Origin of the sequence: Pseudomonas chlororaphis subsp. chlororaphis, from assembly GCF_003945765.1 — a bacterium.
Classification (GTDB): Bacteria; Pseudomonadota; Gammaproteobacteria; order Pseudomonadales; family Pseudomonadaceae; genus Aquipseudomonas; species Aquipseudomonas chlororaphis.
Window position 1 is genome coordinate 3,062,290 of sequence record NZ_CP027712.1, and the last position, 55,955, is coordinate 3,118,244.

50 protein-coding genes and 1 pseudogene (1 of these 51 running past the window's edge) are annotated in these 55,955 nt (G+C 65.1%); 27 read left to right on the forward strand and 24 right to left on the reverse strand.

Annotated features, from left to right (window positions below; translation table 11 throughout):
* The 5 genes in view from C4K27_RS14210 to pepN are tightly spaced (at most 15 nt apart) and all read left to right on the forward strand, a layout consistent with a single transcriptional unit that may run on beyond the window.
* Positions 1–471 carry the 3' end of a metallophosphoesterase gene (locus C4K27_RS14210; RefSeq protein ID WP_173613343.1) on the forward strand. Its footprint begins 507 nt before the window's first position, so the window shows 471 of its 978 coding nt (coding positions 508–978); the start codon falls outside the window, past its left edge; its stop codon occupies positions 469–471.
* The gene (locus tag C4K27_RS14215; protein ID WP_053260927.1) at positions 468–1,340 is read left to right on the forward strand and encodes a rhomboid family intramembrane serine protease; all 873 of its coding nucleotides are present in this window, start codon (positions 468–470) and stop codon (positions 1,338–1,340) included. The genes C4K27_RS14210 and C4K27_RS14215 overlap by 4 nt, the downstream gene beginning before the upstream one ends.
* A 15-nt stretch (positions 1,341–1,355) precedes the next feature.
* Positions 1,356–1,616: a YeaC family protein gene (locus C4K27_RS14220; protein ID WP_007920905.1), complete on the forward strand. Its 261-nt coding sequence runs from the start codon at positions 1,356–1,358 to the stop codon at positions 1,614–1,616.
* The gene (locus tag C4K27_RS14225; RefSeq protein WP_053260928.1) at positions 1,613–2,443 is read left to right on the forward strand and encodes a DUF2797 domain-containing protein; all 831 of its coding nucleotides are present in this window, start codon (positions 1,613–1,615) and stop codon (positions 2,441–2,443) included. The genes C4K27_RS14220 and C4K27_RS14225 overlap by 4 nt, the downstream gene beginning before the upstream one ends.
* A 13-nt stretch (positions 2,444–2,456) precedes the next feature.
* On the forward strand, positions 2,457–5,114 hold the full coding sequence (gene pepN / locus C4K27_RS14230) for an aminopeptidase N (RefSeq protein ID WP_053260929.1): 2,658 nt from the start codon (positions 2,457–2,459) through the stop codon (positions 5,112–5,114).
* A gap of 144 nt (positions 5,115–5,258) precedes the next feature.
* On the opposite strand, the gene C4K27_RS14235 is transcribed toward pepN, so the two are convergent.
* Positions 5,259–6,893 carry a SulP family inorganic anion transporter gene (locus C4K27_RS14235; protein ID WP_053260930.1) on the reverse strand — a complete coding sequence of 545 codons (1,635 nt, stop codon included), beginning with the start codon at positions 6,891–6,893 and terminating at the stop codon, positions 5,259–5,261.
* Positions 6,894–7,288: 395 nt separating this feature from the next.
* On the opposite strand from C4K27_RS14235, the gene C4K27_RS14240 reads away from it, so the two are divergent.
* From C4K27_RS14240 to C4K27_RS14270, 8 genes are all read left to right on the forward strand, one after another.
* Positions 7,289–8,338 (forward strand): WD40/YVTN/BNR-like repeat-containing protein, encoded by a 1,050-nt coding sequence (locus C4K27_RS14240; RefSeq protein ID WP_053260931.1) that lies wholly within the window; start codon positions 7,289–7,291, stop codon positions 8,336–8,338.
* A gap of 47 nt (positions 8,339–8,385) precedes the next feature.
* On the forward strand, positions 8,386–10,761 hold the full coding sequence (locus C4K27_RS14245; protein ID WP_009043611.1) for an efflux RND transporter permease subunit: 2,376 nt from the start codon (positions 8,386–8,388) through the stop codon (positions 10,759–10,761).
* 264 nt (positions 10,762–11,025) lie between these two features.
* Positions 11,026–11,319, forward strand: a complete 294-nt coding sequence (locus tag C4K27_RS14250; RefSeq protein ID WP_053260932.1) for a DUF5629 family protein — start codon at positions 11,026–11,028, stop codon at positions 11,317–11,319.
* Positions 11,306–12,478: a lactonase family protein gene (locus C4K27_RS14255; protein WP_053260933.1), complete on the forward strand. Its 1,173-nt coding sequence runs from the start codon at positions 11,306–11,308 to the stop codon at positions 12,476–12,478. Before C4K27_RS14250 ends, C4K27_RS14255 begins: the two co-directional genes overlap by 14 nt.
* A 167-nt stretch (positions 12,479–12,645) precedes the next feature.
* The gene (locus C4K27_RS14260) at positions 12,646–12,825 is read left to right on the forward strand and encodes a hypothetical protein (RefSeq protein ID WP_007923220.1); all 180 of its coding nucleotides are present in this window, start codon (positions 12,646–12,648) and stop codon (positions 12,823–12,825) included.
* Positions 12,826–13,037: 212 nt separating this feature from the next.
* Complete coding sequence (locus C4K27_RS31595) at positions 13,038–13,163, forward strand: hypothetical protein (protein ID WP_007923222.1); 126 nt, start codon at positions 13,038–13,040, stop codon at positions 13,161–13,163.
* Between the two features lie 115 nt (positions 13,164–13,278).
* On the forward strand, positions 13,279–13,485 hold the full coding sequence (locus C4K27_RS14265; RefSeq protein WP_007923224.1) for a hypothetical protein: 207 nt from the start codon (positions 13,279–13,281) through the stop codon (positions 13,483–13,485).
* Entirely contained in the window at positions 13,482–13,739 is a 258-nt protein-coding gene (locus C4K27_RS14270) for a hypothetical protein (protein WP_007923226.1), read from the forward strand. Before C4K27_RS14265 ends, C4K27_RS14270 begins: the two co-directional genes overlap by 4 nt.
* A 147-nt stretch (positions 13,740–13,886) precedes the next feature.
* Here the strand turns inward: C4K27_RS14270 and C4K27_RS14275 are convergent, their stop codons facing one another.
* From C4K27_RS14275 to C4K27_RS14285, 3 genes are read right to left on the reverse strand one after another with little or no spacing between them, the layout of a single operon-like run.
* Positions 13,887–14,486: a glutathione S-transferase gene (locus C4K27_RS14275; protein WP_053260934.1), complete on the reverse strand. Its 600-nt coding sequence runs from the start codon at positions 14,484–14,486 to the stop codon at positions 13,887–13,889.
* On the reverse strand, positions 14,483–18,124 hold the full coding sequence (locus C4K27_RS14280) for an AAA family ATPase (protein ID WP_053260935.1): 3,642 nt from the start codon (positions 18,122–18,124) through the stop codon (positions 14,483–14,485). Before C4K27_RS14280 ends, C4K27_RS14275 begins: the two co-directional genes overlap by 4 nt.
* Positions 18,121–19,365: an exonuclease SbcCD subunit D C-terminal domain-containing protein gene (locus tag C4K27_RS14285; protein ID WP_053260936.1), complete on the reverse strand. Its 1,245-nt coding sequence runs from the start codon at positions 19,363–19,365 to the stop codon at positions 18,121–18,123. Before C4K27_RS14285 ends, C4K27_RS14280 begins: the two co-directional genes overlap by 4 nt.
* 247 nt (positions 19,366–19,612) lie before the next feature.
* Here C4K27_RS14285 and C4K27_RS14290 point away from each other — a divergent pair, with 247 nt between their 5' ends.
* On the forward strand, positions 19,613–20,062 hold the full coding sequence (locus C4K27_RS14290; protein WP_053260983.1) for a MerR family transcriptional regulator: 450 nt from the start codon (positions 19,613–19,615) through the stop codon (positions 20,060–20,062).
* 48 nt (positions 20,063–20,110) lie between these two features.
* On the opposite strand, the pseudogene C4K27_RS31225 reads toward C4K27_RS14290, so the two are convergent.
* Both C4K27_RS31225 and C4K27_RS14295 read right to left on the reverse strand, forming a co-directional pair.
* Positions 20,111–20,376 (reverse strand): annotated as a pseudogene (locus C4K27_RS31225) (acetoacetate decarboxylase (ADC)); the annotation flags it as partial.
* Positions 20,377–20,428: 52 nt separating this feature from the next.
* Positions 20,429–21,232: a type 1 glutamine amidotransferase domain-containing protein gene (locus C4K27_RS14295; protein WP_053260984.1), complete on the reverse strand. Its 804-nt coding sequence runs from the start codon at positions 21,230–21,232 to the stop codon at positions 20,429–20,431.
* 195 nt (positions 21,233–21,427) lie between these two features.
* Between C4K27_RS14295 and C4K27_RS14300 the strand changes: the two genes are divergently transcribed.
* Both C4K27_RS14300 and C4K27_RS14305 read left to right on the forward strand, forming a co-directional pair.
* Positions 21,428–22,507: a saccharopine dehydrogenase family protein gene (locus C4K27_RS14300; protein WP_053260938.1), complete on the forward strand. Its 1,080-nt coding sequence runs from the start codon at positions 21,428–21,430 to the stop codon at positions 22,505–22,507.
* A gap of 100 nt (positions 22,508–22,607) precedes the next feature.
* Positions 22,608–23,840, forward strand: coding sequence for an NADH:flavin oxidoreductase/NADH oxidase family protein (locus C4K27_RS14305; protein WP_053260939.1), 1,233 nt, complete (start codon positions 22,608–22,610; stop codon positions 23,838–23,840).
* Between the two features lie 100 nt (positions 23,841–23,940).
* Here C4K27_RS14305 and C4K27_RS14310 read toward each other — a convergent pair whose 3' ends face one another.
* The 11 genes from C4K27_RS14310 to C4K27_RS14360 form a co-directional block, all read right to left on the reverse strand.
* On the reverse strand, positions 23,941–24,318 hold the full coding sequence (locus C4K27_RS14310; RefSeq protein WP_053260940.1) for a hypothetical protein: 378 nt from the start codon (positions 24,316–24,318) through the stop codon (positions 23,941–23,943).
* A gap of 123 nt (positions 24,319–24,441) precedes the next feature.
* Positions 24,442–26,091: a BatD family protein gene (locus C4K27_RS14315; RefSeq protein ID WP_053260941.1), complete on the reverse strand. Its 1,650-nt coding sequence runs from the start codon at positions 26,089–26,091 to the stop codon at positions 24,442–24,444.
* On the reverse strand, positions 26,088–27,848 hold the full coding sequence (locus C4K27_RS14320; protein ID WP_053260942.1) for a vWA domain-containing protein: 1,761 nt from the start codon (positions 27,846–27,848) through the stop codon (positions 26,088–26,090). Before C4K27_RS14320 ends, C4K27_RS14315 begins: the two co-directional genes overlap by 4 nt.
* On the reverse strand, positions 27,845–28,921 hold the full coding sequence (locus C4K27_RS14325) for a vWA domain-containing protein (protein WP_053260943.1): 1,077 nt from the start codon (positions 28,919–28,921) through the stop codon (positions 27,845–27,847). The genes C4K27_RS14320 and C4K27_RS14325 overlap by 4 nt, the downstream gene beginning before the upstream one ends.
* Complete coding sequence (locus tag C4K27_RS14330) at positions 28,914–29,408, reverse strand: DUF4381 domain-containing protein (protein ID WP_053260944.1); 495 nt, start codon at positions 29,406–29,408, stop codon at positions 28,914–28,916. The genes C4K27_RS14325 and C4K27_RS14330 overlap by 8 nt, the downstream gene beginning before the upstream one ends.
* Positions 29,405–30,349 (reverse strand): DUF58 domain-containing protein, encoded by a 945-nt coding sequence (locus C4K27_RS14335; protein WP_053260945.1) that lies wholly within the window; start codon positions 30,347–30,349, stop codon positions 29,405–29,407. Before C4K27_RS14335 ends, C4K27_RS14330 begins: the two co-directional genes overlap by 4 nt.
* A gap of 5 nt (positions 30,350–30,354) precedes the next feature.
* The gene (locus C4K27_RS14340; RefSeq protein ID WP_007925774.1) at positions 30,355–31,314 is read right to left on the reverse strand and encodes an AAA family ATPase; all 960 of its coding nucleotides are present in this window, start codon (positions 31,312–31,314) and stop codon (positions 30,355–30,357) included.
* Positions 31,315–31,537: 223 nt separating this feature from the next.
* The gene (locus C4K27_RS14345) at positions 31,538–32,878 is read right to left on the reverse strand and encodes an MFS transporter (protein WP_053260946.1); all 1,341 of its coding nucleotides are present in this window, start codon (positions 32,876–32,878) and stop codon (positions 31,538–31,540) included.
* Positions 32,879–32,941: 63 nt separating this feature from the next.
* On the reverse strand, positions 32,942–34,135 hold the full coding sequence (lhgO, locus tag C4K27_RS14350) for an L-2-hydroxyglutarate dehydrogenase (protein ID WP_053260947.1): 1,194 nt from the start codon (positions 34,133–34,135) through the stop codon (positions 32,942–32,944).
* Between the two features lie 113 nt (positions 34,136–34,248).
* Positions 34,249–34,959, reverse strand: a complete 711-nt coding sequence (locus C4K27_RS14355) for a FadR/GntR family transcriptional regulator (RefSeq protein ID WP_007925785.1) — start codon at positions 34,957–34,959, stop codon at positions 34,249–34,251.
* Between the two features lie 152 nt (positions 34,960–35,111).
* Complete coding sequence (locus C4K27_RS14360; RefSeq protein WP_053260948.1) at positions 35,112–35,465, reverse strand: hypothetical protein; 354 nt, start codon at positions 35,463–35,465, stop codon at positions 35,112–35,114.
* Between the two features lie 497 nt (positions 35,466–35,962).
* Between C4K27_RS14360 and C4K27_RS14365 the strand changes: the two genes are divergently transcribed.
* On the forward strand, positions 35,963–40,831 hold the full coding sequence (locus C4K27_RS14365; RefSeq protein ID WP_053260949.1) for an NAD-glutamate dehydrogenase: 4,869 nt from the start codon (positions 35,963–35,965) through the stop codon (positions 40,829–40,831).
* Between the two features lie 160 nt (positions 40,832–40,991).
* On the opposite strand, the gene C4K27_RS14370 is transcribed toward C4K27_RS14365, so the two are convergent.
* The 3 genes from C4K27_RS14370 to pdxR form a co-directional block, all read right to left on the reverse strand.
* Positions 40,992–41,411 carry a cupin domain-containing protein gene (locus C4K27_RS14370; protein WP_053260950.1) on the reverse strand — a complete coding sequence of 140 codons (420 nt, stop codon included), beginning with the start codon at positions 41,409–41,411 and terminating at the stop codon, positions 40,992–40,994.
* A gap of 97 nt (positions 41,412–41,508) precedes the next feature.
* A complete protein-coding gene (locus C4K27_RS14375; protein ID WP_053260951.1) occupies positions 41,509–41,790 on the reverse strand; it encodes an antibiotic biosynthesis monooxygenase family protein in 282 nt (93 codons plus the stop codon).
* Between the two features lie 181 nt (positions 41,791–41,971).
* Positions 41,972–43,405, reverse strand: a complete 1,434-nt coding sequence (pdxR, locus tag C4K27_RS14380; protein WP_053260952.1) for a MocR-like pyridoxine biosynthesis transcription factor PdxR — start codon at positions 43,403–43,405, stop codon at positions 41,972–41,974.
* Positions 43,406–43,747: 342 nt separating this feature from the next.
* On the opposite strand from pdxR, the gene C4K27_RS14385 reads away from it, so the two are divergent.
* Positions 43,748–44,188: a carboxymuconolactone decarboxylase family protein gene (locus C4K27_RS14385; RefSeq protein WP_007925797.1), complete on the forward strand. Its 441-nt coding sequence runs from the start codon at positions 43,748–43,750 to the stop codon at positions 44,186–44,188.
* 75 nt (positions 44,189–44,263) lie between these two features.
* Here C4K27_RS14385 and C4K27_RS14390 read toward each other — a convergent pair whose 3' ends face one another.
* Positions 44,264–44,611 carry a hypothetical protein gene (locus C4K27_RS14390; RefSeq protein WP_053260953.1) on the reverse strand — a complete coding sequence of 116 codons (348 nt, stop codon included), beginning with the start codon at positions 44,609–44,611 and terminating at the stop codon, positions 44,264–44,266.
* A gap of 280 nt (positions 44,612–44,891) precedes the next feature.
* Here C4K27_RS14390 and C4K27_RS14395 point away from each other — a divergent pair, with 280 nt between their 5' ends.
* The 3 genes from C4K27_RS14395 to C4K27_RS14405 are packed head-to-tail and all read left to right on the forward strand — an operon-like array spanning position 44,892 to position 47,038.
* Positions 44,892–45,506, forward strand: coding sequence for an STN domain-containing protein (locus C4K27_RS14395; RefSeq protein WP_081002273.1), 615 nt, complete (start codon positions 44,892–44,894; stop codon positions 45,504–45,506).
* A complete protein-coding gene (locus C4K27_RS14400; RefSeq protein WP_009043644.1) occupies positions 45,503–46,048 on the forward strand; it encodes an RNA polymerase sigma factor in 546 nt (181 codons plus the stop codon). The genes C4K27_RS14395 and C4K27_RS14400 overlap by 4 nt, the downstream gene beginning before the upstream one ends.
* 39 nt (positions 46,049–46,087) lie before the next feature.
* Positions 46,088–47,038 carry a FecR family protein gene (locus C4K27_RS14405; protein ID WP_053260954.1) on the forward strand — a complete coding sequence of 317 codons (951 nt, stop codon included), beginning with the start codon at positions 46,088–46,090 and terminating at the stop codon, positions 47,036–47,038.
* 286 nt (positions 47,039–47,324) lie between these two features.
* Here C4K27_RS14405 and C4K27_RS14410 read toward each other — a convergent pair whose 3' ends face one another.
* On the reverse strand, positions 47,325–47,948 hold the full coding sequence (locus C4K27_RS14410) for a type II secretion system protein GspJ (protein ID WP_053260955.1): 624 nt from the start codon (positions 47,946–47,948) through the stop codon (positions 47,325–47,327).
* On the reverse strand, positions 47,945–48,406 hold the full coding sequence (gspH, locus tag C4K27_RS14415) for a type II secretion system minor pseudopilin GspH (RefSeq protein WP_053260956.1): 462 nt from the start codon (positions 48,404–48,406) through the stop codon (positions 47,945–47,947). Before gspH ends, C4K27_RS14410 begins: the two co-directional genes overlap by 4 nt.
* A 107-nt stretch (positions 48,407–48,513) precedes the next feature.
* On the opposite strand from gspH, the gene C4K27_RS14420 reads away from it, so the two are divergent.
* Positions 48,514–48,945: a type II secretion system protein N gene (locus C4K27_RS14420; RefSeq protein ID WP_053260957.1), complete on the forward strand. Its 432-nt coding sequence runs from the start codon at positions 48,514–48,516 to the stop codon at positions 48,943–48,945.
* Between the two features lie 111 nt (positions 48,946–49,056).
* Here C4K27_RS14420 and gspI read toward each other — a convergent pair whose 3' ends face one another.
* The gene (gene gspI / locus C4K27_RS14425) at positions 49,057–49,485 is read right to left on the reverse strand and encodes a type II secretion system minor pseudopilin GspI (RefSeq protein ID WP_053260958.1); all 429 of its coding nucleotides are present in this window, start codon (positions 49,483–49,485) and stop codon (positions 49,057–49,059) included.
* Positions 49,486–49,633: 148 nt separating this feature from the next.
* Here gspI and gspG point away from each other — a divergent pair, with 148 nt between their 5' ends.
* From gspG to gspD, 5 genes are read left to right on the forward strand one after another with little or no spacing between them, the layout of a single operon-like run.
* Entirely contained in the window at positions 49,634–50,113 is a 480-nt protein-coding gene (gspG, locus tag C4K27_RS14430; protein WP_016704695.1) for a type II secretion system major pseudopilin GspG, read from the forward strand.
* Between the two features lie 8 nt (positions 50,114–50,121).
* Entirely contained in the window at positions 50,122–51,105 is a 984-nt protein-coding gene (gspK, locus tag C4K27_RS14435) for a type II secretion system minor pseudopilin GspK (RefSeq protein WP_053260959.1), read from the forward strand.
* Complete coding sequence (gspL, locus tag C4K27_RS14440; RefSeq protein WP_053260960.1) at positions 51,102–52,295, forward strand: type II secretion system protein GspL; 1,194 nt, start codon at positions 51,102–51,104, stop codon at positions 52,293–52,295. The genes gspK and gspL overlap by 4 nt, the downstream gene beginning before the upstream one ends.
* Positions 52,288–52,854: a type II secretion system protein M gene (gene gspM / locus C4K27_RS14445; protein ID WP_053260961.1), complete on the forward strand. Its 567-nt coding sequence runs from the start codon at positions 52,288–52,290 to the stop codon at positions 52,852–52,854. The genes gspL and gspM overlap by 8 nt, the downstream gene beginning before the upstream one ends.
* Positions 52,851–55,244 (forward strand): type II secretion system secretin GspD, encoded by a 2,394-nt coding sequence (gene gspD / locus C4K27_RS14450; RefSeq protein ID WP_053260962.1) that lies wholly within the window; start codon positions 52,851–52,853, stop codon positions 55,242–55,244. Before gspM ends, gspD begins: the two co-directional genes overlap by 4 nt.
* Positions 55,245–55,955 lie beyond the last annotated feature (711 nt).

Consider the following 55,955-nt stretch of genomic DNA (forward strand, 5'->3'; position numbering starts at 1 on the left):
GACGAGCACTTCCTCCAGGCCTCGGCGATCCCCGGCAGCTTCGCCAATAACGTGTTCGACCGCCTGCTGCGCGGCACCGACATGCGCCTGCCCCATGGCTTGACCATGACCAGCGGCGATGGCCTGACCCGTTCGTTCTTCCGCACCAAGTTCTGGGAAGACGACCCGCAGACCTACGGTGACATCGTGTTCCAGCCCGATGCGCTGCCCGAGCCGGTGGCCCGCACGCCGCTGTCCTCGGCGGAGAAAAACAACCTGCTGCGCTACGGCGTCGATGAGCCGCTGCTGTTCGTCGGCCATTACTGGCGCAGCGGCAAGCCGGCGCCGATTCGCTCGAACCTGGCCTGCCTGGATTACAGCGCGGTGCTCTACGGCAAACTGGTGGCTTATCGCCTGGACCAGGAAACCCGCCTGGACCCGGATAAATTCGTCTGGGTCTATGTCGAGCGGCCGGAGGAGTCCTTGCCATGAGTGCTGTTGCAGTATTGCGTCTGCCGTTGAATGTGGACCTGAGTGGCTTCGTCAAACTGCTGCAGCGCATGCAGGTGCCGCACCGGGTCAGCGAGGAAGCGGGGGAGCAGGTGCTCTGGGTGCCGGACGCCATCAGCGAGGATGTGCGTTCGTTGTACGAGCGTTTTCCGGCGGGCGACCCCGAGCAGCAACTGGACATCCCCGAGGCCGGCGCCGCCATGCGCCGCCCGGGGTTCGTCGAGCAATTGCGCCGTAACCCGGCCACCGCGCTGATCCTGCTGCTGAGCCTGATCGTCGGGGCCCTGACCCTGCTCGGCGAAAACCTCGGCCCCCTGCGCTGGCTGACCTTCCTGGAATTTCGCGTGGTCGGCGACTACATCCAGTTCACGCCCCTGGCCGACAGCCTGGCGGCGGGGCAGTGGTGGCGCCTGGTCACGCCGATGCTGATCCACTTCGGCTTCCTGCACATCGCCATGAATGGCATGTGGTACTGGGAGCTGGGGCGGCGCATCGAACAGCGCCAGGGCAGCATCAACCTGCTGGGCCTGACGCTGCTGTTCAGCCTGGTGTCGAACTACGCGCAATACCTGTTCAGCGGGCCGAGCCTGTTCGGCGGCTTGTCCGGCGTGCTGTACGGCCTGCTCGGGCATTGCTGGATCTATCAGTTGCTGTCGCCCAACCCGGCCTATCGCCTGCCTCGCGGAGTCCTGGCGATGATGCTGGTGTGGTTGCTGATCTGTATGTCGGGGCTGATCTCGGTGATCGGCTTCGGTGAAATCGCCAACGCCGCCCATGTCGGCGGGTTGCTCGTCGGATGCCTCACAGGTTTGTTGGGCGGCTTGTACAGTCGCCGTAAACTGGCCCTCTAATGCTGGAGACCGCTTATGTCGTCGTTTGTTGAAATGATTGAAAACATCACCCCGGACATCTACCAGAGCCTGAAACTGGCGGTAGAGATCGGCAAATGGTCCGATGGCCGCAAGCTCACCGCCGAGCAGCGCGAGCTGTCCCTGCAGGCGATGATCGCCTGGGAAATGCAGAACCTGCCCGAAGAGCAGCGCACCGGCTACATGGGCCCGCAAGAATGTGCGTCGAAGTCGATCGAAGTGCCGAACATCCTGTTCAAATCGGATGCCATCCATTGATCGAGATCGGCCGTGGCTCCATCAGTAAAATGTCGGCGCGCCTGGACGGGGCGGATGTGCAGTATGCCTTTCGTCTTGGCGACACCGAGGTGCCGGTCAATCCATTGATCGGCAGCACCGTGCGCCTGGAATACCTGGGGGCGATCCACTGCACCCATTGCGGGCGCAAGACCAAGACCAGCTTCAGCCAGGGTTACTGCTACCCGTGCATGACCAAGCTGGCCCAGTGCGATATCTGCATCATGAGCCCGGAACGCTGCCACTACGACGCTGGCACCTGCCGCGAGCCGTCCTGGGGCGAGCGGTTCTGCATGACCGACCACGTGGTGTACCTGGCCAACTCGTCGGGGATCAAGGTCGGCATCACCCGCGCCACCCAGCTGCCGACCCGCTGGCTCGACCAGGGCGCCAGCCAGGCGCTGCCGATCATGCGCGTGGCGACCCGCCAGCAGTCCGGTTTCGTCGAGGACCTGTTCCGCAGCCAGGTGGCCGACAAGACCAACTGGCGCGCCTTGCTCAAGGGCGATGCCGAGGCGGTGGACCTGGCGCAAGTGCGCGACCAGCTGTTCGCTTCCTGCGCCGAGGGCCTGCGCGCCTTGCAGGAACGCTTCGGCCTGCAGGCGATCCAACCGGTCAGCGATGTCGAGCCGATCGAGATCCGCTACCCGGTCAAGCAGTACCCGGCCAAGATCGTCAGCTTCAACCTGGACAAGAACCCGATTGCCGAAGGCACGCTGCTGGGGATCAAGGGCCAATACCTGATCTTCGATACCGGCGTGATCAACATTCGTAAATACACGGCCTACCAGCTCGCCGTGCATCAGTAGAAGGATTCGCCGCATGCGCACCGAACAACCGAAGATGATTTACCTGAAGGACTATCAGGCGCCCGAGTACCTGATCGACGAAACGCACCTGACCTTCGAGTTGTTCGAGGACCACAGCCTGGTCCATGCGCAACTGGTGATGCGCCGTAACCCGGCGCATGGCGCCGGCCTGCCGCCGCTGGTGCTCGACGGCCAGCAGCTGGAGCTGCTGTCGGTGTCCCTGGGCGATCGCGAGCTGACGGCCGCGGATTACCAGCTGAGCGCCAACCACCTGACCCTGCAGCCGACCAGTGAATCCTTCACCGTCGACACCAGCGTCAAGATCCACCCGGAAAGCAACACCGCCCTGGAAGGCCTGTACAAGTCCGGCGGCATGTTCTGCACCCAGTGCGAGGCCGAAGGCTTTCGCAAGATCACCTACTACCTCGACCGCCCGGATGTGATGAGCAAGTTCACGACCACCGTGGTGGCCGAGCAGCACAGCTACCCGGTGCTGTTGTCCAACGGCAACCCGACCGCCAGCGGGCCGGGCGAAGACGGCCGGCACTGGGCGACCTGGGAAGACCCGTTCATGAAGCCGGCCTACCTGTTCGCCCTGGTGGCGGGCGATTTGTGGTGCGTCGAGGACAGCTTCACCACCATGAACCAGCGCGAAGTCGCGCTGCGCATCTACGTCGAGCCGGAAAACATCGACAAGTGCCAGCACGCCATGACCAGCCTGAAGAAGTCCATGCGCTGGGACGAACAGACCTACGGCCGTGAGTACGACCTGGACATCTTCATGATCGTCGCGGTCAACGACTTCAACATGGGCGCCATGGAGAACAAGGGCCTCAACATCTTCAACTCCAGCGCCGTGCTGGCCCGCGCCGAAACCGCCACCGACGCCGCGCACCAGCGGGTCGAGGCGATCGTCGCCCACGAATACTTCCACAACTGGTCGGGCAACCGCGTGACCTGCCGCGACTGGTTCCAGCTGTCGCTCAAGGAAGGCTTCACGGTATTTCGCGATGCCGGCTTCTCCTCGGACATGAACTCGCGCACGGTCAAGCGCATCCAGGACGTGGCCTACCTGCGCACCCACCAGTTCGCCGAAGACGCCGGGCCCATGGCCCACGCCGTGCGCCCGGAAAGCTTTATCGAGATCTCCAACTTCTACACCCTGACCGTGTACGAGAAGGGTTCGGAAGTGGTCGGCATGATCCGCACCCTGGTGGGCGCCGAAGGCTTCCGCAAGGGCAGCGACCTGTACTTCGAGCGCCACGACGGCCAGGCCGTGACCTGCGACGATTTCGTCAAGGCCATGGAAGACGCCAACGGCATCGACCTGGGCCAGTTCAAGCGCTGGTACAGCCAGGCCGGCACCCCACGCCTGGCGGTCAGCGAGGCCTATGACGCGAAGGCGAAGACCTACAGCCTGACCTTCCGCCAGAGCTGCCCGCAAACCCCGGACAAGGTGGAAAAACTGCCGTTCGTGATTCCGGTCGAGCTGGGCCTGCTGGACGCCAAGGGCGCGGCGATTGCCCTGCGCCTGGCTGGCGAAGCCGCCGCGCAAGGCACTTCGCGGGTGATCTCGGTGACCGAAGCCGAGCAGACCTTCACCTTCGTCGACATCGCCGAACAGCCACTGCCGTCCTTGCTCCGCGGCTTCTCGGCGCCGGTGAAGCTGAGCTTCCCGTACAACCGCGACCAGCTGATGTTCCTCATGCAGCACGACAGCGACGGTTTCAACCGTTGGGACGCCGGCCAGCAACTGGCGGTGCAGGTGCTGCAAGACCTGATTGCCCAGCATCAGCAGGGCCAGGCGCTGGTGCTGGACCCGCGTCTGGTCACCGCGCTGGGCACGCTGCTGGCCGATGACAGCCTGGACCAGGCCATGGTCGCGGAAATGCTTTCGCTGCCGGGCGAGGCCTACCTGACCGAGATCAGCGAAGTGGCGGATGTCGAGGCCATTCACGTGGCGCGCGAGTTCGCCCGCCAGCAACTGGCCGACCGCCTGTTCGATGCGTTGTGGAAGCGTTACCAGGCCAATCGCGAGGTCTCCAAGGCCACCGCCTATGTGGCCGAGTCCGAGCACTTCGCCCGCCGCGCCCTGCAAAACATCGCGCTGTCGTACCTGATGCTCACCGAGAAGCCGCAAGTGCTGGCGGCGGCCATCGAACAGTTCGACGCCGCCGACAACATGACCGAGCGCCTGACCGCGCTGGCGGTGCTGGTCAACTCGCCGTTCGAGGCCGAGAAGGCCAAGGCCCTGGCGGTGTTCGCCGAGCACTTCAAGGACAACGCCCTGGTCATGGACCAGTGGTTCAGCGTCCAGGCCGGCAGCACGCTGCCGGGCGGGCTGGAGCGGGTCAAGGCCTTGATGCAGCACCCGGCGTTCAACATCAAGAACCCGAACAAGGTACGCGCGCTGATCGGCGCCTTCGCCGGCCAGAACCTGATCAACTTCCACGCCGCGGACGGCTCCGGCTATCGCTTCCTGGCCGACCTGGTGATCCAGCTCAACGGCTTCAACCCGCAGATCGCCTCGCGGCAACTGGCGCCGCTGACCCGCTGGCGCAAATACGACAGCGCCCGCCAGGCGCTGATGAAAGGCGAGCTGGAGCGCATTCGTGCTTCCGGCGAGCTGTCCAGCGATGTCTTTGAGGTCGTGAGCAAAAGCCTCGCCTGACCCCGGGCTTGGGCCTATGTAGGCTCGACAGCTGTAGCCGCTGCCGAGCCTGCGAGGCTGCGAAAAGCCCCGCAGGGGCTTGCCCGACGATCTCCCGTCCAGCCTCTTGCGTCCCTGCGGGCCGTTCGCAGCCTGCGGCAGCGGCTACAGGGTGGTGGTCAGGGCGCTGCTCAGGTCAGGGTGATAGTTCTGCGTGCCGATGGCGTGCAGGATGCCGACCCGCTCAAGCTTGGTGTGGACCTTGAGGTTGGCTTCGCACAGCTTCACCACAATCGCGCGCTTGTGCAGTTGGCCAATCACTTCCTCCAGCATCTGCAAGCCCGTGATGTCCATGAAAGGCACGTGTCTCAGGCGAATGATCAGCACCTGCGGGTCGCTGTGGGTCTGGGCCAGCGCTCGTTCGAAAGTCTCCGCGGCACCAAAGAACAGCGGCCCCTCGATGGTGTAGATCAGCACGCCCGGTGGCAGATGCAACTGGCCGTTGCCGTGCAGCTCGTGCTGCAGGTCCTGTTCCACCACCTGTTGCACCTCCACCGAGGAGGCCATGCGCCGCAGGAAATGCAGCATCGCCAGAATCACCCCGATATTCACCGCGATCACCAGGTCGCTGAACACCGTGAGGGTAAAGGTGGCCAGCAGAATCGCCACGTCCGCCCGGGGTGCCCGTTGCACCATGCGCTTGAAGTGGTGCAGCTCGCTCATGTTGTAGGCCACCACGAACAGGATCGCGGCCAGGGCGCACAGCGGGATATTGGCCGCCAGCGGCGCGAGAAACAGGATGATCAGCACCAGGACCAGCGCGTGGACGATGCCCGCCAGCGGGCTGCTGCCGCCGTTGCGGATATTGGTCGCGGTGCGGGCAATCGCGCCGGTGGCGGCGAATCCGCCGAACAGCGGCGTGGCCAGGTTGGCGATGCCCTGGCCGATCAGTTCCTGGTTGGAGTCGTGGCGGGTGCCGGCCATGCCGTCGGCCACCACCGCCGACAAGAGCGACTCGATGGCGCCGAGCATGGCGATGGCGAAGGCCGGGCCGATCAGGTCCAGCACCCGGGGCAGGCTGATCTCGGGCAGCTGCAGCGCCGGCAAACCCTGGGGAATGCCGCCGAAGGCACTGCCGATGGTGGCCACGCCGTCGAACTGGAACAGTGACTGCAGGGCCGTGGCCAGGGTCATGGCGACCAGGGGCGCGGGCAGGCGTTTGAGTTGCGCGACCCTGGGCACGCCCCACAACAGCGCCAGGCTGAGCAGGGCCAGCAGGGTGGTGGCCAGGTGCAGGTCGGGCAGGGCCTGCAGCAGGTGCCAGAGCTTCTGGTGAAAGTGCTCGCCGCCGACGGCGGGCAGGCCGAAGAAGTCCTTCCACTGGCTGACCCAGATGATCACCCCGATCCCGGCGGTAAAGCCGAGTATCACCGGGTCCGGGATGAACTTGATCAGGGCCCCCAGGCGGCTGATGCCCAGCAGGAACAGGATGATCCCGGCCATCATGGTCGCCAGTTGCAGGCCGTTGACCCCGTACTTGGCGGTGACCCCGGCCAGAATCACGATAAAGGCCCCGGTGGGCCCGGCGATCTGCAAGCGGCTGCCGCCGAACAGCGACACCAGCAGGCCGCCGACGATGGCGGTGTAAATCCCCTGTTCAGGCTTGACCCCGGAGGCGATGGCGAAGGCCATGGCCAACGGCAGCGCCACCACGCCGACAATCACCCCGGACACCAGGTTGCGGGCCCAGTGCGCGCGTCCCAGCAATCCGGCTTTCCACGCCTCGCGTATGGCAATCATGGCTCACTCCTGAAGTCCGGCTTGCAGAACACGCAGCTCAATCATAGCCAAAGCCGGGAGGCGCAGCCCATGGCCTGAATCAGTCTTTGCGCGGCTATCAGCTGCAGATGCTTGGGGATCGAGGGGCGTAGTCCGCGGCGTTGGTGTTCCAGCCTCAGCTACGCTTCGTACGTTGCCTCAGTATCGACTGAGCAGTCAGGTTCCAGGCAGGGTGCGGTGGTTAACAAAAGATAACGTGGCGTCGATTGTCAGACGTTTCTAAAGCCCGATAGGATAGGTCAGCTTCCGAAGGGGCTCTAGATTGCAGGTTTCAGGACGGTGTCCTGGATCCCATGCCCCGAACGGCGCCCTGTAAAGGTTGAACGACCTAACAATAATAAATGGGGGAAAGGTCTATGAGTGAGCCTGTCATGGGTGTGAGTTCCTGCCGCCCGCCGGCCTTGCGCAGATTTGCGTTGCTGGCTACAGCGCTCTCGCTGTTGGGGGTCGCCCTGTTGCCGGCCCCGGTCCAGGCCGCTGCGTCCGCGGCGGACACTGTCTATTCCACCGAATCGGCCAAGGCCAGCAAGGGCCTGATGCTCGATGTCGTGCATGCCGGTTCGCGCCTGGTCGCCGTTGGCGATCGCGGGCACATTCTCTATTCCGACGACCAGGGCCAGACCTGGACCCAGGCCAAGGTACCGACCCGGCAACTGCTGACTGCGGTGTATTTCGTCGATGCCCAGCACGGCTGGGCCGTCGGCCACGATGCCCAGGTGCTCGCCAGCGAAGACGGCGGCCTGACCTGGACCAAGCAGTTCGAAGACCTCAAGCGCGAAGCGCCGCTGCTGGACCTGTGGTTCCAGGACACCAGCAACGGTTTTGCCGTGGGTGCCTACGGCGCGCTGCTGGCCACCACCGACGGCGGCAAGCACTGGGAAGACGCCAGCGACCGCCTGGACAACGAAGACCAGTACCACCTCAACGCCATCGCCGCGGTGAAGGATTCCGGCCTGTTTATCGTCGGCGAGCAGGGCAGCATGTTCCGCTCCGCCGACTGGGGGCAGACCTGGGAACGCCTCGAAGGCCCTTATGAAGGTTCGTTCTTCGGCGTGATCGGCACCGCCCAGCCCGCCACGCTGCTGGCTTACGGCCTGCGCGGCAACCTCTATCGTTCCACCGACTTCGGCAGCACCTGGGAACAGGTCGAGCTCAAGGCCGCCCGCGGCAGCCTGGAGTTCGGCCTGTCCGGCGCCACGCTGCTGGACGACGGCTCGCTGGTGATCGTCGGCAACGGCGGCAGCGTGGTGCGCAGCACCGACAACGGCGTGACCTTCAGCGTCTACAACCGTCCGGACCGGATCTCCCTGGCAGCGGTGACGGCAGCCGGCAATGGCAACCTGATTCTGGCGGGGCAGGGCGGTGTGCGCTCGACCTCGTCGAATGGCGCCGATCTCGGAAAATAATCAGGGCAAGCAAGCCGGGCCAATAATAAGAAGGCGGGAACACTTCCATGAGCAGTCATCAAACCGACAAGGCGACGTTTCTCGAGCGTCTGATTTTCAACAACCGCCCGGCAGTGATCGTCATCTGCCTGCTGGTCAGCGTTTTCCTGTTCTGGCAGGCCACGCTGATCAAGCCGTCCACCAGCTTCGAAAAAATGATCCCGCTCGAGCATCCCTTCATCGAGAAGATGATGGAGCATCGCAACGACCTGGCGAACCTGGGCAACACCGTGCGCATTTCGGTGGAGGCCAAGGACGGTGACATCTTCACCAAGGAGTACATGGAGACGCTGCGGCAGATCCATGACGAGGTGTTCTACATCTCCGGCGTCGACCGCTCGGGCCTGAAATCGCTGTGGAGCCCCAGCGTGCGCTGGACCGAAGTGACGGAGGAAGGCTTCGCCGGCGGCGAAGTGATCCCGCAGAGCTACAACGGCTCGGCCGACAGCCTCGACCTGCTGCGCAACAACGTGCTCAAGTCGGGCCAGGTCGGGCGCCTGGTGGCCAACGACTTCAAGTCGAGCATCGTCGACATCCCGCTGCTGGAGTCCTACCCGGACCCGGAGGACCAGGGCAAGTTGCTGGCCCTGGACTACCAGAAGTTCTCCCACGAGCTTGAGGAAAAGATCCGCGACAAGTTCGAGGCGCAGAACCCCAATGTGAAGATTCATATCGTCGGTTTCGCCAAGAAGGTCGGCGACCTGATCGACGGGCTGATCATGGTGGTGATGTTCTTTGGCGTCGCCTTCCTGATCACCCTGGTGCTGCTGTACTGGTTCACCTGGTGCATCCGCAGCACCATCGCCGTGCTCATCACCACCCTGGTGGCGGTGGTCTGGCAGCTGGGCCTGATGCACGCCGTGGGCTTTGGCCTCGACCCTTATTCGATGCTGGTGCCGTTCCTGATCTTCGCCATCGGCATTTCCCACGGCGTGCAGAAAATCAACGGTATCGCCCTGCAATCCAGCGGTGCCGACAACGCCCTGACCGCGGCCCGGCGCACCTTCCGCCAGCTGTTCCTGCCGGGGATGATCGCGATCCTCGCCGACGCCGTGGGCTTCATCACCCTGTTGATCATCGACATCGGGGTGATTCGCGAACTGGCCATCGGCGCGTCCATCGGCGTGGCGGTGATCGTGTTCACCAACCTGATCCTGCTGCCGGTGGCGATTTCCTATGTCGGCATCAGCAAGCGCGCGATCGAGCGCAGCAAGAAGGACGCCACCCGCGAGCATCCGTTCTGGCGCCTGCTGTCGAATTTCGCCAGCCCGAAAGTCGCCCCGGTGTCGATCTTCCTGGCCCTGCTGGCCTTCGGTGGCGGCCTCTGGTACAGCCAGAACCTGAAGATCGGCGACCTCGACCAGGGCGCGCCGGAACTGCGTCCGGACTCGCGCTACAACAAGGACAACAACTTCATCATCAACAACTACTCCACCAGTTCCGACGTGCTGGTGGTGATGGTCAAGACCGCCTCCGAAGGCTGCTCGCGCTACGAAGCCATGGCGCCGATCGACGAGCTGATGTGGAAGATGCAGAACACCGAGGGCGTGCAGTCGGCGATTTCCCTGGTGACCGTGTCCAAGCAGATGATCAAGGGCATGAACGAGGGCAACCTGAAATGGGAAACCCTGTCGCGCAACCCGGATGTGCTGAACAACTCCATCGCGCGGGCCGACGGCCTGTACAACAACAACTGCTCGCTGGCGCCGGTGCTGATCTTCCTCAACGACCACAAGGCCGAGACCCTCGACCGCGCGGTGCATGCGGTGCAGGAGTTCGCCAAGGAGCACAACAAGGAGGGCCTGGAGTTCCTGCTGGCGGCGGGTAACGCCGGGATCGAGGCGGCCACCAACGAAGTGATCAAGCGCTCGGAACTGACCATCCTGGTGCTGGTGTACATCTGCGTGGCGGTCATGTGCATGATCACCTTCCGCTCCTGGGCGGCAACCCTGTGCATCGTGTTGCCGCTGGTGCTGACTTCGGTGCTGGGTAACGCGCTGATGGCGTTCATGGGCATTGGCGTAAAGGTCGCGACCTTGCCGGTGGTGGCGCTCGGGGTGGGGATCGGCGTGGACTACGGGATCTACATCTACAGCCGCCTGGAAAGCTTCCTGCGTGCCGGCCTGCCGTTGCAGGAGGCCTACTACCAGACCCTGAAATCCACCGGCAAGGCGGTGCTGTTCACCGGCCTGTGCCTGGCCATCGGCGTGGCTACCTGGATCTTCTCGGCCATCAAGTTCCAGGCCGACATGGGCCTGATGCTGACCTTCATGCTCCTGTGGAACATGTTCGGCGCGTTGTGGCTGCTGCCGGCGCTGGCGCGGTTCCTGATCAAACCGGAGAAACTGGCGGGGCAGAAGGGCAACTCGCTGTTCGCCCACTAAGTTTCGAGGCATCAACCAAAACCGCGACCCAGGTCGCGGTTTTTTATTGCCCGTCTCCATGGCCTGTAGCCGCTGCCGAGCCCGCGAGGCTGCGATCGACTGGCACGGTCGCGGCGGTCTTCCGGGCCCAGGAGGGCCTTCGGCCCTGGCGCAGCCTGCGGCAGCGGCTACAGGGGGCAGTAGATGGCGAACTTTGCAATGCCACTACAGCCGCGCCGCGCCGGACCCGCTATCATGGCCGCTTTCCATTGCTGACTGACGACCATGACTGCCGCTACAGACACTTTGCTGACTGCCCTCCAAGCCTGCGACATGCTGGAAATCGACGGGCTGCATGCCTTCGACTTCACCCTTGACGACCAACAGCTGCTGATCGAATGCATGGACGGCCGCGCGGCCAAGCGCTGGAGTTTCAGCCTGGCCCAGGTCACCGCCGCGACCTTCGACGATACCCTGCAGAGCTGGACCATCGTCGGCGATTCCGGTGAGCACCGCCTGGTGTGCATGAGTGCTTTCAGTGCCCGTAACGATGAGGAGGATGAACATGAGGATGCGTAACTTCTGGCCACTGCTGATGGCTGGCAGTGTCGGCGCCATGGCCGTGCAGGCCGCGCCGGTCGAGACCCAGGAACTGCTGGTCGGTTCCTACACCCAGGGCCAGAGCGAAGGCATCTACCGCCTCAAGTTCGACGGCCGCACCGGCAAGATCGACGCCAAGCCGCTGCAGGTGGTCAAGAGCGCCAACCCGTCCTGGCTGACCCTGTCCAAGGACCAGAAACAGCTGTTCGTGGTCAACGAGAACGGGCCAGGACAAGCCGACCCGATCGGCCGGGTCAGCAGCTTTGGCATCGAAGCCAAGAGCCGCAAGCTGAACCCGATCAACCAGGTGCAGAGCCTGGGCAACGAGCCGACGCATTCCAGCCTGAGCGGCGATGGCCGCTACCTGTTCGTCAGCAACTATTCGGTGGTCGAAGATCCGGGCGGCAGCCTTGCGGTAGTGCCGGTCAGCGCCGATGGCAAGCTGTCGCCGGTGGTCCAGCTCAGCAGCCACCCAGGCAGCCGGGTCAACCCCGAGCGCCAGGTGGCGGCCCACGTGCATTCGGTGGTGTCGTCGCCGGACGGCCAGTTCGTGTTCGCCAGCGACCTGGGCGCGGACAAGATCTTCGTCTACCGCTACGACCCCAAGGCCAACGCCGAGCGCCCCCTGACCGCGGCCGAGCCGGCGTTCGTCGAGCTGCCGCCGGGCAGCGGCCCACGGCACCTGCTGTTCAGCGCCGATGGCAAGCACGCCTACCTGACCCTGGAAATGAGCGCCCAGGTGGTGATGTTCGATTACCAGGACGGCAAGCTGAGCCAGAAACAGATCCTCGACTTGACCAGCGGCGGCAAGGACAAGAAGGCAGCGGGCGCGCTGCATGCCTCGAAAGACGGCAAGTACCTGTACGTGAGCAACCGCGGCACGGCCAATCAGTTGCTGGTGTTCGCCATCGACGAAGCCACCGGCCAGCTCAAGGAGATCCAGCGCCGTTCGGTGGAGGGCGATCACCCTCGTGAGTTCAGCCTCGATCCGAGCAACAAGTACGTGCTGATCGGCAACCAGAAGAGCAACGAAATCGTGGTGATCGAGCGCGACGCCAAGACCGGTTTCCTCGGCAAGACCGTGCAGAAACTGCCGTTCGATTCACCCAGCGATATCAAGTTCCTGGTGCGTCAATAAGCCACAGGCCCCGGTTGACGGGGCCTGAGCCTTTCTATTAATGACGCTGATATCTGCTACTGCTGGAAAAGATTTCAACCCGCCAACCCTCGGGCGTAGTTTTGCTTCACGGCCCGGCGCATCAAGGCTTCCGGGCAAACAAGCCGACTGCATACGAGGGTTACCCAATGAACTTCAATCTCTTCTCCGTGATCGCCGCTTCCGCCATCTCCGCTACCGTGGCCCTGCCAGCCAGCGCCAACGTGGAAATCAGCGAGAAAAAATCCGCGACCAACACCTACACCCAGAAATACCTGCAACAGAGCGCCAACTTCTACGCCGCCCTGGATCACAAGATCCAACACTGAAATTCCCCGCAATGCCCAGGTATGCAGGAGCGAAGTCACTGGCTTCCCTGGATGGACTCGTTCATCCAGCGGACCGGCAGTGATGTCGCTCCTGCATCACCTGTATGCGACGTTTTCCCTCATGCCAGGCAAATTAGCTTGGTAATGTCATATCGCCATATGTTTAAATTTGACGCTAATTAATTGACTCCTCCTTTCCAAGGATCGACAGCATGGCGATGCGTCTGGCAGTGGTTCTTCTGTTCCTCTATTCCACCCCGATTCTCTCGGCTGCCCAGCCCGTCGAAGGCGAGCCGGAAACCTCCCGCGAGCGCATGCTGACCCTGCTTGAGGATTGATTGGCCGTGGATTCACGATCAATCCAACTGATGGTGACTATGCACCGAGGTTGTTTCTGCGACGGGCGCTTTTAACGGATTCTGTGGGCACGCAAACATGCCCACGGAGACCACCATGGCCCACTCGATCCTCACCTCTGCCAAGCGCGGCGCCTATGTCGCCATTGGCCTGTACCTGGCCATGGTCCTCCTGGTCAGCCTCTCGGCCCAGACCCCGTCGGCAGTGCAGCCGCCGATCCAAGTCGCTTACCCGGCCATCCAGTTCGAGCACCGCGCGCAAGCCGCCGAACACCCTGCGGATGCGGGAGTGGCGCTGCTATGAAAGGACGCAGGTTCTGGGTCATTGCCGTCCTGGCGTTCATGACCAATGGCGCGTCCTTGCTGGGGATAGGGCAGGGCTCGGCGGGCTCGCTGGCCCGGGCCATCGAATGCAATCACAACATCGCCCACAACATCGAAACCGCCAAGGCCCTGGGCCTGCTGGCCGGCAACCCGCCAGCCAAACCCAAGGCCGCGTTCTTCGGTCCGTTCAGCGTCGATTGCTCGGCGTTGCGGATGTGCAGTGTGCTGGCCTGAATGCAACTCTCGAAACAACACAATCTTCTGTAGGAGCGAAGCTTGCTCGCGATAGCCGCGCAGCGGCGATGTATCCGTCATATCGCGTTATCGTTGTGGTTTTTTTCGCGAGCAAGCTTCGCTCCTACAAAAGAAGGGAGGGCAAGTTCAGGCCTTGGCCATGACCTCGACAAACAGCTTCGACTCCAGGAACCGCTGCAACCAGCGCTGCAAATGCCGGTAAGGCGTCTGCGCGAACCATTCGCGATCGACATGGGCGAACTGCCGCACGAACGGCGCCAGGGCCATGTCCGCCAGGCTCGGGTGATCCGCCAGCAGGTAATCGTGCTGGCTCAACAGCTCATCCAACTGCCGTAGAAATACTTCTCCCTGGCCGCGGTAATGCTCCATCGGCTGCTCGGGATAACGCTCGGCGTATTTGTAGCGATTGAGGTGCAGCTTGAACACCTGGTCGTTTTCCGCGATCAGCGTGTCGATCCGGTGCTGCGCCGGCCCATCGTCCTTCAGTAACCAATCCTGCGGATCGTGCTGGGCCAGGGCCCAGCGCATGATATCCAGGCTTTCGTCGATCACCCGGCCGTCAACGCTGAGCACCGGCACCGTGCCCTTGGGCGACAGCGCCAGCATCGCCGCCGGCTTGGCCTTGAGGCTGACTTCGACGATCTCCAGCGGCACCCCGCTGTAGCGCAGCGCGAGGCGCGCACGCATGGCGTAGGGGCAGCGGCGGAACGAATACAACGTATTCATTTCACCTCCAGGGTACTCAGGCCGTTGCCCTGGCGCTGTACCTGGATCTGCACCGGAATCCGCTCGTGCATTTCCTGCACGTGGGAAATCACCGCCACCTTGCGCCCCTGGGCCTGTAAGCCGTCGAGGGCGTCCATCGCCAGTTGCAGGGATTCCGGATCGAGGCTGCCGAAGCCTTCGTCGATAAACAGCGACTCGATCTTCAGCGTGCTGGACGCCATGGACGCCAGGCCCAGGGCCAGCGCCAGGGACACCAGGAAGGTCTCGCCGCCGGACAGCGAATGCACCGAGCGCAGTTCATCGCCCATTTCCGTGTCCATCACCAGCAGGCCGAGCATGCTGCCGCCGCGCTTGAGGCGATAGCGCCGCACCAGCTGGCGCAGTTGCGCGTTGGCGTGATGCACCAGCAGATCGAGGTTGTAGGCCTGGGCGATCTTGCGGAAGGTGTCGCCGCTGGCCGAACCGATCAAGGCATTGAGTCGCGCCCAGCGCTGCCATTCGCTGTAGGCCTGGGCGATCTGCTCGCCCAGCGCCTGGTTGGCGTCTTGCCGACGCTGGTCCTCGGTCTGCTGGGCGCGCAGTTCGGCGCTCAGCTGTTCGCTGGCGGCCAGCTGGTTGTGCAGCTCGCCCAGGGCGCCGGCCAGTTGTTCGGCGTCGAGCTGGCCGTCGTGCTGGGCCTGATGGCTGTGTAGGCGCTGCTCGCGTTCGGTGACCAGGACCCTGGCCTGTTCCACCGCCTTTTCCCGCTCTTGCAGCTGCTGGCGCAGCGCGGCGACCTGCTGGTCGTCGAGGCTGAGCAATTGCTCCAGCGCGCCGTCGTCCAGCTCCGGGTGCTGCTGGCGCCAGTCGGCGATCTTGCTGCCCAGTTCCTGCTGCTCGGCTTCCAGGGCCAGCAGGCGCTCCTCCTTGCCTTGCAGTTCCGCGCCCAGCTGCACCAGCAGGCGGCGGACTTCCTGCAACTGCTGGTTGGCCAGCACCTCGGCGGCGCGCGCCTGTTCCACGGCCTGTTCCAGATGCTGCTGCCACTGCTCGGCACTGCTGTGTTCGCCCAGCAGTTGCGCGAGCTTGTTGTGGGCGGCTTGCTGTTGCTCGGCCAGGGCATTGAATTGCTCCTGGGCGGCTTGCAGTTGCTGCGCGCGGGTCTGCTGACGGTCCTGTTCCTTGTCCAGGGCCAGCTGGCGCTGTTGCTGCTCTTGCGCTTCTTCCTTCTGCTGGTCGAGCTGCTCCAGGCGCTGCATGACCTGCTGGTCGATCTGCATAAAGGTCGCGGCCGGGTCGTTGCGCAGGGCTTCGAGGGTGTCGGCCGGCAGCAGGGTGGCGAAGGCCGACAGCTCTTCTTCCAGGCGCTGGCGGTCCGCGCCCAGCTGCTGTTGCTGCTGGGTCAGGTGGTGCGTGGCCTCGTGGCTGGCTTCGATCGTTGCCTGCAGTTGCTGTTGCAGGCGCCCGGCGTCCTTTTGCAGTTTCAGCAGAGCGCCTTGGCGCTGTTCGTCCTGCTGGATGCTCTGGTTCAACTGGCTCAGTTGCTGGTTCAACCAGGCATCGCGCTTGCCGGCGTCCTGGTCGAGCAGCGCCGCCGACAACGGATGAGCTTCGATGCTTGGCGCCAGGGCCTGCTGTTGGCTTGCCAGGTGTTCCTGTTGCTGGAGGAATTCCTTCTGCTGGGCGATCAGGCCGCCGACCTGGCTGCGCAGCTCGGCGAGTTTCTCCTTGAGTTCATCCACCGCCTTGCGCGCGTTGGCTTCTTCGCTTTCGTCGTGGCGCCCCAGGCTCTGCAACAGCGCCTCGGGCTGATGGTAGGGATGCTCGTGGCTGCCGCAGACCGGGCAGGGCTGATCGTCCTGTAATTGCTCGCGCAGCTCTTCGACACTGGCACTGCGCGCCAGGCGCTGGCGCTCCAGTAGCTGCTGGGTCACCGTCAGGGTCTGTTCGGCGACTGTCAGTTCCGCCTTGCTCTGCAGGCCGATCCGGTTCAGCTCTTCGCGCTCGCGCGCCGCGGCCTGCAGTTTGTCCGCCAGTTCCGCGCCGCGTTTGTCCAATTCCTGTTGGCTGGCCCACAGCCGCGCCAGTTCTTCGAAGGCGCGCTGTTGCTTGCGGTTGTCTTGCAGCAGGTCACTGAGGATCTGCAACTGTTCGGCCACCGCGTGGGGCTCGGCGCCGGCTTCGCTGTACAGCACTTGCAGTTCATCGCGTTGCGCGGCCAGTTGCTGCGCGGCGCTGGCGGCCCGTTGTTGCAGGCCGGGCAGTTCTTCCTGGCCCTTGTTCAGCCGGTTGCCGGCCAGCATCAGCTGTTGCAGGCGATCGCGGTAGGCGTTCCAGGCATCGCTCAGCGGCGCCAGATGAGTACTGTGTTCCAGCTGTTCGGCAATCCGCTGCAAGCGTTCGCCCACCAGGCGCTGCTGTTCGAGCATGGCCTGGATCGCCTGCTGGCCTTGCTCGCTGGCCAGTTGCAGCTTGTCCTTGAATGCGCCGGCTTCACCGCAGGTCTTGCCCAGGTGGGCGAGGGTGCTTTGCTCGGCAAAGGCCTCGCGCAGCAGCGGCGCGCTGGTGTTTTGCTGTTCCCGGGCGCCGAGCAGCGCGGCCTGGGCCGTGCTCAGTTGTTGCTCCAGTTCGCTTTGGCGTTGTTGCTCCGCGCCTTGTTGCTGGCGCTGTTGCCGAATCTGTTCGCGCAGTGGCGTCAGTTGCTGGTTCAGTTCCACCTGCCGGGCGAACTGATGGCGTTGCGGCGCCAGTTGCTCCAGGCGGGTCAGCCGGGTCCGCTCGCTGGCCAGGCCTTCCCAGGCTATTTGTGCCTGTTGCAGTTGCTCGGCGGCGCTCTGCTGCTGGTCTTGCAACTGCTGCAATTCCTTGAGCCAGCCGTGTTGCAGCTCCAGCTGCTTGAGCTGCGCCTGCTGGGCCTTGAGCTGCTGCTGGGCGGCGTCGAAGCGCTGGTCCAGCTCGGCCCGTGCCTCGGGCTCCAGCGGGGTGATGCCGTTGGCCTGGGCCTTGAGGGTCTTGTGCTGTTCCTCGGCGTCCTTGCTCTTGCTGTAGGCGCGCCGCCCGAGCTGGCTGTAGATCGAGGTGTTGGTGAGCTTTTCCAGCAGCTCGCTGCGTTCCTTGTCATCGGCCTTGAGAAAGGCGCTGAACTCGCTCTGGGCCAGCATCACCGCGCGGGTGAACTGCTCGAAGTTGAGCCCCAGCTTGGCTTCGATCAATTGCTCGTAGTCGCGCTTCTGGCTGGCCAACAGTTGGTTGCTGTCCAGGTCGTGCAGGCTCTGCTTGCTGGCCTGCAGCTTGCCGTTGGCCTTGTCCCGGGCTCGGTTGGTTTCCCAGCGGGCGCGGTAGCGATGGCCGTCGATGCCGACGAAGTCGACCTCGGCGTAGCCGCTGCCGGTGCCACGGCGCAGCAGGGTGCGCGGGTCGCTGGTGAGCATTTCGCTGTCGACCTCCGGCACCTTGGTTTCGCGGCCGATATTGTTCAGCCGCGGCACCGCGCCGAACAGCGCCAGGCACAGGGCGTCGAGCAGGGTGCTCTTGCCGGCGCCGGTGGGCCCGGTAATGGCGAACAGCCCGGCGCTGGCCAGGGGCTCGGCGGTGAAGTCGATTTCAAAGGGGCCGGCCAGGGAGGCCAGGTTCTTCAGGCGGATGGCAAGAATCTTCATGGCTGCTCCTCCTCGTGCTGCACTTCCTGGAGCAGTTGCGCGAAGTCCTTGAGGGTCTGCTCATCCACCTCGCTGCCGTAGCTGTCCAGCCAGGCGCGGCTGAACAGGTCTTGCGGGCTGAGCTGGTCCAGCTCCACCAGTTGCGCGGCGCCGTCGTCGCCCTCGTGGCCGCCGTTGCCGGCGTATTCGGCGGCTATGCGCACCAGGCGCACGGCCTTGCCCTGCAGGGCGCTTTCCACTTGCTGGCGCAGGTCCGGCTGCGGCTCGTCCAGGCGCACCCGCACTTCCAGCCAGGGCTGGCGCTGTTCTTCGGCCAGCAGGTCGATGTCCGGCAACTCGGCCAGTTGCAGCAGGATCTCCGCCAGCGGTGCCGGGCCCAGGCGTTGCAGGTTGACAGCCCGCGGGATCAACCGCGGCTCGACGCTGACCAGGGTTTCGCCGTCGAGCTGGATATCGAGGATCTGGTGCTGGTAGCCGATCTCGGAGAACGACAGCGGAATCGGCGAGCCGCTGTAGCGGATGCGCTCCTCGCCGTTGACCTTCTGCGGCTTGTGCAGATGCCCCAGGGCCACGTAACTGATGCTGGGGCCGAACAGACTGGCGGGCAGGGCCTCGGCGTTGCCGATGATCAGGCTGCGCTCGGAGTCTTCCGATACCGAGCCACCGGCCATATGCGCGTGGCTGATGGCGACCAGCGCCTGGCCCGGCTGGCGCTTGGCGTTGGCCGCGGCGATCAGCCATTCATGCACCTGGCCAATGCCCCGCAGGTAATCGTCACCCAGGTGCGCGCCGGTGACTTCCGCCGGGCGCAGGAACGGCAGCGCCAGGCACCAACCGGCAATCGCGCCGCTGGCATCGGGCAACGGCAGCAACAGACGCTCACTGTCCAACTGCCCATCGTCCAGCCACAGCACCCGGCCCAGGGCATGGGTACGCAGACGCCGCATCAAGGGCGCCGGCAACTCGATGCGCGAACCCGAGTCATGGTTGCCGGCGATCATCACAATGGTCAGGCCGGGCTGCTGTTCATGGGCGCTGACAATAAAGTCGTACAGCCGCTCCTGGGCTTTGACCGGTGGGTTGACCGTGTCGAAGATATCGCCGGCAATCAGCAGCACATCAGGGCTGTGCAGCGCCAGCTGGCGCAACAGCCATTCAAGAAAGCAGGCATGCTCGAAATCGCGTTCCTGGCCATGGAGGTTCTGCCCCAGGTGCCAGTCGGAGGTGTGAAACAGACGCAAGGCAAACTCCGCAAACAATCAGGTGAGCCGCAGGGAAGAGGAGAGCGGCGTGAGGGGGGAGAGTTTACTGGCAAATGGGGTGTGGGGTTTGGTTGGATGCCGAATAGCGGTGCCGTTTGGCGATAGTCAAAAGTTGGCGTTCGACAAGATAGCTCTTGAGTCATGGGGCGACGCTTGCGCTGCTTGGTCGCCAAATAACTTTAGGTTTAAAGTCAACTTCAAGGTCAATGTTTTTTTGGGTGGGAATATGAGAATTGGCGAACTGGCGAAAATCAGCGGATTGGCGCCTTCACGCATCCGCTTCTACGAAGCGAGCGGCCTGATCAAATCCGTCGAGCGCAAAGCCAACGGGTATCGGGACTACGCACCTGACACCGAGTGGGTCCTGGAGATCATCACCGGGGCACAGGCGGCAGGTTTTTCGCTGGAGGAGATCCGCCAGTTACTGCCGACGAATGCCAACGGATGGCGGCATGAAGAGTTGCTCAGTGGGCTCAAGCGCAAGGTCGAGGAAATCGAAATTCTCCAGCAACGGCTGGCCCAGAATAAAGCCCAACTACTGCTTGTGATCGAGGGTGTCGAGAGTAAGCCCGAGGGTATGGGCTGTGTGGAGAACACGCAGTTGTTATTGCATCGTCTGCGCGAAGAGGGGGTGGCGCCCGCTTCAGGCCGCCGTAATGGTGCGTCTTCCAAGTAACAGGCAACCTGTCAGGCTGATAAGGGGTAAAAAGCCATGCCCCTTTGATCAGTGCGTACCAACCAGGGTAACCAGTGGTTTTGGCGCGTAGAGCGCGCTTTGGAACGCTGGCACATATTCGTACTTCAGCATTTTCCCAAATTGAGCTTCTTCGCGGTGAAGGACACGTCCACCTGGCCGGTCTGGCTGTCGGTAATGTCATAGACCACCGATTTGGCATCCTCTTTTCGCTCAATACCTGTCAGCCATTTCGGCAGGTTATAACCGACAACGCCGCGAACCCTGGCAAGCTCGGCACTGAACTTTAAGGTCAAGTGCCGTGAGCTGGCTTTTTTCGTTGGTTTTCAGCGTGCCGTTTGCAATGGCTCAGCGAGTTTTATTGCCCGCCGAGAGCAAGGCCATCACGGCTTCAGCCACGGCCCTGGGCGACTGAGGGTTCTGCCCCGTCACCAGGCGTCCATCGGTGATGGCAAATGAGGTGAATGGCAACCAGGCCTTGCGGTAACGCGCACCCTGGCCGACCAGCCTGTCCTCGAGGAAGAAGGGAACCTGGTTCTTCATGCCCGAAAGCAGCTCTTCGCGATTTGAGAAACCGGTGATGTTCCTGTTCTTGATCAGTGCCTGGCCTTGCTCATCCTTGAGGTCCACCAGTCCCGCCACGCCATGGCAGACGGCTGAGACGATGCCGCCCTGGTTGTAGATCTTTTCGGCGACACGACGCAGGTCCGGGTTTTCGGGAAAGTCCCACATGACGCCGTGGCCCCCCGTGAAATAGATGACGCTGAACCGGGAGGGATCGATGTCGGCGATCGGTATCGTGTTGTTCAGGCGAGCGCGAAACGCCGGTGACTGCAAATGCTCACGGGCGGCCTTGTCCATATAGAGCCAACCGAGGCTGCGCTCGTCCAGTGGAACCGCTCCGCCCTTGGGGCTGGCAAAAACCGTCGTATAACCGGCGGCCTCGACGACATCGGTGAAATGCGTCAGCTCGGTCAACCACAGCCCCGTGGTGTCGGTGCGTGAGGGATAGCTGGCGTGGTTGGTCATGATCACCAGTATCTGGCGATCCTTCGGCATTGCAGTGGAAGGGTTGGTTTCAGCATTTGCAAAAGTCATGAATACACCGCCTATCAATACCAACGCACAAGAAACAAGGGTCTTCAACATCATCCGGGCTCCGACAGTCATGCAGTGCCAATCATGCTCACCTTAAACCATGCTTTAAGGTCAACCCCCACATTTCCAAAAAGCTTCCGTTTGCGCTGGCGCGCTTCTGCTTGACTCTAAACCTGACTTCAACGTTAGCGTCTGGCGCCGATTGGACAAGGCAATAACGCACTTAACCATCCAGTCAGGAGCCACAGCATGAGCCAGCAAGACCACCCCGTGACGCAGATGAAATGGATGATCTATGGCGCCTACGGGTATACCGGCGAGCTGATCGCCCGCGAAGCCGTCAAGCGTGGGTTCAGGCCGGTGCTGGCGGGGCGCAGCCGCGACAGGATCGAACCCTTGGCCCGGGAGCTGGGGCTTGAGGCACGTATGTTCGGGCTGGATGACGAGGTGCGACTGCTGGCCCAGGTCAAGGGCCATGGCTTGGTTCTGCATTGCGCGGGGCCGTTTTCGGCGACCGCCGCACCAATGATGGACGCTTGCCTGCGGGCCCATTCGCACTACCTGGATATCACCGGCGAGATCGCCGTGTTCGAGCATGCCCAGTCCCTGCATGAGCGTGCGCAAGCGGTGGGCGTGGTGATTTGCCCCGGCGTCGGCTTCGACGTGATCCCCACCGACTGCGTCGCCGCCGCACTCAAGGCCGCGCTGCCGGATGCAACGCACCTGGCCTTGGGGTTCGATTCGCGCTCCAGCTTGTCGCCGGGCACCGCCAAGACTTCAATCGAAGGCCTGGCCCAGGGCGGCAAGGTACGTCGCGAGGGGAAAATCGTGTCTGTACCCTTGGCCTATCGGGTGCGTCGTATCGACTTTGACGCTGGAGAGAAGCTTGCCATGACCATTCCCTGGGGGGACGTTTCCACGGCCTATCACACCACCGGCATTGCCAATATCGAGGTGTTCGTGCCGGGCTCCGCCGGCATGATTCGCAGCGCCAGGTTCGCCAACTTCATTCGCCCGCTGCTGGGCTTGTCGTTCGTGCAGAAGCGGCTCAAGGCACACATCGGCAAGACCGTGATCGGCCCGGATGACGAAAAGCGCGCCGATCAGGGCACCTATGTCTGGGGCGAAGCCCGTAACGCTCGCGGCGATTGCAAGGTGGCGCGCGTGCACACCACCAATGTCTACAGTCTGACGGTCTACGGTGCGCTGACCGTGGTCGACTACCTGTTACAGGCGCGCCCGGCTGGCGGTGCCTACACACCTGCGAGGTTGCTGGGCGCCGATCTGGTGACGCGCTTGCCAGGATCGGGCGCCTTGAACATCGAATAGGCGGTGTCCGATGAAACTGTCGGATGCAGTTGAAAAAAGGTATTGACCTTCAAGCTCACTTCAAACTTAGGCTGGCCCCACGTCAAATGAGGGACTGCCCATGAATGTGTTCGACACCCTGATACTCCCCAATGGTTCGACCATCAAGAACCGCGTCGCCAAAGCCGCCATGGAAGAGAACATGGCGGACGCCGACCAGGCGCCCTCCGAAGAACTGATGCGCCTGTATCAGGCGTGGGCCGATGGTGGCGCCGGGCTGATAATCACAGGCAACGTGATGGTCGATGGCCGCGCCATGACCGGGCCGGGCGGCGTGGTGCTGCAGGATGACCAGCAACTGGACAAGTTCAGCCGCTGGGCACGGATCGGTCGATCCGGCGGTGCGCAGTTCTGGCTGCAGATCAATCATCCCGGCCGCCAGATGCGGGCAAGCCTTGGGCAGAAGACCTGGGCACCGTCAGCCATACCGCTGAACCTGGGCAAAATGTCCAAGCACTTCGCCACGCCCCACGCGATGACCCCCAGCGTGATCGAAGAGGTTATCCAGCGCTTCGCACGGGCTGCGCGCCTCGGTGAAGAGGCCGGTTTCACCGGTGTGCAAATCCACGCGGCCCACGGCTATCTGTTGAGCCAGTTCCTGTCGCCGCTGACCAATCAGAGAACGGACGAGTGGGGCGGCTCCCTGGAAAACCGGGCACGCCTGCTGCTTGAGATTGTCACGGCGGTACGGGCCGTGGTTTCCCCAGGCTTTGCGGTGGCGGTCAAACTCAACTCGGCCGATTTCCAACGTGGCGGATTCACCGCCGATGACGCGAAAAAGGTGGTTGAGCTGCTTAACGACCTGGGTGTGGATCTGGTCGAGTTATCCGGTGGCAGCTACGAAGTGCCGGCCATGCAAGGCGAGGCGCGCGATGGTCGCACTCTGGCGCGTGAGGCCTATTTCGTCGAGTTTGCCCGTGACATCCAGACCGTCGCCAGGATGCCGGTGATGGTCACCGGTGGCGTACGCCGGCGTCCCATTGCCGAAATGGTCGTCAAGAGTGGCGTGGACATGGTCGGTATCGGAACGGCCTTGGCCATCGATCCCTACCTGCCGCGTGATTGGCTTCTGGGTAAAGACAATGCTCCGCAATTGCCACCGATCACCTGGAAAAACAAGGCCATCGCGTCCTTGGCCAACATGGCGGTCGTCAAGTTCCAGCTGCGCAAACTCAGCCAGGACAAAAAGCCCTATCCAGGCGTGTCACCGTTACGCGCGCTGCTCTTGCAACAGTTCGCCAATGCCTGTCGCACTCGCCAATATCGGCGGTGGATAGAACAGCGTTCAGCGTGATTCGATGCCCATTTCAACCGCAAAGGCTCAAGGGTGAAATCCACTTTGGCGAGTGACTGACAGCGTCTGCTTTTGGCCGAACGCAGGCTGTCAGTCCCGCTCAAACCCGCGCCAGTAGTAGCAAATACATCCTTTCAAGCAGATTCCTGCACTCCCGCCATGCGGCACCCAGCCCACGTTGTTCATATTGCTCGAACAGTTCAAAGCGCTCCAGGCGCAATCCGGTAGTGCGCAGGGCCAGGCAGTCGGCTAAGGCCAGTCGGGACAGGCTGGCATCTAACACAGGGTAGGGCTGGTTCGACTGGATCAGCCACCCCAACTCAGTTTGCTCGGCATTGCAAAACAACAACTGGCAATTCGCGTTCAGCTCTCGGTCAAGAATCGAGCTCAGCCGCTCTCGCAGGAGGTCGGCTGGCTGGAGTGCGCTGCCCTTCAAATGGGTGACAAGCAGAAAACGGGCGCTGGAGGTGATGATCAAAATTCGTGGCCTGCCTCGACGGGGGAGAGTGGGGATTAGCTCACTCTCGGCCCGTGCTGAGGAATGGGAGAATTCTGAAATGGGGTGCAGAAACCGCAGCGCAAGGCTGTGCGGTTTCCTCGGTTATTTCGGGTAGAGCGGTGGCAGGCTGCTGGTGTCGGCCAGCGGGGTCTGTACATGTTCGGCGATCGGGATGGCGCGGATCGCGCGCCACAGTTCTTCGCCTTGCCAGTAGTGGCCGGTTTCGCTGTAGAGCGCGCCATTCAGGCCGTCCAGGGCGTCGGACAGGGGCACGAAGCGGGCGGCCATGTCGGCCAGGGTTTCCGGTTGCTGGCGGGCCCAGGCGTCCAGGGCCTGGCGGGTGGCTTGCGGGTCGTTGGCCAGGCAGGCGCGCTTGAGGTCGTCGAGCAGGGTGCGCGGGTTGGGGCCGGCCTGCACAGCACGCAGGATTGCCGGTTGCCAGCGCGCGCGCCACCAGAGGCCGAAGCCGAGCAAGGTGGTGCAGGCGAGCAGCAGGGTGCTGAGTTTCCAGGCCCACAGCGTGGTGCTGTCACCACCGGCGCCAGATGGTGTCGCGCCAGCCGGGGTGTCCACCACCAGGCTTGGGTTGTTCGCCACCTGCAGGGTGCGCGCCGGCAGGCTGCTGCGTTCCAGGTGGTCCTCATGGGTGTTCCACCAGACCACTTCCAGCGCCGGCAGGTCGATGCTGCCGCTGCGGTTCGGCACCAGGGCCTGGCTGTCCTCGCGGCTGCCGATCAGCCCGCGGTCGCTGACCTGATTGCTCAGCTGCGGCTGGTCCGGGTAGCTGCGCAGGCCGTTGGCCTCGGTCACTGGCAAGGGTGGCAACTGCGAGCTGGACAGGCCTTCGGCCTTGAGGGTCAGGCTGCGAGTCAGCGAGTCGCCGACCTGGCTGTGGTCCGGCTCGGGGTTCCAGCTTTCGCCCAGGCTCAGGCTGCGGGCCGGCAGCCAGGGCGCGTCGGCCGGGTATTCGGCCGGCTTGGCCTTGACCGTCAGCGGCATCTGCGCGGAGCTCACGTGCATCAGCTTGCCCGGCTTCAGGCCCTGGGGCGCCGGGTCCTGGGTGCTGGCAGTGTCGGCCAGGGTGGCGCTGAAGGTCAGCTCCGGAATGTCCAGCACGCCGCTGTGCTGGGGGAAGATCGCGTAGCGGATCTCGATCACGCCGTGGCGCACGCCGTTGATGACTTTTTCATAGGTGCGCGACTCGCCGAGCTGTTCGACCCGCGCGTCATCGATCTGCAACGGCGTCAGGCTGCTGTCGTCGTACAGCGACACCGAGTGATAGATGTGCAGGGTCAGCACCGCCTGGGCCTGCACGTAGACGCTGTCCTGGTCGAGGCTGGCGTCGATGAACACCGGCTCCAGCGGCGCACTGTCGCTGCGGCTTGCGCTTTGCAGCACCTGCAGGGTGATCGACTGGCTCTGTACGTCGCCCAGTTGCAGGGGCGGGATCACCACGGTGCCGGTGGTCCTGGGCAGCAGGGTGATGATCCAGCGGGTGATGGCGCGGTTGTCGCCGTTGAGGCTGGTCAACTGGTTGACCTGGCGCGTGCCCTGGACCTCGAACTGCGCTTGCAGCGGGGTCAGGTCGGGTTTGCCGAACAGTGTGACATTGTTGGATTCCAGGGTCAGCTCGACGGTTTCCCCGGAGTTCACGCGGCTGCGGTCGACACTGGCGACCAGCCCCTCGGCCCGGGCAGTAAAGGCGCCGAGTGTCAGCACAAGCGTGAGTAAGAGGGTGGTGAAGCGGGTCATCGAATTTTTCCCTGATCCTGATGTTGTTGCTGTTCGTACCAGAACTTGCGGCGCAGCAGTTCGCCCGGATCGTCCGGAATCTGCCGCAGCCATTGTTCCAATGCCTGACGGTGTTCGCCGTCGAAATTGTCCTGGGCATCGCGCAGCGGCGGCGTGGTGGTCTGTTCGTCGCCCAGTTCGCTGCCGGGAACCGCATCGTTGCCCGGGGTGGCGACCTCGTCGTCCGTCGACTCGTCGGCGCTGGTGGGGTGGCTGTTCTCCGGCGGCTGCTGGCCCGGGGTGACCGGTGCCTGGGTCGCCGCGCCGGCTTGCGGCGGCTGGCGGGTTTCGTCGTTGTCCTGGCTTTCGCCCTTGGCCGGCTCTTCCGGCGGCTCGGGCTCGGTTTCCTGCAGCAGGCGCTCGACCAGGGCCTTGTTCTTTTGCGCGGCGGCAAGCTCCGGTTGCAGTTCCAGGGCCTGCTCGTAGGCATCCAGCGCGGCCTCCAGCTCGCCGCTCTTGGCCAGGGCATTGCCACGATTGTAGTGGGCGCGGGCGTCGTTGCCTTCGGCAAAGCGCTGAGCGGCAGCGGCGTAGTTGCCGGCCTCGTACAGCGCCACCCCTTGCCACTGCGGGTCCTCGAAATGCTGTGCCGCCTCGCCGGGTCGCTTCTGTTCCAGCAGGCGCTGGCCCTGCTGGTCGGGGCGCAGCCACAGGTCGTTGAACTCGAAGGCGTAGCTGGGCTGCGGCACGGCGAACAGCAGCAGCGGCAGGCAGAACAGCCAGCCGCGGCGTCCAGCGCAGGCGGCCAGCAGCAACAGCGGCAGGAGCAGCCAGTAACCCTGGTCGGCCCAGGTGTCCAGGCGCAGGGTCTGGCCGTCGCTGCGCAGGTTCTGCGGACCGCTGAGCAGGCCCAGGCCGCGCAGGTCGTTATCGTCCAGGCGCGCCGGGCGATAGCGGCCGCCGACCTCGCCGATGAAGCGCTTCAGGCTCGGACCGTCGAGGCGCGACATGAGGATCGCCCCCTGTTCGTCCTTGAGAAAGCTGCCGTCTTCCTGGGCCACCGGCGAGCCCTGGCGGCTGCCGATCCCGAGCATCAACAGCTGCGGCGCCTGGCCACCGAGGGCCTGGCGGATGCCTTGGCGTTCCTGCTCGCTCAGGGACGAGCCGATCAGCAGGATCCGGCCCTGGCCCAGTGCGCCCTGGTCCAGCAGCTTCAAGGCTTTTTGCAGGGCCAGGTCGGCGCGATGGCCGGGCTGGGGCATGATCGACGGCTTGAGGGCTTCCAGCAGGTTGCGGCTGGTGGCCAGGTCGTCCGACAGCGGCACCAGGGTGTGGGCGCTGCCGGCGTAGACCACGATTGCCGTCTGCGCATCGCTGCGTACCTGCAACAGGTCCAGCAGCTTGCGCCGGGCCTGTTCCAGGCGATTGGGCGGGACGTCGCCGGCGAGCATTTCCGGGGTCAGTTCCAGCAGCACCACCAGCGGGTCGGCCGGTTTCTGGCTGGTCTGTTCGACCCGCTGCCAGCCGGGGCCGAGCAGGGCCAGCACGGCGAGGATCCAGGCCAGGCCGAGGGCGATCCACGGCAGTTTGCTTTCGCGGCCGTTGCCGCCGCTGAGCAGGGCGGCGTGAAAGGCCGGCGGCAGGATCATCTGCCAACGGCCAGCGCGTTTCTGCCGGTGCCACAACTGCCACAACAGCCAGCCGAGCAGCGGCAACAGCAGCAGCCACCAGGGACGGAACCAGTGGGGCCAGAGTTCGGCCCAGAACGGCGCGCTCATCGACGCCTCCGCAGGCGCAGGCGTTTGAGCCGTTCGCGCCAGTCTGGCAAAGGTTGCAGAAAGCGCTCGCGGGTGAAGAAGCGTTGCAGCGGATGGTCCGGCCAGCGCTCGCGCACCACCAGCAGCATGCTCAACAGCAGCGCCGCGGCCAGCGGCCAGCTGTACAGCGCCTGCGCCGAACGGGCCTGGGTCGGCTGCTGGGTCACCGGTTCCAGTTGGTCGAGGGTGTCCTTGATCGCTTGCAGCTCCTGGCTGTCGCGGGCGCGGAAGTAGCGCCCGCCAGTGGCTTCGGCGATGGCCTTGAGGGCCGGCTCGTCGAGGTCCAGGCTTGGGTTGAGGCCAAGGAAACCCAGGGTGCCGCTTTGCTCCGGGTCGGCGCCGATGCCGATCGGGTAGATCTTCACGCCTTCTTCGGCGGCTAGGCGGGCGGCGGTCAGCGGGTCGATTTCACCGCCGTTGTTGGCGCCGTCGGTGACCAGGATCAGCACCCGGCTCTGTGCCGGGCGCTGGCGCAGGCGCTTGAGCGCCAGGCCGATGGCGTCGCCGATGGCGGTGTTCTTGCCGGCGATGCCGATCTTCGCTTCGTCCAGCCAGACGCGCACGGTGTGCCGGTCGAAGGTCAGCGGCGCTTGCAGGTAGGCCTTGCTGCCGAACAGGATCAGGCCGACGCGGTCGCCTTCGCGGCTTTCCAGGAAGTCGCCGAGCAGGTGCTGGACCAGGTTCAGGCGGCTGACGTCTTCGTCCTGCCATTGCATGTCGGGGAAGTCCATGGAACCGGAGACGTCCACCGCCACCAGCAGGTCGCGACCGCTGGCGGCCACCGGCAGCGGTTCGCCCAGCCATTGCGGGCGGGCGGCGGCCACCAGCAGCAACAGCCACAACAGAATGAACGGAGCCTGCTGGCGCCAGGTCGGCAGGTTGGCTCGGGCGCGGCGTTTGGCCAGGCCTTCCAGGTCGCTGAGGAAGCTGACTTTTAGCGCCGGTTCGCCGCTGTCGGCCACCGGCAGCAGCACCCGCAGCAGCCAGGGCAGCGGCAGCAGGGCGAAAATCCACGGCCAGGCGAACTCAAACATGTTTGCGAATCCAGATTTCCACCGCCTGGGTCAGGCCGGCGATGGCCTTGTCGTCAAGCTTGCACTCGGGCTTGTAGGCGCCTTCCACCAGGACCATCCAGCGCGTGAGGCCGGCCGCCGGGCAGCGGTTGTCGAGGAACGCCAGCCACTTGCGGCCGTTGAGGGTATGGCTCTGGCTGTAGGGGTAATGGTTGCGGCACAGGCGCTTGAGCAAGCCATTGAGTTGTTGCAGCCAGGCGCCAGCGGGCGCGCCGTCGTAGGGCTTGGGCAGCAGCGCCAGTTCGGCGAGGGCGGCCAGGCGTAGCGGGTCCAGCGGTTGTTCGGTGCGGGGCAGGGCACGTTGGCGCGGCCAGAAGCGCTTGAGCCGCCACAGGCCGAAACCGAGCAGCGGCAGCAACACCAGCAACAGCCACCAGCCCGGTGCCGGCGGCCACAGGCCGATGGCGGGCGGGGCGATCAAGGGTTGCAGTTGCTCGAGGCTGCTCATCGGGTTTTCCCCGGGCGTTGCGGGTTCAGGTACTCGCGCAGTTGCTCGACCATTTCGCTCTGGGTGCTCAGGGGCATCAGCAGCACCCGCAGCTTCTGCGCCAGCAGTTCCCAGCGGGCGATGCGCGCTTCGCTCTGCGCCCGGTAGGCCTGGCGCAGTTCGTAGTTGAGGGTGTCCAGCTCCAGCTGCGCGCCGCGTTCGGCGAAACGCAGCAGGCCGGCGGCGGGCAGGGCGTGGTCCAGCGGGTCGGACAGCGGCATCAGCAGCAAATCGCAGTGGCGCGACAGCAGGCTCAGTTGCTGTTCGGCGGCGTCGCTCAGGGCACGCTCGTCGCAGATCACGATCACCAGGCTGCCCGGGCGCAGCACTTCGCGGCCACGGCGCAGGGCGATGCCGAGGGCGTCGCGCTCGGGTTCGGTTTCGCTGTGCAGCGACTGGTTGACCCGCACCAAGCGGTTGAGCAGTTGCAGCAGGCTCTGTTTGCTGCGCCGCGGCTTGATCTCGTAGTGCTCGTCGTCGCCGAACACCAGGCCGCCGACCCGATCGTTGTGGCCCAGGGCGGCCCAGCCGATCAGGCTCGCGGCCTGGGCGGCGAGCACCGACTTGAACATCAGCCCGGAACCGAAGAACAGCCGCCGGCTCTGCTCGACCATGATGAAGATCGGCCGTTCGCGTTCTTCGTGGAACAGCTTGGTGTGCGGTTCCTGGGTGCGCGCGGTGACGCGCCAGTCGATGCTGCGCACGTCGTCGCCGGCCTGGTAGACCCGCACCTGGTCGAAGTCGACGCCACGGCCGCGCAGCTTGGAGTGGTGCAGGCCGACCAGCGGGCTGCGCTGGCTCGGCGTGGAGAACAGCTGCACTTCGCGCACGCGATGGCGCATCTCGATCAGCTCGGCGAGGCTGACGCGGATGCCCGGGGCATCGACAGGGCTGGCGTTCATCGGGGTCAAGCGACGGCTACGACGTCGAGAATCCGCTGGACCACCCGGTCCTGGTCGATGCCGGCGGCTTCTGCTTCGAAGGACAGAATGATGCGGTGGCGCAACACGTCGAACAGCACCGCCTGGATGTCCTCGGGGCTGACGAAGTCGCGCCCGGCCAGCCAGGCGTGGGCCCGGGCGCAGCGGTCGAGGGCGATGGAACCGCGCGGGCTGGCGCCATAGGCGATCCATTCGGCCATCTCCGGGTCGAACTTGGCCGGGGTGCGGGTGGCCATCACCAACTGCACCAGGTATTCCTCCACGGCGTCGGCCATGTATAGGCCGAGGATTTCCTTGCGCGCGGCGAAGATCGCCTGCTGGCTGATGCGGCGCTCGGGCTTGGTTTCGCCGTTCAGCGCTTCGCCACGGGCCTGTTGCAGGATGCGCCGCTCGACAGCGGCGTCGGGGAAGCCGATCTTCACGTGCATCAGGAAACGGTCGAGCTGGGCTTCGGGCAGCGGGTAGGTGCCTTCCTGCTCGATGGGGTTCTGCGTGGCCATCACCAGGAACAGCGGCGACAGCTCATAAGTGCTGCGGCCGACGCTGACCTGGCGCTCGCCCATGGCTTCGAGCAAGGCCGACTGGACCTTGGCCGGGGCGCGGTTGATTTCGTCGGCCAGCACCAGGTTGTGGAAGATCGGCCCTTGCTGGAACACGAAGCTGCCGGTTTCCGGGCGATAGATTTCGGTGCCGGTGATGTCGGCCGGCAACAGGTCGGGGGTGAACTGGATGCGATGGAACTGTGCTTCGATGCCTTCGGCCAACTCTTTGATGGCCTTGGTCTTGGCCAGGCCCGGGGCGCCCTCGACCAGCATGTGGCCGTCGGCGAGCAGGGCGATGAGCAAGCGCTCGATGAGTTTTTCCTGGCCGAGAATCTGCGTTGAAAGAAAGGTTCGCAGCGCGAGTAGCGCTTCACGATGTTCCATCGATGACTGTTCCTGCAGAGGGTGACCGAGGGCGTTCGAATAACGCCAGGGCTGGGGGCGTTACTTTAATCCATCCGGGCCCCCGGCGACTAACGGCACCTGGCAAATTTCTGTAAATAACCGGTAATCGTCCGCAGTGCTGGGACCTATTGTGAGGATCGGCGCAAGGGGATGGCGGCGGGTGCCTGACGCGCCGCCCTCACGGCGCGTCAGTGGCGGGTGCTCAGTTCTTGAAGCTGGAGTGCTTGCGGCCCTGGTCGCACAGGGCGAAGACCACCACCATCACCGCCGAGACCGCCAGGATCAGCGCCACCCCGTCGGTCGAGTGAGTGGCCGAGTTGGCCACCAGGGCCAGCCCGCCCAGGGGCGCCAGGCCGCCGGCGATGGCGGTGCCGATTTCGCGGCCGGTACCGAATCCGGAAGAGCGGGTCTGGGTCGGGAACTGGCGGCTGAGGAACGAGCCCTGGGGCGCGAACATCATCGGCGCCAATACCCCGGTGCCGATGGCGATGGCCAGGTAGATCATCAGCGGCTCGCCGGTATTGAGCAGGCTCAGGAACGGATAGGCGAACAGCACCGAGCACAGGCCGCCGAGCATCAGCACCTTCTTGCTGCTCCACCTGTCGCAGAGCCAGCCGAAGCAGGGCACGGCGACTATCGCCACCAGGCTGGCGATGGTCACCGACAGCGAAGTGACATGGGCCTCGACGCCTTTGTACTGGGTCAGGTAGGCCAGGGAGAAGGTCTTGAAGATGTAGCTCAGGGCGTTGTAGCCGATGGCCACGAACAGCACCACGGCCAGGCCCTTGAGGTCGTTCTTGAACAGCAACTTGAGGGGCGAGGCCTGGGCCTTGGCGCTGTCCTTTTCCTGCGCCTTGTCCAGCTTCTCGAACTGCGGGGTTTCCGGAATGCTGCGCCGCACCCACAGGCCGACGCCGACCAGGGCGATGCTGCAAACGAACGGAATGCGCCAGCCGCCGGAGAGCAGGAAGTCGTTGCCGTTCATGGTCAGCAGGTAGACGGTCAGCGACGACAGCAGCAGGCCCAGGTTCAGGCCCAGCGCCGGCCAGGCCCCCTGGCTACCACGCTTGCCTTCGCTGGCGTGCTCATAGGAGGTCACCGCCGCGCCGGACAGCTCGGCGCCGGCGCCCAAGCCCTGGATGATCCGCACCAGCACCAGGATGATCGGCGCCCAGATGCCGATCGAGGCATAGCTGGGAATCAGGCCGATCAGCGTGGTGCACACACCCATCATGCAGAAGGTGATGACCAGCACCTGCTTGCGCCCGAACCGGTCGCCCAAATAGCCGAACAGCACGCCGCCGAAGGGCCGGGCGATAAAGCCGATGGCAAAGGTGGAGAACGCCAGCAGCGAGGCGACTTTCGGGTTGCTGGGGTCGAAGAAGATTTTCGAGAAGACGATGGCCGCCATGGTGGCGTACAGATAGAAGTCGTACCACTCCAGCATCGAGCCGAAGATGGTCGCAGCCGCGACCTTGCGCAGGCGTTTTTGTTTTTGTTGCGGCGTTTCGCATGCGGCCGGGGCCGCCTCATGGACTGACATCTGAGGATTCCTTGTTGTTTGTAGTTATTTTCAAGCGGGCGCCAGGCACCCGTGCAGCGGGGATCAACGGGCTTTGAGGATTCTCTCGGCAATCATCTGGCCGATGGGGATGGCCGAGGTCGCGGCCGGCGAGGGGGCATTGCAGACGTGGACCATGCGCGGGGTTTCGGCGAACAGGAAGTCGTGCACCAGGGTGCCGTCGCGCATCACCGCCTGGGCGCGAATCCCGGCCTCGTACGGCAGCAGGTCGGCGACTTCCAGGGACGGGCAGTATTTGCGGCACTGCTCCAGGTAGCCGCGCTTGAACAGCGAGTTCTTCATTTCCGTGGTGCCGGAACCGAGGTTGTTCCAGATGGTTTTCCAGAAACCGGGGAAGGTTGCGTACTCGGCCACGTCGCGCCAGTTGATGGAGAACTTGCGATAGTTTTCCCGGCCCAGGCCGAGCACGGCGTTGGGCCCGACCGTGACGCTGCCGTCGATCATGCGGGTCAGGTGCACGCCGAGAAACGGCAGCTCCGGATCGGGGATCGGGTAGATCAGGTGATTGACGATGGCGTTCTTCGCCGCCGGCAGGCGGAAGTACTCGCCGCGGAACGGGATGATCTGGTGGTCGATCCTGACCCCGGCCAGGGCCGCCAGGCGATCCGATTGCAGGCCGGCGCAGGCCACCAGCTGGCGGGCGCTCCAGACCTTGTCGTCGCTGCTGATGGTGACCTTGTCGGCGCTTTCGGCGATGGCGCGCACGGTCGTTTGCAGCTGCACTTCGCCGCCGGCCTTCTGGATGACCCGGGCCATGGCTTCGCACACCTGCTTGTAGTCGACGATGCCGGTGGCATCGAGGAACAGGCCGCCGAGGCCGACGATGTTCGGTTCGCGCCGCTGCAGCTCTTGCGCATCCAGCCGTTCGACCTTCAGGCCGTTCTGCTGCGAGCGCTCGTACAAGGCATGCATGCGCTCGACTTCCAGCGGTGTGGAGGCCACCAGCAGCTTGCCGCAGACCTCGAACCTGATCCCGTGCTCGGTACAGAAGTCCTTGGTCGCCTGGGCGCCGCGCTTGCACAGGTCGGCCTTGAGGCTGCCCGGGGCGTAGTAGATGCCGGCGTGGATCACCCCGCTGTTATGGCCGGTCTGGTGCCGGGCCAGGAGGTTTTCCTTTTCCAGGATCAGCAGCGAAGCGCCGGGCTGGCGTTCGAGCAGCGCCATGGCGGTGGCGAGGCCAACGATGCCGCCGCCGATGATGCAGTAGTCGTAGATCATGCAGATGTCACCTTGGTTATTCTTGTTCGGGTCTGATCATCAGGTTGTCAGACAAAGCTAAGCAAGCAAAAGACGCCGCGCGGCAGCGTCCGTCAGGCGGTGATTACGGGGGGTTAATCGATACTCGGCAGGTCGATTTTCAAGCGTTTGGCCGCGGCTCGCAGGTGCGCTTCGGCGCAGGCGGCGGCCTGCTGCCGGTCACCGGCGGCGATGGCTTCGTACAGCGCCTGGTGTTCGCGGCCGGCATCGGCGGAACCGCCGACCGAATGGGCCGCCGAGTTTTCCCAGGCGGTGCGCCGCGCTTCGGCCAGCTGGCCACGAAGAAAATCATGGAAGGCGACGAAGTAGTGGTTCTTGCTGGCGTCGGCGATGGCCCGGTGGAACTCCACGTCGGCGAGGGCGGCCGCGGCCAGATCGCTGCGCTGGTCGTGCATCTCCTGCAGGGCGCTGCGCATGCGTTGCAGGTCGGCGTCGTCGCGGCGCTGGGCGGCGATGGAGGCGGCCTGGGTTTCGATCCACAGGCGCATTTCGAACATCTGCACCAGGTCGGGCTTGCGGCCCTTCTGGCTGGGAAAACGGAACACGCTGCCGTTGGGATTCTGCGAAATGAACGAGCCCAGCCCGCGGCGGCTGACCAGGATGCCGTCGGCCTTGAGTTGCGCCACGGCCTCGCGCACCACTGAGCGGCTGACGTTCAGTTGCTCGGTCAATTGCTGTTCGGTCGGCAGGCGCGATTCGGCGGTCAGGCGGCCGGCGTCGATCTCCTTGCGGATCGCGTTGACCACTCGTTCGACCAGGGTGTCGGGGCGCTGGAGCTGAAGCATGGAGGAGGGGGCTCGTAAGTCAGGTTGTCAGACAATGCCGGGGCGCCGGTTTCTTGTCAAGAAACCAGTCGCCTGCTCAAAGGGGGTTGAATCAAAGCTTGTCGATCAAAGCTCGTAAAATCAGAGCTCGTAAAATCGCAGAGTTCGTAAAATCAAAGCTCGCTGATATAGGTGCCGGTGCCCTTGAGGATGTTGCGCAGGGTTTGCTCGACTTCCGCCAGGTCCGCCGCCGCGGTGTTGTGCAGGATCTCCAGGTGATCGCTGCCATTGAGCGCGTCGGCGTCGGCCGCGGCGATTTCGATCAGCAGGCGGGTCGGGCCCAGGGTGACTTTCACCCCGTCCAGGGTCGAGGGTTCGCCGTCCAGGGTGATCTCCAGTTCGTCCTCGTCCGGGTAGCGGGTCATCAGGAACATCTCGCCCTGGTTGCTGTGGCAGCAGAGCATGGCCATGTTGTCTTCTTCGTCGTCGCACGGGTTGGCGATCAGGTGGGCGGTGGTCATTTGCATGGGGCGAGTCCTGGGGCTGGCTCCGGTGGGGGAGCGGGGCGAACAAAGTGCAATTCTGCCAGCCCGGGGGAATTTCTGCTGCTTTGTGTGTCAGAGAGTGGGTTCCCGGCGCGGGCCGCTTCTGGCACGACAGTCCCGTAAAGCCTCGGCGCGACCGCCGTTTTGTCCGGCGGCTGCTAGTGTTGTTCAAGGCCTGGCCCGCCAGTTGCCTGCCAATGACCGAATATGTCGCAGCACCGCAAGCAGCGCGCTTGCCGCACTCGTTAAGCTGCGCAACGGATGAGCACCTGTAAAGGCATTGCCCGGCGCACCGTGGCAGTCGTTTTTGCAGATGCCCATCCGGGAACGGTGAATGTGACCTGAGCGTCTCGTACAGCTTCACCACCCTGTCATCCTGCGACCTCTGCCCGAGATCCAGGAGCAGGATGACCGACACCCCCGCAAGGGGATTGCATGCGACGCTTTACTCAATAACAAGCCCAAGCGGAGTACCACAGATGGCGTTCTTCACCGCAGCCAGCAAGGCCGACTTCCAGCACCAACTGCAAGCGGCACTGGCGCAGCACATCAGTGAACAGGCACTGCCACAAGTGGCGCTGTTCGCTGAACAATTCTTCGGCATCATTTCTCTGGACGAACTCACCCAGCGTCGCTTGTCCGACCTGGCGGGCTGCACCCTTTCTGCCTGGCGCCTGCTTGAGCGCTTCGACCACGCGCAACCGCAAGTGCGCGTCTACAACCCCGATTATGAACGTCATGGCTGGCAGTCGACCCACACCGCGGTCGAAGTGCTGCACCACGACCTGCCGTTCCTGGTGGACTCGGTCCGCACCGAGCTGAACCGTCGCGGCTACAGCATCCACACCCTGCAGACCACCGTGCTGAGCGTGCGTCGCGGGAGCAAGAACGAGCTGCTGGAAATCCTGCCCAAGGGCACCCAGGGCGAAGGCATCCTGCAAGAATCGCTGATGTACCTGGAGATCGACCGCTGCGCCAACACCGCCGAGCTCAATGTCCTGAGCAAGGAACTGGAGCAGGTGCTTGGCGAGGTGCGCGTCGCCGTGGCCGATTTCGAGCCGATGAAAGCCAAGGTCCAGGAACTGATCGATGGTATCGGCAACAGCCAGTTCGAGATCGACGCCGATGAAAAGGGCGAGATCAAGAGCTTCCTGGAATGGCTGGTGGGCAACCATTTCACCTTCCTTGGCTACGAAGAGTTCGTGGTGCGCGAGGACCACCACGGTGGCCATATCGAGTACGACCAGGACTCCTTCCTCGGCCTGACCAAGCTGCTGCGCGCCGGCCTCACCGTCGACGACCTGCGCATCGAAGACTACGCCGTGAACTACCTGCGCGAACCGACGCCGCTGTCGTTCGCCAAGGCCGCCCACCCAAGCCGTGTACACCGTCCGGCCTACCCGGACTACGTGTCGATCCGCCAGATCGATGCCGATGGCAATGTGCTCAAGGAATGCCGCTTCATGGGCCTGTACACCTCGTCGGTGTACGGCGAAAGCGTGCGGGTGATTCCTTATATCCGCCGCAAGGTGGAAATCATCGAGCAGCGCTCCGGCTTCCAGGCCAAGGCGCACCTGGGCAAGGAACTGGCCCAGGTCCTCGAAGTGCTGCCGCGTGACGACCTGTTCCAGACCCCGGTCGACGAGCTGTTCAACACCGTGATGTCGATCGTGCAGATCCAGGAACGCAACAAGATCCGCGTGTTCCTGCGCAAGGACCCGTACGGTCGTTTCTGCTACTGCCTGGCCTATGTGCCGCGCGACATCTATTCCACCGAAGTGCGGCAGAAGATCCAGCAGGTGCTGATGGATCGCCTGAAGGCCACCGACTGCGAGTTCTGGACCTTCTTCTCCGAGTCCGTGCTGGCGCGTGTGCAACTGATCCTGCGGGTCGACCCGAAGAACCGCATCGACATCGACCCGCTGCTGCTGGAAAAAGAAGTGGTGCAGGCCTGCCGCAGCTGGCAGGACGACTACGCCGCGCTGACCGTCGAAAGCTTCGGCGAAGCCCACGGCACCAACGTCCTGGCCGACTTCCCGAAAGGCTTCCCGGCCGGCTACCGCGAGCGCTTCGCCGCGCATTCGGCGGTGGTCGACATGCAGCACCTGCTGAGCCTGTCCGAGGCCAACCCGCTGGTGATGAGCTTTTACCAGCCGCTGACCCAGTCCACCAGCCAGCCGCTGCTGCACTGCAAGCTGTATCACGCCGATACCCCGCTGGCGCTGTCCGACGTGCTGCCGATCCTGGAAAACCTCGGTCTGCGCGTGCTCGGCGAGTTCCCGTATCGCCTGCGCCACGCCAGCGGCCGTGAGTTCTGGATCCACGACTTCGCCTTCACCGCGGCCGAAGGCCTGAACCTGGACATCCAGCAGCTCAACGACACCCTGCAGGACGCCTTCGTCCACATCGTGCGTGGCGATGCCGAGAACGACGCGTTCAACCGCCTGGTGCTGACCGCTGGCCTGCCATGGCGCGACGTCGCGCTGCTGCGTGCCTACGCCCGTTACCTGAAGCAGATCCGCCTGGGCTTCGACCTGGGCTACATCGCCAGCACCCTGAACAACCACACCGATATCGCCCGCGAGCTGACCCGGTTGTTCAAGACCCGCTTCTACCTGGCGCGCAAGCTCGGCAGCGATGACCTGGAAGACAAGCAGCAGCGCCTGGAGCACGCGATCCTCAGCGCCCTGGACGATGTCCAGGTGCTCAACGAAGACCGCATCCTGCGTCGCTACCTGGACCTGATCAAGGCCACCCTGCGGACCAACTTCTACCAGACCGACGCCAACGGCCATAACAAGTCGTACTTCAGCTTCAAGTTCAACCCGCACTTGATTCCCGAGCTGCCCAAGCCGGTGCCGAAGTTCGAAATCTTCGTCTACTCGCCGCGCGTCGAAGGCGTGCACCTGCGCTTCGGCAACGTTGCCCGTGGCGGCCTGCGCTGGTCCGACCGCGAAGAAGACTTCCGTACCGAAGTCCTCGGCCTGGTAAAGGCCCAGCAAGTGAAGAACTCGGTGATCGTGCCGGTGGGCGCCAAGGGCGGCTTCCTGCCGCGTCGCCTGCCATTGGGCGGCAGCCGGGACGAGATCGCGGCCGAAGGCATCGCCTGCTACCGCATCTTCATCTCCGGCCTGCTGGACATCACCGACAACCTGAAGGACGGCGCCCTGGTGCCGCCGGCCAACGTGGTACGTCACGACGACGATGACCCGTACCTGGTGGTGGCGGCGGACAAGGGCACCGCGACCTTCTCCGACATCGCCAACGGCATTGCCATCGACTACGGCTTCTGGCTGGGCGATGCGTTCGCTTCCGGCGGTTCCGCCGGGTACGACCACAAGAAAATGGGCATCACCGCCAAGGGCGCGTGGGTCGGCGTGCAGCGCCACTTCCGCGAGCGCGGCATCAATGTCCAGCAAGACAGCATCACAGTGGTGGGCGTCGGCGACATGGCCGGCGACGTGTTCGGCAACGGCTTGCTGATGTCCGACAAGCTGCAGCTGGTCGCGGCCTTCAACCACATGCACATCTTCATCGACCCGAATCCGGACCCGGCCACCAGCTTCGCCGAGCGCCAGCGCATGTTCGACCTGCCGCGTTCGGCCTGGAGCGACTACGACACCAGCATCATGTCCGAAGGCGGCGGCATCTTCTCGCGCAGCGCGAAGAGCATCGCCATTTCGCCGCAGATGAAAGAACGCTTCGACATCCAGGCCGACAAGCTGACCCCGACCGAGCTGCTCAACGCCTTGCTCAAGGCGCCGGTGGACCTGTTGTGGAACGGCGGTATCGGTACCTACGTCAAGGCCAGCACGGAAAGCCACGCCGATGTCGGCGACAAGGCCAACGATGCGCTGCGGGTCAACGGCAACGAGCTGCGCTGCAAGGTGGTGGGCGAGGGCGGCAACCTCGGCATGACCCAGCTGGGTCGTGTGGAGTTCGGCCTCAATGGCGGCGGTTCCAACACCGACTTCATCGACAACGCCGGTGGCGTGGACTGCTCCGACCACGAAGTGAACATCAAGATCCTGCTCAACGAAGTGGTGCAGGCCGGCGACATGACCGACAAGCAGCGTAACCAGCTGCTGGCGAGCATGACCGACGAAGTCGGTGGCCTGGTGTTGGGCAACAACTACAAGCAGACCCAGGCCCTGTCCCTGGCGGCCCGTCGCGCCTTCGCGCGGATCGCCGAGTACAAGCGCCTGATGAGCGACCTGGAAGGCCGTGGCAAGCTGGACCGCGCCATCGAGTTCCTGCCGTCGGAAGATCAGCTCAACGAGCGCGTCGCCGCCGGCCACGGGCTGACCCGTCCGGAACTGTCGGTGCTGATCTCCTACAGCAAGATCGACCTCAAGGAGCAGTTGCTCAACTCCCTGGTACCGGACGACGACTACCTGACCCGCGACATGGAAACCGCGTTCCCGCCGACCCTGGTCAGCAAGTTCGCCGAGGCCATGCGCCGTCACCGCCTGAAGCGCGAGATCGTCAGCACCCAGATCGCCAACGACCTGGTCAACCACATGGGCATCACCTTCGTGCAACGCTTGAAGGAGTCCACTGGCATGAGCCCGGCCAACGTGGCGGGCGCCTATGTGATCGTGCGTGACATCTTCCATCTCCCGCACTGGTTCCGCCAGATCGAAGCCCTGGATCACCAGGTCTCGGCCCAGGTGCAACTGGAGCTGATGGACGAGCTGATGCGCCTTGGCCGTCGCGCCACCCGCTGGTTCCTGCGCAGCCGTCGCAATGAGCAGGATGCCGCGCGTGACGTCGCGCACTTCGGTCCGCACCTGGCGGCGCTGGGCCTCAAGCTCGACGAACTGCTGGAAGGCCCGACTCGCGAAGGCTGGCAGACTCGCTACACCGCCTACGTCGAAGCCGGCGTGCCTGAGCTGTTGGCGCGCATGGTGGCAGGTACCACCCACCTGTACACCCTGTTGCCGATCATCGAGGCCGCGGATGTCACCGGGCACGACGCCGCCGATGTGGCCAAGGCCTACTTCGCCGTGGGCAGCGCCCTGGACCTGCCGTGGTACCTGCAGCAGATCAGCGATCTGCCGGTGGCCAACAACTGGCAGGCCCAGGCACGCGAAGCCTTCCGCGACGACGTGGACTGGCAGCAGCGGGCGATCACCATCTCGGTCCTGCAAATGGCCGACGCGCCGCAAGACATGGAAGCCCGCGTGGCCCTGTGGCTTGAGCAGAACCAGAGCATGGTCGAGCGCTGGCGCGCGATGCTGGTGGAAATCCGTGCCGCCAGCGGCACCGACTACGCCATGTACGCGGTGGCCAACCGCGAGTTGCTGGACCTGGCCATGAGCGGTCAATCGGGCCTTGTAGCGGCCTGATCGAGCGGTAAATGAAAAAGCCCCGTATCGCGAGATACGGGGCTTTTTTCATGGCCTCAAGGAATGCTGTAGCCGCTGCCGCAGGCTGCGATCGAGCGGAACGTGCGGCAACGGCTACAAAAAAACGTCCGCTTCTGTAGGAGTATCTGCTGCCAGGCGCTTACTGCTTCAGCGGCGTCAGTACTTCGTCCTTGGCGTCCTTGAGCATGAACACCAGCAGCCTGGCGGGTTTGCTGGCGCTGGCGTTGGCCGACACCGGGTGCTGCGAGCCGGCCGGTTCGTACCAGGATTGGCCTGCCTTGTAGGTGATGGCCGGTTCGTCGTTGACCCGCGAGGTGATCTCGCCTTCGAGCACATAGGCCAGGGCCGCGCCCTTGTGCATGTGCGGCACCGTGGCCTGGCCCGGTGCGTAGTCGACGGTGAGCATCAGCGCGGTCTTGCCCGGCAGGTTGTTCAAGGCATGTTCCTGCAGGATCCTGGTTTTTTCCTGGCCGTACTCCGGGTCATGGGCGACGGCGCCCAGGGAGGTGAGCAGGGCCAGGCCGGCGAGGGCGCAGGTCAGGGCAGCGCGGGCCTTCATGGTCGGTTTCTCCGGTGCGAAAGGGGCCGGCTCAAGGTAAGCCCGCTGGCGCGACCGGCCTATAACCAATCCCGGCAAAGAACGGCAGACCAATGCCTCAGTGTTCGAAGTCGAGGGCGCAGGCCAGGCGGCGGTCCAGCAGGTCGATGAAACCCTGGGCCGCCGGCAGATGGAAATGCGCCTGCATCTCGGCCGCCGAGCGCCACTGGCCGCTTACGGTCCAGCGGTGCGAGTCCGCTGTGTTGCACTGGGCGCTGTACGCCAGGCAACCGGGAGCCTCGCGCAGGGCGGCGAGAAGCGTGGTCAACTGCTGGCCAAGCTCCTCCGAACGGCCCTGGGCGGCCCTGATTTGCACGATATTGATGGCTGGACTGGACATCTAGAACCCTCCGCGACCTGTAGCCGCTGCCGCAGGCTGCGATCGGCTTGGGCGGCACTCCGACGGAGCAGGTGCAGGATCTCAAGATCGCAGTTGCAGTCACGGTGTTTGCTGGAGGCTCAGAATAGGGCCGCAAGATTGCAACAAAAATAACCAATCCCCGGGAAAAGCCCGGGGCCAATCAGGCGATCTGTTGCAGGATGTCGCGCACCTTGTCCAGAGCCGGGTCGATGTCCAGGGTCTCGATGGCGCCAAAGCCGATGAACAGCCCGTCCCTGGCCGGCTCCTGATAATAGAAGCCGTGCAGCGGGTAGAGCCCGACCTCGACCTTCTTCGCCAGCTCCAGCAACAGCGGGATGTTCACCGGCACCTTGCACAGCGCCGCCATGTGGAAGCCGGCGGTGGACGGCACCGCCTGCAGCCAGGGCGAGAGGTCGCCGCTCAGGCGCTGCAGGATGCGTTCGCGGCGCCCGGCGTACACCGTGTGGCAGCGGCGGATGTGCTTGAGCAGGTAACCCTCGGCGATGAACTTGGCCAGCGCCCATTGTGGCAGGGTCGAGGTGTGGCAGTCGGTGAGGCGCTTGGCCTTGATCACCGCGCCGAGGATCGCCGGTGGCAGCACCGCGTAGCCCAGGCGCAGCTGCGGCAGCATGGTCTTCGAGAAGGTCCCGACATAGGCCACCACGCCGCGCTTATCCAGGCTTTGCAGGGAGTCGGTGGGGCGCCCCTCGTAGCGGAAGTCGCTGTCGTAATCGTCCTCGATGACGATCGCCCCCAGCTCTCGCGCCCGCTGCAGCAGGGCCTCGCGACGGGCCGGGCTCATGGGCATGCCCAGGGGGAACTGGTGGGACGGGGTGACGTAGATCAGCCGCACGCCATCGGGAATCCGCTCGACCTGGAGGCCCTGGTCGTCCACCGGCACACCGATCACCGTCGCGCCCTGGGCACTGAACAGCAGGCGCGCCGGGGTGTAGCCGGGGTCTTCCATGGCCACCAGGCTGCCGGGTTCGAGCACCACCCGGGCGATCAGGTCCAGGGCTTGTTGCGCGCCGTTGCAGACCACGATGTCGGCGTCGCTGCAGACCACGCCGCGCGAGAACGAGACATGCCCGGCAATCGCATTGCGCAGCGCCGGCAGGCCTTCCGGCTGGCTGTAGAAGCCGCCGCTCTGGGCGATTCGCCGCAGGGCGTCCTGGGTGCAGCGCCGCCACTCTTCCTGGGGGAACTGATTGCGGCTGGTGGCGCCGCCGATGAACTCGTAGCGCGAGGTGCCTTCCAGGGTCGGATGGCGCAGGGGCGAGGGCAGCTCGCGCCATTTTTCCAGGCTCTGTGCGCAGGCCAGGTCGCCGGCGCTCTGCTTGGGTTCGGCCTTCACCGGCCGGGCATTGACGAAGGTGCCGCGGCCGATCCGGCCGATCAGGAAGTTCTCGTAGGTCAGCAGGCTGTAGGTGTCCGACACCGTCTTGCGCGAGATCCCCAGTTGCTCGGCCAGCAGGCGGCTCGGCGGCAATTGCGCGCCCGCCGCCAGCCGCCCGCACTCGATGGCGTCGCGCAGTTGCCGATACAGCTGGTCGGCCAGGTCCTTGCGCCCGTTGATGACGACATGCAGTTCCATCGATGACATTCCAAAACGATCAGTGCCCGCCAGATTACCCGCCCGGTGGGGTTTGGTGTAGCGGCCTGGTATCGGGATTGGCCTGACATCCTGGCGCGTACTGCGTACGCGATCGCAGCCTGCGGCAGCGGCTACACCGCCTGGTTCGAAGGCCGCGTCGAACCCTGTAGCCGCTGCCGCAGGCTCGGGCCGCGTTCGGACGATAAGCCCGAAGGGCTTCGGCGGTATTGAATCCGACACGGCCCCCGGTGGACTGCCGATAAACCCCCGGATTGGCTATAGGGGCAGGCCGACGCGGACCTTAGGCTAGGGAACACCAACACACGCTCAGGGTGACTCTCGATGGAACCCCGCCTGGATTACTACAGCGCCTCGCCGGAAGCCCTCAAGGGCCTGTTGATGCTCGAGGCACAAAGCTTCGACCTGTCCATCGAGAAACCCCTGCTGGAGCTGGTCAAGATCCGCGTCTCGCAACTCAACCACTGCGCGTTCTGCGCCGACATGCACGCGGTGCAGGCGCGCCAGAACGGCGAGAGCGAGCGGCGCCTATACGCCCTCGGCGTGTGGCGCGATTCGGCGTTGTTCAGCCCGCGGGAACGCTCGGCGCTGGCCTGGAGCGAGTCGGTGACCCTGTTGTCCGAGTCCGCGGTGCCGGATGCGTTGTTCCAGGCCGTGCGCGGCGAATTCAGCGAGCGTGAGCTGGTCGACCTGACGGTCGCGGTGGCGGCGATCAACTGCTGGAACCGCCTGGCCGTGGCGTTCCGCCAACAGCCCAGCGTCTAGCCCGGATTCCTTTTCCATCCACGCCAGCCAATGTTCGGCAAACGGCTGCTCGCGACAGGGCCCGAACACACAACCTCAAGGCCGCTGCGGCTTCACCGAGGTGCCGAAGGTATTGCCCATCCGCGTGCTGGTGGCCGCCGGGGTGGCCAGGCCCATCTGGTTCGGCGGGCGTTTGTGGATCGGCACCTGCAGGGCTTCCTGGTTCTTCTGCCCGGCCTTGGCGCCGTCGGGGTTGTTGCCCATCTGCTGGCTCAGGCAACCGTAGTCCGGGGCCTTGTAGCCACCCACGCTGACATCGATACACCCCTCCGTGGGCGTTTTGCCGGGAGCGGCGGCGGGCGCTTCGACGGGCGTGGCGGCGTGGCCGGCCAGCGGCAGGGCACCGAGCATCAGGCTGGCGACAAGGGTGCGAAGCTGTTTCATCGGGGGCCTCCTGGCGGGCCCGGGAGGGGCCGTTGCGGTCCTTGAGTGTAAAGCAAGGCGGGTGGCGCAAAGGTGATGGTTTTTTTGCGGGCACCGTCACATCAGGTTCATAAACTGGCCTCAGGATGACGGTTTTCAGGGACAGGTAGCCGTGCAGCGACGCCGAGCAAAGGTCGGGTATCGGTCTTTCTTTCACGCGGTGTTCGCGCGCTGGGGGCTTGCGCTGCTGTTGGCGCTGGCCGCCTCGGGCGGGTTGCGGGCGGCGCAACCCGCGCCGCCGATGGTGGATTCGCACCGGCTGCTGGACCTGGACATCGCCGCGCAAGACCTGGCCGAAGCGCTGGAACTGTTCAGCCGCTCGACCGGGATGGCGGTGCTGGTGGACCGCGAGCTGACCCGAGGGCGTCGCTCGGTACGGGTCCAGGGGCGCTACAGCGCCCGGGACGCCCTGAGTCGCCTGCTGACAGGAAGTGGTTTGATGGCCCGTTACGCCCGCTCCGATGCCTTTACCTTGCAAGTCGCCCAGCTCAGCGATGCACCTGCCTCCAAGGGGACGGGCGGCAGTGCCGGGGCCTGGGCCAGCGACAGTTTCGCCAGTGCGCTGCAACGCGCGGTGGAGGCCGGCCTGTGCCGTTCGGAACTGACCCGGCCGGGGCGTTATCGCGCGGTGCTGCAACTGTGGATCGACCGCGGCGGGCATATCGAGCACAGCCGCCTGGCAACCACCACCGGCGATCTGCGGCGCGACGAGGCACTGGTGCAGAGCCTCAGCGAAACCTGGGTCGAACGACCCGCGCCAAGTTCGCTGCGCCAGCCAGTGACCTTGCTTCTGATACCCGACAGCGCAGGAAAACGCATGGATTGCAGACAACGCCAGGGAGCCTCCGGGGCATGAAGAATACCGGGCACAGTGCGATGGTCAGGTTGTTCCTGACCTCCTACGACGACTTCAAGGTGCGTCTGCGCCGGCGCCTGGGCTCGGAGGATCTGGCCAACGATGTGCTGCACGAAACCTACCTGCGGGTCGACCGCATGGAGGAGCCGCCGAACCTCGCCCAGCCCAATGCCTACCTCTATCGCATGGCCCTGAACATCGCCGCCGACCGCCGCGAGGCCGATGCCCGGCTGCTCACCGGCAGCGAGGTCGAGGAACTGCTGCAGGTCAGCGACGAGGCCCTGGACCCGTCGCGGGTGGTGGGCGGGCAGAAGGAAATCCAGTCGCTGCTCAAGGCGCTCTACGAACTGCCGGCGCGCCGCCGCAAGATCTTTATCGCCGCGCGCCTGGAGGAGGCGCCGCACCTGGAAATCTCCCAGCGCTTCGGCATTTCGACACGGATGGTCGAGAAGGAAATCAAGGCTGCCCTGGGCCACTGCGCCTCGCGTCTTGAAAGAAAAGTGATTCAGCGGTTCGGTCCCGGCGCCGGAAAACCGTCCTAGTCACTAAAGGCCCCGATTAATCCGTGAGTACCCGCACGCTTGAACATCTTTAGTATCTCCACTTCTCGGGCGACACCGGACCACCGGCTGCGCAACGAGGCCCAGGACTGGCTGCTCCTGCTGACCTCGGGGCGGGCCACCGCGGCCGACGCCCGGGCCTTGCAGCAGTGGTGCGCGCAGAGCCCGCAGCATGCCGAGGCCTTCGAGCAGGCCAAGGTGCTGTGGCACAGCCTGAAGCCGGCCGCCGAACACTGCCAGCAACAGGCCCAGCCGCGGCGCTTCGGCCGCCGGGCCTTTCTCGGTGGGGCGCTGGCGGCCTCGGTGGCCCTGGTGGCGGTGCGGGTCTCGGTGCCCGGCGGTTTTGCCGGGCTGGGCGCCGACTACCGCACCGAGGTCGGCGAGCAGCGCCGGGTCGAACTGGAGGACGGGCTGAGCCTGGAACTCAACACCCAGACCCGCATCAGCCGGCGCGAACTGGCCGACGGCGGGCAGGGCATCGAACTGCTCGAAGGCGAGGTCGAGGTGTTGAGCCAGAGCGCGCTGCCGGTGCGAGTCCAGGCCGGCAACGGCTGGCTGAGCGCCTCCCGGGCGCGCTTCAACGTGCGCAATACCAACCACAGTGTCTGCGTGACCTGCATCGATGGCGCGCTGCAGGTCGAGGTCGCGGGCCGGCTGATCCGCCTGGACAGCGGTCGCCAGCTGACCTACGACAGCCGCCAGGTCGGCGAGCCGACGGCGGTGGACCCGACGGCGGTGATCGCCTGGCGCGAGCAGGTGCTGGTGTTCGACAACGCCACCCTCAACACGGTGATCGACGAGATCAACCGCTACCGTCCGGGCATGCTGGTGCTGCTCAACGCCGAGCTGGGCAAGCGCAAGGTGCAGGCGCGTTTCAACCTCAACCAGCTGGCCGGCGTGGCGTTGCTGATCCGCGACGCCTACGGCGCCAAGTGCACCGAATTGCCGGGCGGCGTGGTGTTGTTGAGCTGAGATGTGGCACCTGGTCTGTAGGAGCGAAGCTTGCTCGCGATAGCGTCCGTGCAGACAACCCGCGTGGCCTGGATCGCGGGCAAGCCTCCATTTCGACGGGGGCGTGAGTTTCTGTAGCCGCTGCCGAGCGCAGCGAGGCTGCGATCGACCGCGCAGCGGTCGTAAACCGGGCAATCCAGTTTTCCTGGAAAACCGCGTGCTCAGGTTTGGCGAGGACTTCGTCCTCGGGCGCAGCCTCGCGGGCTCGGCAGCGGCTACAGGTACGGCGTCCAGCTCGACGCGGCAATCATTCCAACGGCCCCAGCACCTGACGGTAACGCTCTTCGCCCTGGGGCGTCTGCCGCACCAGGCGGATCTCCAGGCCTGGCGGGTTTTCCTTGCGGTTGCCGCTGAGCTGGCGCCAGCCCTTGTCCCGATCCCAGACCCGCAGTTGCAAGTCGCTGACATGCTCCAGCACCGCCACGCCGTTTTTCGGCGCGGGCAGCGGATAACGATCGCGGGCCGGCGCCGCCGCGCGGTACAGGGTGTCGCCCTTGAGCCACCAGCGCACCCGTTGCAGGCCCTCGCCGGGCGTCGCCGAGCTGCGGATCACATCCAGGCGGAAGGTGCCGCCGTCGGCGCTGCGCACGGTGAGGGCCGCCGGCACATCGACGGCTTCGGCATCGGCCCCGGCCGGCACCGGCTCCATCAGTTCGACACTGGCCCGCAGCGCCACGTCCCGTTCCAGCTGGTGCAGGGTGCGCAGCAGTTCCTCGGTCTGCGCGCTGCTGGCCTGCAAATGGCTGTCGGCCCGGCTGACGCTGTCCAGCCCGCGCCAGGCGATCACGCTGACCACCGCCATCAGCAGGATCGCCACCATCACCTCGATCAGGGTAAAGCCGCCTTGGCGCTGGTTGGTCCGCGCCCTCATGGCTGTGCCACCACCCGGACCACGCCTGTGGCGGTGCGTTGCACCGTCAGGCTGTGCCGGCCGTCGGACAGTTGCACCTGCAGCGGCGCGTCTATCCATTCGCCGTTGAGCACCAGCCGCGGGCCGGGCTCGATGCGCACTTTGATCGTCGGGCTTTCCCAGGGCCGCGGGCGCAGTTGCGGGTCGTCCTTGAACTGATCGAGGCCGCGGCCGTCGTCGCTGGGCCGGCTGAAGGCGAAACCCTTGGCATCCGCCCGCCAACTGATGGGCCGGCCATCCACGCGGGCCTCGGCCTGGGCCACCTGGAGCAACTGCGCCAGGCGCTCGGCATCCTGGCGCAGGCCCTGCAGCGGGTCGGGGCGGATGCTCAGGCTGATGGCGGCGCTGGCGATCCCGATGATCACCAGAACCACCATCAGCTCGATCAGGGTGAAGCCCTGTTGTCGGGATGGGGTCATGGGGCGCGCTCCTGTGCGTCGGTTTTCATCCTGCCCGGCGAATGTGAAATAAAAACGTGACCATTGCGCGCTAGGCTGCGAAGACGGACAAACAGGAGGTCCTTGCCATGGCATTCGTCCATCGATTTTCCCCGCCGCAGCTGGTGCAGTCCGTGGCCCTGCTGGCGATCGTGGCCGGGGTGGCGACCTGGTCGTCGCTGCTTTTGACCCCCGCCGAGTCGCGCACCCCGCAGGCGCCGCCGCAAGCCTTGGCCGCCCAGGCCCAGAGCCCGGCGCAGCAGTGGTTTTCCAACCAGCCGCTGGCGCTGGACATCAAGGTCACCGGGTTGATGGCCAGCCCCCGCGGTGCGGTGGCGATCCTCAGCCTCAACGACGCGCCGCCGTGCAGCTTCCTGGTGGGCGAGCGCCTGGCCCAGGGCGTGCAACTGGTGGCCATCGAGGGCGACGGGGTGGTGATCGAGCGCGGCGGCGAGCGCTCGCGGCTGGATGTCAGCAAGTTGCCGGAAAGCCCGGCGTTGCCGGTGCTGACCCGGCAGTGAGGCGACAGCGGTAACCGACGCGCCGCGCCAGCCTGCCATCTGTAGGCGCGCCGCTTGCGCGCGATGGCGGTGGTCGGGCAATCCGCGTTGCCTGGATCGCGAGCAAGCCTGTTAACGATTGGGGTTTTTCGGTGTGCGCGCGACCAGGGTATCCAGGCGCGCCAGGGGCGGGGCTTCGCGGCTGCGGTCGAGGACCCGCACGCTGACCCGGGACAGCCGTGGGTCGGCGCTGGGGGCGATGTTCTGTTCGCAGCGCAGCTTGAGCCGGCCCTGGTCGCATTCGATGTTTTTGGTCCCGGGCGGCAGGCGGCCTTCCAGGCGCAGCTCCGCCAGGCGCGACTGGGCCGCCAGCAAGGCGATGGATTTATCCCGCAACAAACCATTGCTCTGGGTCATCAAGCCGGCCACGCGGATCGCCGCCGACATGGCCACGGCGATGATCGCCAGCGCCACCAGCACCTCGATCAGGGTGAAACCCCGCTGTTTAGCGGCTGGCGGTCCGGCGGGTCGTTTGAGTAGTGGCTGGCGTGGCCCCGGCATGGACGTCTCGTGGCGCAAATGGAGGCTTGCAGGCTACATGGCAAATTTGACCGATTGGCTACGGACGCTCCCGAGCAACGTCAATATCACTGACATATTTTCTTGTAACACTGCGCGACGAATCGAAATCAAGCCAAGGAACGTCGAGATGGATGTCGTGCGCTTCACGTCACACCCCCAGCCTCATCTTCAGCCCCGCCTCCAGCCCCGCCGCCCACGCGGACAGGGCGGTTTCACCCTGATCGAGATCATGGTGGTGGTGGTCATTCTCGGGATCCTCGCCGCGATGGTGGTGCCCAAGGTACTCGACCGTCCGGACCAGGCCCGGGCCACCGCGGCCAAGCAGGACATCGGCGGGCTGATGCAGGCCCTCAAGCTCTATCGCCTCGACCACGGCACCTACCCGAGCATGAACCAGGGCCTGAAAGTGCTGGTGGAGCGCCCGGCGGATGCCAAGAACAGCAACTGGCGCTCCTACCTGGAACGCCTGCCCAACGACCCCTGGGGCCGTCCTTACCATTACCTGAACCCGGGAGCCAACGGCGAAGTGGATGTGTTCTCCCTGGGGGCCGACGGCCAGCCAGACGGTGACGGCGTGAATGCCGATATCGGCTCCTGGCAGTTGTAAGCGCCGCCATGACAGCCCGTTCGCCGACAGCGGCGAAACAGCGTGGCATGGCCATTATCAGCGCCTTGTTGATCGCCGCCGTGGTGGCGGTGATCGCCGGCGGCATGCTGACCCGCCAGACCCTGTTCACCCGCGGGCTGGAAAGCGAGCAACTGCGGGTCCAGGGCAGCTGGCAGTTGCAGGGCGGCATGGAGGTCAGCCGCCAGCGCCTGTGGGAAGACCGCCAGCGCGACGTGCTGACCCGCCTCGACCAGAACTGGGCGCGGCCGATCCAGCTCGCGGCCCTGGGGCCGGGCGCCGGGCCGTTCGAGGGGCGGCTGGAGGACGAGCAGAGCAAGTTCAACCTGCGCAATCTGCTGGCCAATGACCGGCTCGACCCGTTGCAGATAGAGAATTTCCAGCGCCTGTGCGAGCTGCTCGGGGTCAGCGCGACCCTGGGCCAGCGCATCAGCCAGCGGGTGATCGCTTCCTACCCACGGCAGTTGAGCCGGGAAGGCACGGCGGCGCCGGTCAATAGCGGTTTTCGGAGCGGTCGCGACACTTCGCCCGAGGCCGCGCGCAAACCGCTGCTGGCCAAGCAACCGATGCTGCGCAGTCTCGACGACCTGCTGGGGGTGAACGGCGTCGACGAAAAGTTGCTGGCGCGCCTGCAACCCTTTGTCACCATCCTGCCGGCCAATACCTGGGTCAACGGCAACACCGCCAGCGCCGAAGTGCTCGCCGCGACCGTGCCGGGGCTGGCGCTGCCACGGGCCAAGGCGCTGATCGCCGAGCGCGACAGCGGCCAGTGGTTCATCAACCAGGGTGACTTCATCAATCGCCTGCGCATGCCGCAGGTACCGGCGGACGCGGTGCGGGTCGGCATCACCAGCGAATGGTTCCGCCTGCAAGGCCAGGCCCGTGGCGAGCGGCGCCGGGTCAAGCTGCTGGCCTTGCTGCACCGCAGCGAAGACAACATGCCCCGGGTGATCTGGTCGCGGGTGGGCGTATGAGCCGCTTGCGCGTCAGCCTGCCGCCCTTGCATACGCTGACGGCCGAGAGCCGGGTGAGCTTTGCCCGGCTCCAGGCTAAGGAAGGCCAGGTCAAGGAAGCCGGCGAAGCCAGCCTGATGCAACTGGGGCAGATGCCCAAGGCGCCGGCGGTGGAGTGTTTCCTGCACCCCGAGGACAGCCTGCTGGCGAGTATCGAGCTGCCGGCCCTGGCGCCGGCCAAGGTCAGCGCGGCGGTGGCCTGTGCCGCCCAGGCGCTGATTCTCGGCCACAGCGACAGCCTGTACGTGGCCCACAGCCCGCGCGACAGCGACGGCCAGGTGCACATCAGCTGGTTGCCGCGCGAGGCGCTGGCGCGGCTCGGCCAGGTGCTGGAGCAGGCCGGCCTGAAACTGCGCGGCCTGTACCCGGCGCCCTATGCCTTGCCGGTGCCGACGGCGGGCCAGTTGACCGCCTGCCTGCAAGACCAGCACCTGTTGCTGCGCCACAGCCCGCGACAGGGCAGTGTGCAACCGCTACCCGAAGACGCCTTGCAGGCGTTGCTGGCCAACGGTGCCGGGCTGCAATGGATAGGGGAGACGGCCCCGCCAGCGGCCCTGGAGCAACTGCCGGACAGCTGCCGATGGACCGGCCAGGCACCCGACTGGGGCCTGCACGGCGGGGTGCAGGACAACAGCGCTCGCCAGCAGGGCTGGGGCCGTGCCGCGGCGCTGTGCGCGGTGGCGCTGGTGGTCTGGACCCTGGGCCTGAACCTGTATGCCGCGCGCCAGGCGGCCCAGGGCCAGCAGCTCAAGGCGCAGATGAGCCAACGGGTGCAGCAGGTGTTCCCGGAATTGCCGGTGATCCTCAACCCCCTGCAACAGGCGCGTCAGCAACTGGCGGCGCGCCAGAGCGGGGCCAGCGGCGACGCTCCGCACAGCTTCAACAGCCTGGTGCTGCAGGCCAGCAATGCCATGCCCTTCGTGATCGGCGGGGTTGAGCGTTTGAACTATCAGAACGGCGAATTGCAGCTGAGCCTGCTCAGCGACACCCGTGTCCCTGCGCCCGACAGCGGCTGGCAGGGCCTGCTGACCCAGGCCGGGCTCGAAGCCAGCCCCGGCGACCAGGGCTGGACCCTGCGCGCCGCCACAGGCACGGCGACCGGCGCGGTGCCGATGGAAGCCGACGACAGCGAGGAAGACGAGGATGAATAAGCTGAACCTCAGCCGTTACCGGCAACGCTGGCAGCGTCAGGCCGCCCAGGCGCAGCTGTACTGGAACGGCCTGGCCCTGCGCGAGAAACGCCTGCTGGCCGGCGCGGCGGCGCTGCTGGGTGGCTTGCTGGTGTGGCTGGTGCTGATCGAGCCGGCGCTGGACAAGATCGATTACTGGCAGGCCGAGATTCCCAAGCTGCGCTCCCAGTCCGAAGCCCTGGAGCTGGTGCTGCACCAGGCCGGCGGGCCCCGTGGTGGCGAGCCGGGGCAGAGCCTGGAGCAGTCCTTGCGCCAGACCCTGGATGCCGCCGGCCTGCAGGGGCTGTACCAGTTGCAGCTGGCGGGCGAGGGCGAATCCCAGGCCTGGCACTTGAGTTTTCAAGAGGCCCCGGCGGATGCCGTGGTCGGTTGGCTGCTGGGCAATCCCCGGCAGTTTTCCCTGGAAGTGATGGAGGCCCGCCTGCAACGCGCGGGGCCGGCCGACATCGATGGCACGGCAGGCAAACTGTCCGGAACCGTTCGCATGGATCAGGCGCTTGGCGCTAAGGAAGCTTCATGAAGTGGTCAGGTTCTTTTTACGCCCGCCAATCGCGCAAGGCGCTGCCCTTGCTCCTGCTGGGGCCGCTGGCCCTGGCGCTGGCGGCGTGCAGTCACAACCAGGAGCCACAGCCACCGTTGCTGGTGGACAGCGAACTGGGACGGCCCCTGGGCGAGACCAATCGCAGTGGCGGCGATGTGGTGGCCGAGCGGGAGCGGGCCCAGGCGCAACAGACCCAGCGTCCCAAATTCCAGCATCCGATCAGCCGTGCGGGACGCGCCCCCGGTGCTCCCGCCGCCAGCAGCACGGTGGTGCGCAATCCCCTGGGCGACCAGCCGGTGCGCCTGAATTTCGTCGATGTCGATATCCAGGCCGTGGTCCGGGCGCTGGCGCGTTCCACCGGCCAGCAGTTCCTGGTGGACCCGCGGGTCAAGGGCAACCTGACCCTGGTCAGCGAAGGCGAAGTGCCGGCCCACCAGGCCTACGACATGCTGCTGGCGGCCCTGCGCATGCAGGGTTTCAGCGTGGTGGACGTTGGCGGCGTGGCCCAGGTGGTGCCGGAAGCCGACGCCAAGCTGCTCGGCGGGCCGATCTACAACGCCGGCAAGCCGTCGGCCAACGGCATGCTGACCCGCACCTTCCGCCTGCAATACGAAAACGCGGTGAACCTGATCCCGGTGCTGCGCCCGATCGTGTCGCCGAACAACCCGATCAACGCCTACCCGGGCAACAACAGCATCGTCATCACCGACTACGCCGAGAACCTCACCCGGGTGGCGCAGATCATCGAAGGCATCGACATCCCCAGCGCCCTGGACACCGATGTGGTGCCGGTGCAGAACGGCATTGCCGTGGACATCGCCGGCATGGTCTCCGAGCTGCTGGAAACCCAGGGCGCCGACCCGACCCAGAAGGTCAGCGTGGTCGGCGACCCACGTTCCAACTCGATCATCATCCGCACCGGCAGCCCCGAGCGCACCGAGCTGGCGCGCAACCTGATCTACAAGCTGGACAACGCCCAGAGCAACCCGAGCAACCTGCACGTGGTGTACTTGCGCAACGCCCAGGCCGGCAAGCTGGCCCAGGCCCTGCGCGGCCTGCTCACCGGCGAGAGCGACAGCGGCACCGGCGACAACGCGCGGGCCATGCTCGGCAGCATGGGCGGCATGAGCCAGGGTGGCAGTTCCAGCAGCGGCCAGAGCGGCGGCAGCGGTTCCACCAGTGGCAGCTCCAGCCTCAGCAGCGGCAGCAGTTCCGGCAGCGGTTATGCCCAGGGCGGCAGTTCCAGCAGCAGCCAGGGCGGCACCCAGGCCTCCGAGCAGAACACCGCCTTCAGCGCCGGCGGCGTGACCATCCAGGCCGATGCCACCACCAACACCTTGCTGATTTCCGCGCCGGAACCGCTGTACCGCAACCTGCGCGAAGTCATCGACATGCTCGACCAGCGTCGCGCCCAGGTGGTGATCGAAAGCCTGATCGTCGAAGTCAACGAAGACGACGCCGCCGAATTCGGCGTGCAGTGGCAGACCGGCAATCTCGGTGGCAGCGGCGTCATCGGCGGCGCCAACCTCGGTGGCAGCGGCCTCAACCTCAACGGCAAGACCAGCCTCGACGTGCTGCCCCAGGGCCTCAACGTCGGCCTGGTCAACGGCACCGTGGACATCCCCGGGATCGGCAAGATCCTCGACCTCAAGGTGCTGGCCCGGGCCCTGAAGAGCAAGGGCGGGAACAACGTGCTGTCGACCCCGAACCTGCTGACCCTGGACAACGAAGCGGCGAGCATCTTCGTCGGCCAGACCATTCCCTTCGTCACCGGCAGCTACGTCACCGGCGGTGGCGGCAACAGCAACAACCCGTTCCAGACCGTGCAGCGCGAAGAAGTCGGCCTGAAGCTGAATGTGCGGCCACAGATTTCCGAGGGCGGCACGGTCAAGCTCGACATCTATCAGGAGGTCAGCAGCGTCGACCAGCGCGCGTCGGTGCAGGCCGGCACCGTGACCAACAAGCGCGCGATCGACACCAGCATCCTGCTCGACGACGGCCAGATCATGGTCCTCGGCGGCCTGCTGCAGGACGGCTACAGCCAGAGCAACAACGCGGTGCCGTGGCTGTCGACTATCCCCGGGATCGGCGCGCTGTTTCGCAACGAAAGCCGCTCGACCAACAAGACCAACCTGATGGTGTTCCTGCGGCCCTACATCATTCGCGACAGCGCCGCGGGGCGCAGCATCACCCTCAACCGCTACGACTTCATGCGCCGCGCCCAGGGCGGCCTGCAGCCGGACCGCAGCTGGGCCATGCCGGACATGCAGGCGCCGCAATTGCCGACGGCGGAGCAGGGGGTGCCGGGGGCTGTGCCGGTGTCGGCGCCAGCGCCGAGGGCGAGGATCAAAGCGGTGCCGGTGCAATGAGTTCGCCTGTTGCGTTTATGCGCTCGGCGTCTGGTGCGTTGGGTGATGGGGGGCATATCTGTTGCTGCGGTAACGGCTACCTAGGGTTTCGCTTTTACAGCGGGGTGGGGGTACATATCCGTTACTGCGGTCACGGCGGCTGGAGGTTCCGCCCTTACGGCGGGTCACTTTTGGCAAACGCCGGAATGCCGGCCCAGCCCAAAGTAACCAAAAAGTCTTGCCCCTCCATTCGGTGCCTCGCTAGGGCTCGGCATGCCCTCACTCCGGCATTGCTCCGGGGGCCCGCCGCCACAGGCCATCCATGGCCTGGGGCGGCTAGCGCGGCATCCCTGCCGCGCTACCCCCTGCGCAACGCCTGCGTTCGGCCTCTGGGAAAGGGGCGGTCCAATCAAGATCAAAAGCCAAGCGCGTTGTACGCGCCTTGTGTAGCCGCTGCCGCAGGCTGCGATCGGCTGCGCAGCAGACGCAAAACCATCCACCTCGATCTGCCTGATACACCGCGCCGCCTGGCCTGGCGTGCGCTGCGCGCCCGATCGCAGCCTGCGGCAGCGGCTACAGGGATCAGCGCCAAATTCAGGCCGGCCGGTAGGCCGCCTCGCGTTGTTTTTGATTTTCTTGCCCCGTCGGGAGGCCGAGTGGAGGTTCTGCGCAGTGGGCAACCCGGCAGGGATGCCGGGTTAGCCGCCCCAGGCCATGGATGGCCTGTGGCGG

What these genes read in the sequence shown, in the direction of transcription:
- gspM (WP_053260961.1), top strand. Translation starts at nt 52,288, where the DNA reads ATGAATAAGCTGAACCTCAGCCGTTACCGGCAACGCTGGCAGCGTCAG.
- C4K27_RS14325 (WP_053260943.1), bottom strand. Translation starts at nt 28,921, where the DNA reads ATGTTTGAGTTCGCCTGGCCGTGGATTTTCGCCCTGCTGCCGCTGCCC.
- C4K27_RS14245 (WP_009043611.1), top strand. Translation starts at nt 8,386, where the DNA reads ATGAGCAGTCATCAAACCGACAAGGCGACGTTTCTCGAGCGTCTGATT.
- C4K27_RS14340 (WP_007925774.1), bottom strand. Translation starts at nt 31,314, where the DNA reads ATGGAACATCGTGAAGCGCTACTCGCGCTGCGAACCTTTCTTTCAACG.
- C4K27_RS14375 (WP_053260951.1), bottom strand. Translation starts at nt 41,790, where the DNA reads ATGTCCAGTCCAGCCATCAATATCGTGCAAATCAGGGCCGCCCAGGGC.
- C4K27_RS14215 (WP_053260927.1), top strand. Translation starts at nt 468, where the DNA reads ATGAGTGCTGTTGCAGTATTGCGTCTGCCGTTGAATGTGGACCTGAGT.
- C4K27_RS14275 (WP_053260934.1), bottom strand. Translation starts at nt 14,486, where the DNA reads ATGAATACGTTGTATTCGTTCCGCCGCTGCCCCTACGCCATGCGTGCG.
- C4K27_RS14260 (WP_007923220.1), top strand. Translation starts at nt 12,646, where the DNA reads ATGAACTTCAATCTCTTCTCCGTGATCGCCGCTTCCGCCATCTCCGCT.
- C4K27_RS14235 (WP_053260930.1), bottom strand. Translation starts at nt 6,893, where the DNA reads ATGATTGCCATACGCGAGGCGTGGAAAGCCGGATTGCTGGGACGCGCG.
- C4K27_RS14370 (WP_053260950.1), bottom strand. Translation starts at nt 41,411, where the DNA reads ATGAAGGCCCGCGCTGCCCTGACCTGCGCCCTCGCCGGCCTGGCCCTG.
- gspI (WP_053260958.1), bottom strand. Translation starts at nt 49,485, where the DNA reads ATGCCGGGGCCACGCCAGCCACTACTCAAACGACCCGCCGGACCGCCA.
- C4K27_RS14390 (WP_053260953.1), bottom strand. Translation starts at nt 44,611, where the DNA reads ATGAAACAGCTTCGCACCCTTGTCGCCAGCCTGATGCTCGGTGCCCTG.
- C4K27_RS14255 (WP_053260933.1), top strand. Translation starts at nt 11,306, where the DNA reads ATGAGGATGCGTAACTTCTGGCCACTGCTGATGGCTGGCAGTGTCGGC.
- C4K27_RS14365 (WP_053260949.1), top strand. Translation starts at nt 35,963, where the DNA reads ATGGCGTTCTTCACCGCAGCCAGCAAGGCCGACTTCCAGCACCAACTG.
- C4K27_RS14320 (WP_053260942.1), bottom strand. Translation starts at nt 27,848, where the DNA reads ATGAGCGCGCCGTTCTGGGCCGAACTCTGGCCCCACTGGTTCCGTCCC.
- pdxR (WP_053260952.1), bottom strand. Translation starts at nt 43,405, where the DNA reads ATGGAACTGCATGTCGTCATCAACGGGCGCAAGGACCTGGCCGACCAG.
- C4K27_RS14270 (WP_007923226.1), top strand. Translation starts at nt 13,482, where the DNA reads ATGAAAGGACGCAGGTTCTGGGTCATTGCCGTCCTGGCGTTCATGACC.
- C4K27_RS14345 (WP_053260946.1), bottom strand. Translation starts at nt 32,878, where the DNA reads ATGTCAGTCCATGAGGCGGCCCCGGCCGCATGCGAAACGCCGCAACAA.
- C4K27_RS14250 (WP_053260932.1), top strand. Translation starts at nt 11,026, where the DNA reads ATGACTGCCGCTACAGACACTTTGCTGACTGCCCTCCAAGCCTGCGAC.
- C4K27_RS14280 (WP_053260935.1), bottom strand. Translation starts at nt 18,124, where the DNA reads ATGAAGATTCTTGCCATCCGCCTGAAGAACCTGGCCTCCCTGGCCGGC.
- C4K27_RS14330 (WP_053260944.1), bottom strand. Translation starts at nt 29,408, where the DNA reads ATGAGCAGCCTCGAGCAACTGCAACCCTTGATCGCCCCGCCCGCCATC.
- C4K27_RS14410 (WP_053260955.1), bottom strand. Translation starts at nt 47,948, where the DNA reads ATGAGGGCGCGGACCAACCAGCGCCAAGGCGGCTTTACCCTGATCGAG.
- C4K27_RS14420 (WP_053260957.1), top strand. Translation starts at nt 48,514, where the DNA reads ATGGCATTCGTCCATCGATTTTCCCCGCCGCAGCTGGTGCAGTCCGTG.
- gspK (WP_053260959.1), top strand. Translation starts at nt 50,122, where the DNA reads ATGACAGCCCGTTCGCCGACAGCGGCGAAACAGCGTGGCATGGCCATT.
- C4K27_RS14360 (WP_053260948.1), bottom strand. Translation starts at nt 35,465, where the DNA reads ATGCAAATGACCACCGCCCACCTGATCGCCAACCCGTGCGACGACGAA.
- C4K27_RS14305 (WP_053260939.1), top strand. Translation starts at nt 22,608, where the DNA reads ATGAATGTGTTCGACACCCTGATACTCCCCAATGGTTCGACCATCAAG.
- C4K27_RS14335 (WP_053260945.1), bottom strand. Translation starts at nt 30,349, where the DNA reads ATGAACGCCAGCCCTGTCGATGCCCCGGGCATCCGCGTCAGCCTCGCC.
- C4K27_RS31595 (WP_007923222.1), top strand. Translation starts at nt 13,038, where the DNA reads ATGGCGATGCGTCTGGCAGTGGTTCTTCTGTTCCTCTATTCCACCCCG.
- C4K27_RS14295 (WP_053260984.1), bottom strand. Translation starts at nt 21,232, where the DNA reads ATGATGTTGAAGACCCTTGTTTCTTGTGCGTTGGTATTGATAGGCGGT.
- C4K27_RS14290 (WP_053260983.1), top strand. Translation starts at nt 19,613, where the DNA reads ATGAGAATTGGCGAACTGGCGAAAATCAGCGGATTGGCGCCTTCACGC.
- gspD (WP_053260962.1), top strand. Translation starts at nt 52,851, where the DNA reads ATGAAGTGGTCAGGTTCTTTTTACGCCCGCCAATCGCGCAAGGCGCTG.
- C4K27_RS14300 (WP_053260938.1), top strand. Translation starts at nt 21,428, where the DNA reads ATGAGCCAGCAAGACCACCCCGTGACGCAGATGAAATGGATGATCTAT.
- pepN (WP_053260929.1), top strand. Translation starts at nt 2,457, where the DNA reads ATGCGCACCGAACAACCGAAGATGATTTACCTGAAGGACTATCAGGCG.
- gspH (WP_053260956.1), bottom strand. Translation starts at nt 48,406, where the DNA reads ATGACCCCATCCCGACAACAGGGCTTCACCCTGATCGAGCTGATGGTG.
- C4K27_RS14315 (WP_053260941.1), bottom strand. Translation starts at nt 26,091, where the DNA reads ATGACCCGCTTCACCACCCTCTTACTCACGCTTGTGCTGACACTCGGC.
- C4K27_RS14265 (WP_007923224.1), top strand. Translation starts at nt 13,279, where the DNA reads ATGGCCCACTCGATCCTCACCTCTGCCAAGCGCGGCGCCTATGTCGCC.
- gspG (WP_016704695.1), top strand. Translation starts at nt 49,634, where the DNA reads ATGGATGTCGTGCGCTTCACGTCACACCCCCAGCCTCATCTTCAGCCC.
- gspL (WP_053260960.1), top strand. Translation starts at nt 51,102, where the DNA reads ATGAGCCGCTTGCGCGTCAGCCTGCCGCCCTTGCATACGCTGACGGCC.
- lhgO (WP_053260947.1), bottom strand. Translation starts at nt 34,135, where the DNA reads ATGATCTACGACTACTGCATCATCGGCGGCGGCATCGTTGGCCTCGCC.
- C4K27_RS14240 (WP_053260931.1), top strand. Translation starts at nt 7,289, where the DNA reads ATGAGTGAGCCTGTCATGGGTGTGAGTTCCTGCCGCCCGCCGGCCTTG.
- C4K27_RS14400 (WP_009043644.1), top strand. Translation starts at nt 45,503, where the DNA reads ATGAAGAATACCGGGCACAGTGCGATGGTCAGGTTGTTCCTGACCTCC.
- C4K27_RS14220 (WP_007920905.1), top strand. Translation starts at nt 1,356, where the DNA reads ATGTCGTCGTTTGTTGAAATGATTGAAAACATCACCCCGGACATCTAC.
- C4K27_RS14355 (WP_007925785.1), bottom strand. Translation starts at nt 34,959, where the DNA reads ATGCTTCAGCTCCAGCGCCCCGACACCCTGGTCGAACGAGTGGTCAAC.
- C4K27_RS14395 (WP_081002273.1), top strand. Translation starts at nt 44,892, where the DNA reads ATGGTGGATTCGCACCGGCTGCTGGACCTGGACATCGCCGCGCAAGAC.
- C4K27_RS14385 (WP_007925797.1), top strand. Translation starts at nt 43,748, where the DNA reads ATGGAACCCCGCCTGGATTACTACAGCGCCTCGCCGGAAGCCCTCAAG.